Origin of the sequence: Paraburkholderia heleia NBRC 101817, assembly GCF_000739775.1 — a bacterium.
Lineage (GTDB): Bacteria > Pseudomonadota > Gammaproteobacteria > Burkholderiales > Burkholderiaceae > Paraburkholderia > Paraburkholderia heleia.
Map to the genome: position 1 here is coordinate 1 of NZ_BBJH01000011.1, position 56,572 is coordinate 56,572.

The window sequence follows — 56,572 nt, forward strand, 5'->3', positions numbered from 1 at the left end:
CCGCCACGGGCGAGACGCTCGCCGCCGTGGCGCAAGGCGGTGCGGCGGATGTGGCGGCGGCCGTCGCGGCGGCGCGTGCGGCGCAGCCCGGGTGGTATGCCATGGGCGGCGCGGCGCGCGCGCGGCATCTCTACGCGCTCTCGCGTATGGTGCAGCGCCACAGCCGCCTCTTCGCCGTGCTCGAAGCGCTCGACAACGGCAAGCCGATCCGCGAGGCGCGCGACATCGACGTGCCGCTCGTGGCGCGCCATTTCCTCCATCACGCGGGCTGGGCGCAACTTCAGGAGAGCGAACTGGCCGGCTGGTCGCCGCTTGGCGTGATCGGCCAGATCGTGCCGTGGAATTTCCCGCTGCTGATGCTCGCGTGGAAAGTGGCGCCCGCCATCGCACTCGGCAACTGCGTCGTGCTCAAGCCCGCCGAATACACGCCGCTCACCGCGCTGCTGTTTGCCGAACTGGCGCATCGCGCGGGGCTGCCCAAGGGCGTCCTCAACGTGGTGACGGGCGACGGCAGCACGGGCGCGGCGCTCGTCGAGCATCCCGGCGTCGACAAGATCGCCTTCACCGGCTCGACCGAAGTGGGCCGCCTCATCCGCACCGCCACGGCCGGCACGGGCAAGTCGCTCACGCTCGAACTGGGCGGCAAGTCGCCGTTCATCGTCTTCGACGACGCCGACCTCGACGGCGCCGTGGAAGGCGTGGTGGACGCCATCTGGTTCAACCAGGGCCAGGTATGCTGCGCCGGCTCCCGGCTGCTGGTGCAGGAGGGCGTCGAGGCGCGCTTTCTCGAGAAGCTCAGGCGCCGCATGGCGACGCTGCGCGTCGGGCCTTCGCTCGACAAGGGCATCGATATTGGCGCCATCGTCGATCCGGTGCAGCTCGAACGCATCGAGTCGCTCGTGGAAGCCGGGCGGCGCGAAGGCTGCAACGTGTGGCAGCCGCGCGAAGTCGAGCTGCCCTCGGGCGGCTGCTTCTATCCGCCGACGCTCGTCACGGGCATTGGACCGGCCTCGACGCTCGCGCAGGAAGAAATCTTCGGGCCGGTGCTCGCGGCCATGAACTTTCGTACGCCGGAAGAGGCCGTGGCGCTCGCGAACAATTCGCGCTATGGGCTCGCTGCGAGCGTGTGGAGCGAGACCATCGGGCGCGCGCTCGACATCGCGCCGCGCCTGCAATGCGGAGTGGTGTGGATCAACGCGACGAACCTGTTCGACGCGAGCGTGGGCTTCGGCGGCTACCGCGAGTCGGGCTTCGGGCGCGAGGGCGGCCGCGAAGGCGTGTTCGAATATCTGAAGCCCGCGGCATGGAGCACCCTGCCGATGCGCGCACAGCGCGAGGCGCGCTCGCCCGCACAGGACTTTGCGCACGCGGGCACCGGTCTCGATCGCACTGCGAAGCTTTTTATCGGCGGCAAACAGGTGCGGCCCGATAGCGGCTATTCGCATGCCGTCTACGCGCCGAACGGCGAATGGGTCGGTGAAGTGGGCGCGGGCAGCCGCAAGGACGTGCGCGATGCCGTGGCCGCCGCGCGCGGCGCGAGCAAGTGGACGCAGATGAGCACGCACGCTCGCGCCCAGGTGCTGTACTACCTCGCGGAAAACCTGAGCGCGCGCGCCGAAGAATTCGCGCGGCAACTCACGCGGCGCGCGGGGCACGACGCGCGCGCGGCCGGGCGTGAAGTGGAGATGGCGATCGACCGGCTGTTCAGCTACGCGGCGTGGGCCGACAAGTTCGATGGCGCGGTGCACACGCCGCCGTTGCGCGGTGTCGCGCTCGCCATGCACGAGGCGCTTGGCGTGGTCGGCATCGCTTGCCCCGACGAAGCGCCGCTGCTCGGCTTCGTCTCGCTGATCGCACCGGCGCTCGCGATGGGCAATCGCGTCGTGGCGCTGGCGAGCGAGGCGTGCCCGCTGGCGGCAACGGACTTCTACCAGGTCGTGGAGACCTCGGATGTGCCTGCGGGCGCGCTCAACATCCTGACCGGCGAGCGCGCTGCGCTGCTGCCGGCCCTCGCGAAGCACGACGACGTGGACGCGCTCTGGTGCTTCGGCACGGCGGCCGATTCGTCCCTCGTGGAGCGCGAGTCGGTTGGCAATCTGAAGCGGACTTTCGTCGATCATGGCCGCGAGGTTGACTGGTTCGACCGGACGAGCGCAGGATTGCCGTTCCTGCGCCATGCCGTGCAGGTGAAGAACATCTGGATACCGTACGGCGACTGAGCGCTTCGAAAGAGAGAGAGACGCCACGCCCATACCGGAGGAGACAAAAAATGCTGAAGAATCTCGACCCGCTGCTGAACGCCGATGTCCTGCAAGCGCTGCGCGCGATGGGGCACGGCGACGAACTCGTCGTTTGCGACGCTAACTTTCCCGCCGACTCTGTTGCGCGCGCCACGGTGCTCGGCAAGCTCCTGCGCATCGACGGCGCCGATGCGCCCCGCGCCGTGCGCGCGATCCTCTCCGTGCTGCCGCTCGACACGTTTGTCGAGGCCCCGGCCATGCGCATGGAAGTGGTGGGCGAACCCGACACGATTCCCGCCGTGCAGCGTGAAGCGCAGGCCGAGGTCGACGCCGCGGAAGGCCGCGCCGTGCCGTTTGCGCCCATCGAGCGTCATGCGTTCTATGCGCGCGCCCGCAAGGCCTACTGTGTGATCGCCACGGGCGAAACGCGCGGCTATGGCTGCTTCGTGTTCACCAAAGGCGTGCTGCTCGCACCCGACGCGCCGCGCACGCAGGAGCACGGCCAATGAGCGGACGGGTCGTCATTCTCGGCATCTATGTGACCGATCTCGCGTTCCGCGCGAGCCGCATGCCGATGATCGGCGAGACGCTCGCCGGATCGGCATTCGCGATGGGGCCGGGCGGCAAGGGCTCGAACCAGGCCGTGGCCGCCGCGCGCGCGGGCGCGCAGGTGGTGTTCTGCACGCGCGTGGGCAACGACGCGTTCGGCGACATCGCGCGCGCGACGTGGGCCGCCGAAGGCATCACGGCGCGCACCCAGGCGGTGGACGGGCTGGCCACGGGCGCGGCGCACATCTTCGTGGACGACACGACGGGCATGAACGCGATCATCGTCGCAGCGGGTGCAGCGGGCACGATGGAGCCCGGCGACGCCGAAGCGATCGAAGCCGATATTGCGGCCTCCCAGGTATTCGTCACGCAGCTCGAACAACCGCTCGCGGCAGCGCGGCGCGGCCTCGAACTCGCGCGCCGGCATGGCGTGAAGACGGTGTTCAATCCGGCGCCCGCCATGGCGCTGCCCGACGACATTTTCCCGTTGTGCGACTACGTCACGCCCAATGAGACCGAGGCGCAGGCGCTCACGGGCATCGAGATCCGCGATGCCGACGACGCGCGCCGCGCCGCCGACGTGCTGCTTGCCAAGGGCGCGGGCGCCGTGATCGTGACGCTGGGCGAAGCCGGCGCGCTGTTCCATACGCGCGATGCATCGGTGCTGCTTCCTGCTTTCCATTGCGGCCCGGTGGTGGAAACGGCGGGCGCGGGCGACGGCTTCACGGGCGGCTTCGCGGCGGCGCTCGCGCGCGGCGACGACGCGCTCACGGCTACGCGCTTCGGCTGCGCGCTGGCGGGCATTTCCGTTACGCGCGCGGGCACCGCGCCCTCCATGCCGCGCAAGGAAGAAGTCGACGCCATGCTCGCAGGCACGGCGAACGCCGGTGCGCATTGAGCGTTGCCGGGTGAAAACACACCGCAAAGGATGAGGTCCATGAAGTCTGCACTCTTTGCCAAATGGTTCGGCGACCGGCAGTTGAACTTCCTGCTGGCCGTGAACCTGCTGGTCGTGCTGGTCGCGGTCTGGGTGTCGCGCGGGCAGTTCGTCGGCATCGACAACCTGCAGTCGATGGGCGCGCAACTGCCCGAAGTCGCGCTGCTCGCGCTCGGCATCATGCTCTCCATGCTGTCGGGCAACGGCGGCATCGACCTTTCCGGCGTGGGGCTCGCGAATCTTTCCGGCATGATCGCCGCGCTCATCGTGCCGCGCTTCGTGAGCGGCGACGACTCGCCTGTGCTGTACACGGCACTCTTCTGCGTGATCGTCCTGTGCATGGGGCTCCTCGGCGGCCTGCTCAACGGCGTGGTCATCGCGCGTCTCGGGCTCACGCCGATTCTCTGCACGCTCGGCACGCAACTGCTGTTCACGGGCTTCGCGGTGGCGCTGAGCAACGGCGCCTCCGTGCACGTGGATTACGTCGAGCCGCTCGCCGATATCAGCAACGGCACGTTCTTCCAGGTGCCGATCTCGTTCCTGCTGTTCGTGGCCGTAGTCGTGCTGCTCGGGTGGCTGCTCAGGCGCACGCCGTTCGGGCTGCGCCTCTACCTCATGGGCACGAACCAGCGCGCGGCGTTCTATGCCGGCATTCCGCGTGCGCGCATGCTGATCATGACCTACGCGATGTGCGGCGTGCTCGCTTCGCTCGCGGGGCTCGTGAGTGTTTCGCACACGCTCAGTGCAAAGTGGGACTACGGCAATTCGTATCTGCTGATCGCCATTCTCATTGCGGTGATGGGCGGGGTGAATCCGGCGGGCGGCTATGGACGCATCATCTGCGTGTTCTTCGCCGCAACGGTGCTGCAATTCCTTTCGAGCCTCTTCAATCTGATGGGCGTTTCGCAGTTTTTCGGCGATTGCGCCTGGGGCTTCCTGTTGCTGCTCTCGCTCGCGTTCGCGGGCGGCGAGCGCGTACGCGCAATATTCGGTCTGGGCGGCTCCCCATCTGCCGGCAAAGGGCGGACTTCGGGTTGACCGGCGCAACCGTGCAGCAGGCGGGCCTCGAGCCTCGGAGGTCCGCCGCCATCTCTTTCGGGGCGACGGCTAATCGGCTAATAAAAAACGGAGACATCACATGAAGATCAAGCGACTCAGCGTGGCAATCACGGCGTGTGCCCTCGCCGCCGGCATGGCGGCCGTGGCGTATGCGGCGGAGAACCCGACCATCGTCACGGTGGTGAAGGTGACCGGCATCAGCTGGTTCAACCGCATGGACGACGGTGTCAAGGAATTCGGCAAGGACAACCCGAACGTTTCGGTCTACCAGACGGGGCCGGGCCGCGCGGACGCCGCGCAGCAACTGAAGATCATCGACGACCTGATCGCGAAGAAAGTGAGCGCGATCGCCGTCGTGCCGTATGACCCGCCCACGCTCGAACCGGCGCTCAAGAAGGCGATGGACCGCGGCATCAAGGTCGTCACGCACGAAGCCGACAACGAAAAGAACACGATGGTCGACGTCGAGGCGTTCGACAATTCCGCCTACGGCGCCGCGCTCAACGACCGCCTCGCCGCGTGCATGCACGACGAAGGCAAGTGGGCGACGATGGTCGGCTCGCTCGGCAGCCGCTCGCAGGTGCAGTGGGCCAACGGCGGCATCGACAACGCGAAGAAGAAGTTCCCGAAGATGCAGCTCGTCGAGACGAACCTCGAAACCAACAACGACGGCGAGCACGCGTATGAAGTGGCCAAGGAAGTGCTGCGCAAGCATCCGGACATCAAGGGCTTCCAGGGCTCGTCGTCGCTCGACGTGATCGGCATTGGCCGCGCGGTCGAGGAAGCGGGCCTGCAGGGCAAGATCTGCGTGTATGGCACGGGCTTGCCGACCGAGGCCGGCAAGTACCTCGAAAGCGGCGCGATCAACGGCATTGCATTCTGGGATCCGAAGCTGGCGGGCATCGCCATGAACAAGATCGCGCTGATGCTGATCGAAGGCAAGACGGTGGAGAACGGCGCGAACCTCGGCCTGCCGGGCTACGAGAAGGTCACGGTGTCGAAGGGTCCGGGCAAGGGCATCATCGTGCGCGGCCAGGGCTGGGTGAGCGTCGACAAGTCGAACTACAAGCAATACAACTTCTGATCGGGAGAAGGTGGCGCGCGCAACGGTCATGGAGCCGGGCGCGCGCTTCGCCGTAACGCAACGAAGAGACGACATGGCTTCAGAACCGTTATTGCAGGTGCTCGGCGTGCACAAGCGCTTCACGGGCGTGCACGCCTTGCGCGGCGTGACGCTCGCGTTCGAGCGCGGGCAGATCTATCACCTGCTCGGCGAGAACGGGTGCGGCAAGAGCACGCTCATCAAGATCATCTCCGGCGCGCAGCCGCCCGACGAAGGCGAACTGGTGATCGACGGCGCGCGCCACGCGCGGCTCACGCCGCTCGAATCGCTCGCGGCGGGCATCGAGACCGTCTACCAGGATCTTTCGCTGCTGCCCAACATGAGCGTGGCGGAGAACGTCGGGCTCACTACCGAACTCGCTGAGCATGCCGGGCGTCTCGCGCGCACGTTCGACCGCCGCGAACTGGCCCGCACGGCCGAGCGCGCCTTGAAGGCCGTGGGCCTGCCGGGCGATGCCGATTTTCAGGCGACGCTCATCGAGCAACTGCCGCTCGCCACGCGCCAGCTCGTGGCGATCGCGCGCGCCATTGCGAGCGAGGCGAAGTTCGTCATCATGGACGAGCCCACGACCTCGCTCACGCAAAAGGAAGTGACCAATCTCATCGCCGTGCTCGGCCAGTTGCGCGCGCAGGGCGTGACCGTGCTGTTCGTGAGCCACAAGCTCGACGAGTGCTATGCGATCGGCGGCGAAGTGATCGTGCTGCGCGACGGCCAGAAAGTGACGCAAGGCCCGATCACGCAGTACACCAAGGCGCAGTTGAGCGAACTGATGACGGGCCGCGAGCTTTCCACCGAACGCTACCGCAGCGCCGCGGCCGAGGCGGACGTGCTGCTCGACGTTCGCGGCCTTGGCCGCGCGGGTCTGTTCAGCGACGTGTCGTTCAAGCTGCATCGCGGCGAGATTCTCGGTGTGACGGGCCTGCTCGATTCGGGCCGCAACGAACTCGCGCGTGCGCTTGCGGGCGTCGCGCCCGCCGATGCGGGCGAGATCGTACTCGAAGGCCGCGCGATCAGGCTTTCGACGCCGGCTGACGCGAGGCGCGCACGCATTGGCTACGTGCCGGAAGACCGCCTGAATGAAGGCCTTTTCCTCGACAAGCCGATTCGCGACAACGTGATCACGGCGATGATCGCGAGCCTGCGCGACCGCTTCGGGCAGATCGACCGCACGCGCGCACGCGCGCTGGCCGAAAGCACCGTGAAGGAACTACAGATCGCCACGCCCGATGTGGAGAAGGCCGTGCAGTCGCTGTCGGGCGGCAACCAGCAGCGCGTGCTGATTGGCCGCTGGCTCGCCATCGACCCACACGTGCTGATCCTGCACGGGCCGACCGTGGGCGTGGACGTCGGCTCGAAGGACATCATCTATCGCATCATGCAGCGGCTCTCGCAGCGCGGCATCGGCATTCTGCTCGTAAGCGACGACCTGCCCGAGCTGCTGCAGAACTGCGACCGCGTGCTGATGATGCGCAAGGGCCGTCTCGCCGAAGAGCACCACGCCGACGGCCTGACCGAGGCCGAGCTGTACCGCGCGCTGCTTGCAGAGGCAGCCTGAATTCCGCGTAACGTTTGCCGGACACCGCATGAGCATGAATCAGACAATGAGCACGTCGTCCAACACCGTCGAAGTCGCGCGCCAGAGCGTACCGCTCAACTGGCGCGCGAAGCTTGTCCGCAACCCCGAATGGTTCACGGCCACGCTGATCGTCGTTACCTGCGTGATCGTCGCTTCCATCAACCCGCGCTTTTTGCAGTGGGCCACGCTGTTCGACCTGCTGCACTCGGCCACGATCACGTCGCTGTTTGCGCTCGGCACGCTCGTCGTGCTGGCGTCGGGCGGCATCGACGTCTCGTTCACGGCGATCGGCGCGCTCACGATGTACTCGATCACGAAAGCCGTGTTCGCGTGGTGGCCCGATGCGCCGTTTGCGCTCATTCTGCTCACGGGCGCCGCGGGCGGCATCGTGCTCGGCGTCATCAACGGCATGCTCGTGCACCGGCTGCAGGCGCCCTCGCTGATCGTGACGATCGGCACGCAGTACCTCTATCGCGGGCTGCTGCTCACCTTCGTGGGCACGACGTTCTTCATGAACATCCCGCACAGCATGGACCACTTCGGCCGCATTCCGCTCATCGCCTACAAGACCGCCGACGGGCTCAACGCGGTGCTGCCGGTTTCCGCGATCGCACTCGTGGCAGGCGCGCTTCTCACGTGGTGGCTGCTCAACCGCACGATGATGGGGCGCGGCGTCTACGCCATGGGCGGCAGCACGGCGATTGCGGAGCGGCTCGGTTTCAACCTGCGCGCGATCCGCTTGTTCGTGTTCGGCTATACGGGGTTTCTCGCCGGCGTGGCGGGCATTTTGCACGTGGCGAACAACCGGCTTGCCAATCCGTTCGACCTGGTGGGCTCCGAACTCGACGTGATCGCGGCGGTGATCCTGGGCGGCGCGCGCATCACGGGCGGCAGCGGCACGGTCGTGGGCACGCTGCTCGGCGTGGCGCTCGTCACGCTCATCAACAACGTGCTCATTCTCGTGGGCGTGCCGAGCACGTGGCAGAAGGTGATTGTCGGCGCGTTCATTCTGGTGGCCGGCACGCTGTTCGCGCTGCGCCGGCGCGGCTGAGCCGGCGGTTATTGGCGCGACCGGCACGGGGCGGCCGGTCGCCGCTTACGCGCTGTGCTTGCGCAGCGTCTGGCCTTTTTCGGTGATGACGGAGTCGAAGTCGTCCATCTGCGAAAAGCGCCATGCCTTCACGATGCCGTACTTGCTTGCGTCCACAACGAGATGACTTTCCACGGCGCTGGCCATCGCGGCCTGCTTGAGCGCCACTTCGTGGAAGTTCCAGCACGTGACGCCGTGCGTGGCGTCCACGCCGCCCGCTGAAATAAACGCCTTGTTGATGCCCATGCGGCGCAGCGTTTCCAGACTCTCCTCGCCGGCAAACGAGTCCGACGACGGGACATACACGCCCCCCAGCAAGATCATGCGCACGTTGGGCATGCGCCGCAGAATCTCGGCCACGTTGAGCGAATAGCACACCGCCGTGACCTGCAGCTGGGAAGGGATGAGCCGCGCGAGTGCGGCAAGCGTCGTGCCGCAGTCGATGAACACGGTGTCGTTTTGCGCGATGAGCCGCGCCGCGTGCGCGGACGCTTGCGCCTTGGCCTGCGCAAAGTGGTCCTTTTCGTGTTCGAGCGAGTAGCCGGCGGTATTGGGCACGTCCTGCGCGCTCACGATATAGCCGCCCAGATACGTGAAACGCTCGGGATTCGCGGCGATGTCCCGCCGCACGGTCATTTCGGAGACACCCAGCGCGCTGGCTGCATCGCGCAGATGCATGACGTTGTGTTTTGCGAGCGCGTCGGCAAGGGCGCGCAGCCGATCGGTTTTGGCCATGGAGTGGGCGCTGCGCCGGAGTGTGCTGCGTTCCGGCGAACGTTAGATTTGTTTCGTTCGCTTGATCGAATTATAACAAGCAAGGCGTGTGATGGCCACGCAGTTTGGCTCCTGCCGATGTCGCGCCCGCTTCGGCAAGCATGCGTTTTTCGCATGCTCCGCTCGACAATTAATCGTTTGTGGCGTCCCGATGCCGCATGGATACTGCCCTTTCTCATGAAGCGGCGGCAACGCCAAACCGGCAGCAATCCATGCGATCAGACCTCAACTTCATCAATGGGCAGTTCGTCGGCGCCGAAGGGCCGCACATCGCCGTCCATAACCCCGCAACCGGCGACGCGATCGGCCACGTGAGCGCGGCGAGCGCCGCCGACGCGGTTCGCGCGGTCGTGGCCGCCAAGGCCGCGCAGCGCGCCTGGCGCAAGTTGCCCGCCGCCGAACGCGGCGCGATCCTGAACCGGTTTGCGGACGCGATCGTGGCGCGCGCGCCGAAGATCGGCGCGGCGCTTGCCGCCGAGTCGGGCAAGAGCGTCGCGGACGCAACCGCCGAAGCGCAATACGCTGCCGAAATCCTGCGCTATCACGCGCAGTGGGCGCGCCGCATCGAAGGCGAGGTGATTCCGAGCGACAGCGCGAACGAAAATCTCATTCTCATGCGCGAGCCGATCGGCGTGGCCGCGTGCCTGATTCCGTTCAATTTCCCGGTGTACACGCTGCTGCGCAAGGTCGCGCCGGCGCTGATCACGGGTAACGCGGTGGTCGTGCGGCCGAGCAACAACACGCCGTGCTCGGCGTTCGAAGTGGCGCGCGCCGCGCGGGAAGCGGAACTGCCGCCGGGCATTTTCAACGTGCTGGCCATGGACCACGACACCGCCGCCGTGCTCTGCACGCAGGCGGACGTCGGCATGATCACGCTCACGGGCAGCGTGAGCGCGGGCCGCAAGGTGCTCGATTACTGCAAGGAAAACATTGCCAGGCCGTCGCTGGAGTTGGGCGGCAAGACCCCCGCGATCGTCGAAGACGACGCCGATCTCGAAGCCGCCGCGACGGCCATTGTGCGCTCGAAAACCACGCACTGCGGCCAGCTTTGCACGGCGATCGAACGCGTGTACGTACACGCTTCGGTGCAAGACCGCTTCGTCGCGTTGCTGCGCGAGAGGATGAGCGCCGTGCGCTTCGGCGACCGCGCCGAAAATGCCACCCGCATGGGTCCGCTTGTGAGCGCAAGCGCACGCGCCGCAATTCACGCGATGGTCGAGCGCGCGGCAGCCGGGGGCGCGAAAGTCGAAACGGGCGGTTACGTGCCCGAAGGCAAGGGTCATTTCTATCCGCCTACCTTGCTTACGCATTGCCGCCAGGACATGGAGATCGTGCAGGAAGAGATCTTCGGGCCGGTGCTGCCGGTGCTTTCGTACGAGACGCTCGACGACGCACTGCGCATGGCCAACGATCATCAGTTCGGCCTCTCGTCGGTGCTCTTTACGGAGCGCTACCGCACGGCCATGCGCGTCGCGAATGAGATCGAGGCCGGCGAACTGTACGTGAACCGCACGCCTGCGGACCCGTATCAGGGCTATCACGCCGGCTGGAAGCGCTCGGGCCTTGGCGGCGACGACGGCAAGCACGGCATGCTCGAATTCACGCAGACGCGCCTTGTCGTGATGCCGTTTTGATCATTCGGCATCCAGATTAATCGCAAAAGGGGCGCCTCTCTCGCAGTGCGAGTGCGCCACAGATAAAGAAAAAACGCCTCGCGCGGGCAACGGCCCTCGTACCGGCGTCAGCTTTGCATGGGACCAGAGTAAGCACTAAAGCGCTAACTCTGGTCGACAGCTTTGCATGGGACCAGAGTAAGCACTAAAGCGCTAACTCTGGTCGACAGGAGACAGGAGACAATCTTGCAGAAGTCCATCGGAAAGCCCAGTGCGCCGGCAATGCCGCGCGCCGAAACCGCATCGCTCACGCCCGCCGCAGCGGGCTCCATGCAGCGCTACGCGCAGTTGCTGCTGCTCGTGCTCGCCGCGGGCGGCATCTATCCGCTGCTGTATCTGCGTCAGGTCTACCAGACCACGATGCTCGATGTCCTGCATATCGACAACGCCCAACTCGGCTATCTCTACTCGGTGCTCGGCATCGTGTTCTTCGTGTGCTATCTGCCGAGCGGCTGGCTCGCCGACCGCGTCGCGCCGCGCCTGTTGATCTGCTTTTCGCTCGTGGGCACCGGGGCGCTGGGCCTCTGGTACTCCACGGCGCCTTCGTTCCATGCGCTCCTCGTGATCTTCTGTCTTTGGGGCGTCACGACCGGCCTCACGTTCTGGGCCTCGGTGCTCAAACGCGTGCGCATGATCGCGGCGGCAAACGAACAAGGCCGCTTTTTCGGGCTGCTCGACGGCGGACGCGGGCTCGTCGAAGCAATGCTCGCTACCGCCGCGCTCGCGCTCTTTGCCGCCGCCACCGGCTCGGGGCGCGGTGAAGCGGCGGGCCTGCGTCACGTGATCTATCTGTATTCCTTCACGTGTATCGCCCTTGGCGCGTTGATGAGTTTCTTCAAGGATCCCGCGCGCGAGCAGGCCGAAAGCAATCCGGTCGAGGCGAATGCGAAGGGCTCGCTGTGGCGCGATCTCGCGACGCTCGCCGCGATCCCCCAGCTCTGGCTCATGGCGGCCGTGGTGTTCTGCGGCTACCAGATCTTCTGGGCGACTTACAGCTTCTCCGCGTATCTCCAGCAGGGCGAGATGCATATGAGCGTCGTGGCGGCCGGCATGGTCACGACCGCGAAGCTCTGGATGCGTCCCATCGGCGGCATTGGCGGCGGCTTTCTCGGCGACCGCCTCTCGAACCTGCGCGTGCTGATCTGGGCGCTGTTCCTGGCCGTCGCGGGCCTGATCGGCCTGATCCTGTTGCCCGCGCTGCGCAACATGGCGCTGCTCGGCGCAGTGGTGCTGTTCATCGGCCTCGTGACCTACGCGATTCGCGGGCTCTACTGGACGCTGCTCGACTACTGCGCGATTCCCATGCGCATCACGGGTCTCGCCATCGGTCTCGTTTCGCTGATCGGCTATTCGTCGGACATCTTCCTGCCGCTCGTGAACGGCTATATCACCGAGCGCTACGCGGGCATGCCCGGCTACCAGATCTATTTCGCCTATGTGGCCGCCATCGGCACGCTCGGCGGTATCGCTGCGCTCGTGCTCAAGCGCACGACCCATTCCAAACCTGCCTGAAACAGCCTGAACCATGAAAGTCGTTGCAATTGAAACGCACGTCGTTGCGGTGCCTCCTCCGCACCTCGGCGGCATGTACTGGATCTTCGTTACGCTGAAAACCGATTGCGGCATCGAAGGCGTGGGCGAAATCTATGCCGCCACGTTCCATCCCGACGTGATGGTGCACGCAATCGAAGACGTCTTCACGCGCTACCTGCTGGACCACGATCCGCATCGCGTAGAGCGCCTGTTCCGCGAGGCCTATTCGAGCGGATTCACGCAGCGCCCGGACCTCACGATGATGGGTATCGTGAGCGGCCTGGAGATGGCGTGCTGGGACATCGTCGGCAAGGCGGCGGACAAGCCCGTGTACGCGTTGCTCGGCGGCCTGGTGAACGAGCGTCTTCGTTCGTATACCTACCTGTACCCGAAGAACGCGCAGGGCGAATACGACTACGACGACCCTGATCTCGCCGCAGAATGCGCTGCCGGGAATGTGAAGCGCGGGTTCACCGCGGTCAAGTTCGACCCGGCAGGTCCGTACACGGCTTATTCGGGGCATCAGCTCTCGCTCGAAGTGCTCGACCGTTGCGAAACGTTCTGCCGAAAGGTGCGTGAAGCGGTGGGAAGCAAGGCCGATCTGCTGTTCGGCACGCATGGCCAGATGGTGCCTTCTTCGGCCATCCGGCTTGCGAAGCGGCTCGAGAAGTACGACCCGCTGTGGTTCGAGGAGCCCGTGCCGCCGGGCCAGGAAGAGGCCATCGCCAATGTCGCGAAGCACACGTCGATTCCCATTGCCACGGGCGAACGCCTCACCACCAAATACGAATTCCACAAGCTGTTGCAGGCGGGCGGTGCGTCGATCCTGCAACTGAACGTGGCGCGCGTGGGCGGCCTGCTCGAAGCGAAAAAGATCGCGACGCTTGCCGAGGTGCACTATGCGCAGATCGCGCCGCATCTTTACAACGGACCCATCGGCGCGGCGGCGAGCATTCAGCTCGCGGCCTGTACGCCGAACTTCCTGATTCAGGAAAGCATCGGCACGTGGGGTGGCTTCCACGCGCAAGTGCTCAAGCAGCCGATTCAGTGGGAAGAAGGGTACATCATTCCCTCGAAGGCGCCGGGCCTCGGCGTCGAGCTCGACATGGACGTCGTGCGCGCGCATTCGCCGTATACGGGCAAGCGTCTGCATTTGCAGATGGCGAGCCAGCCCGCCGACGTGCGCGATACCTCGCCCGCACGCGGCTGATCTGCCGGAGCATTCAGATGAACTACGACTACATCATCGCCGGCGCCGGTTCGGCGGGCTGCATTCTCGCAGAGCGGCTCAGCGCTTCCGGTCGTCATTCGGTGCTGCTGCTCGAAGCGGGCGGACCCGACGATTCGTTCTGGTTCAAGATTCCCATCGGCTTCGCCAAGCTGTACTACAACAAGCAGTACAACTGGATGTATTACAGCGAGCCGGAGCCGGAGCTTGCGGGCCGGCAGATCTACGCGCCGCGCGGCAAGGTGCAGGGCGGCTCGGGCGCGATCAACGCCATGATCTACGTGCGCGGCGCCGCGCGCGACTACGACGACTGGGCCGCGGCGGGCAATGCGGGCTGGTCGTACCAGGAGGTGCTGCCATACTTTCGCAAGCTCGAGTCGCATCCGCTCGGCGACACGCCGTGGCACGGCGCGAACGGTCCGGTGCGCATCACGCCGATGAAGGAGGGCGCGCATGCGGTTTGCCGCACCTTTGTCGAAGGCTGCACGCAGCTCGGCTACGAGCGCAACGACGACTTCAACGGCGCGCGGCTCGAAGGCGTGGGCATCTACGACGTGAATACGCGCGACGGCAAGCGCGATTCGAGCAGCGTGGCCTACCTGCATCGCGCGGGGCGGCGCCCGAACCTGAAGATCGAGCATCATGCGCGCGCCACGCGAGTGCTGTTCGACGAGGCTCAAAAACGCGCCATCGGCGTGGAGATCGTGCAGCAAGACATAAAGCGCACGTTTCATGCCAATCGCGAGGTCATTGTCGCGGCCGGCGCGGTCGATTCGCCCAAGCTGTTGCAGCTATCGGGCGTGGGGCCGCGCGCGCTGCTCGCGAAGCACGGCATCGACGTCGTGCACGAGTTGCCTGCGGTGGGGCAGAACCTGCAGGACCATTTGTGCGTGAGCTTCTACTATCGCTCGCGTGTGAAGACGCTCAACGATTCATTCCGCAGCTGGACGGGCAAGCTGAAGTTCGGGCTGCAATACGTGTTCACGCGCAAGGGCCCGTTCTCGATGAGCGTGAACCAGTCGGGCGGCTTCTTCCGCACGAGCCAGGACGTGGCGCACCCGAACATGCAGGTGTACTTCAATCCGCTGTCGTACCGCATTCCGAAGTCGAATCGGGCGCAGCTTACGCCGGAGCCGTACTCGGGCTTTCTCGTCTGCTTCAATCCGTGCCGGCCCACGAGCCGCGGCTCGGTGGAGATCGCTTCGGCGAACGTGGAAGACGCGCCGAAAATTCGCGGCAACTACCTCTCGACGCAGAAGGACCGCGACGAGGCGATTGCGGGCAGCCGCCTCGTGCGCAAGCTGATGACGGCGCGCGCATTGCAGGACATCACCGAAGCCGAGGTGACGCCCGCAGGCGAGGTGACCGACGACGCGAGCATGCTCAAGTTCTTCCGCGAGCAAAGCGGCTCGATCTATCACCTGTGCGGCACCTGCGCGATGGGGCCGGACCCGCGCACGGCGGTCGTGGACGCGCGCCTGCGCGTGCATGGCATCGAAGGCCTGCGCGTGGTCGATGCGTCGATCTTCCCGAATATCACATCGGGCAACACCAACGCGCCGACGATGATGGTCGCGGAAAAGGGCGCAGACCTGATTCTGGAAGACGCCGATCAGGCCATTGCCGCGCAGGCCGTCGCGCAGGGCCGTCAGCGCGTGGCAGCCGCGATTTCGTCCTGAAGCCATTGCCGGAAAAGCCGCAACGGCTTCGAAGCCTTCTGTTCGGGCCGCACGACGAACCAGTATGACTGGCGGCCGTCCACGTGAATGTCTCGCACGGGCGCGAGCAGGCCCTGGGCCAGTTCATGCCCGATCATGTGGCGGTCGGCCATCGTCACGCCGAGCCCTTCGATGGCCGCGCGGATCGCGTGGTCGAGCAGGTCGAATTCGTAGCCGCCCGAGGTGTCCACGTCCTCGATGCGCGCCGCGTCGAGCCAGTGCCGCCACGTGAGATAGCGCTGGTTGTCGCCCGCGAGCACGTGCAGCAAGGTTTGCTGCGTGAGGTCGATGGGCCCGTGCGCGAGCAGCGCGGGTGCGCATACGGCGATGTGCGATTCGTGCATCAGCAGCGAGCTGTCGAGGCCTTCCCATTCACCGTCGCCAAAGCGGATTGCGCAGTCCAGCGCCGTCGAATCCGCGAGGCTGTCCTGCAGATGCGTGGTGAGGCTCAGTTCGAACTCGGGATGGCGCGCGTGCAGGCGCGTGAGGCGCGGCACGAGCCAGCGGCTCGCGAAGGTGGGCGGCGCGTTCACGCGCAGGCGGTTGAGGTCGCTCTTCTGCTGGATCGTGCGCGCAGTCAGTTCGATGCGGTCGAACGACTGCTGGAGCGTGCGCAGCAGCGCGCGCCCGGCTTCGGTCAGTTCGAGCCGGTGGTGATGGCGCTCGAGCAGCGCCTCGCCAAGCTGTTCCTCCAGCTGGCGCACCTGGCGGCTCACCGCGCTCTGCGTCACGTTCAGCTGCTCGGCGGCGCGCGTGAAGCTGCCGCTCGTGCCTGCCGCCTCGAACGCCTTCAGGGCGTTCAGCGCCGGCATCTTTCGCTTCAAGGTCGTCTCCTCGCTCCGGGCGCCGTCTCGAAACGGCGCCTCTTGCAAACGACGCAGTATACCGGCCGGCGCCGCCATTCAGACGCCCCGTGAGCGCGAGAGCGCGGCGAGCCCGAGCGTGACGACGAGCGCGAACACATAGAGGCCGCCCGCCCCCAGAAGACGCATGAACAGCGAGGCGACGGTGGGACCGGCCGCGCCGCCGAGCGAGAAGACGAGCAGCAGCGTCGCGCTCGTCTGCACGCGCCGCGCCTGATCGACACGGTCGTTCACGTCGGAGACGATCACGCCGTAGAGCGTGAAGGTGAGCGCGACGTAGAGAAAAAGGATCGCATCGACGAGAACCGGTGCGCGCAGGACGGCGAGCGCCGCGGCCGCGCAGGCGCAGACGAGCGAGATCAGGCCGAGCGTGGCGCGCCGCCCGAGGCGGTCGGAAAGGCGGCCCACGGGCCATTGCGAAAGCAGTGCGCCGATCAGCACGACGCCCATGGCGCGCGAAATACCGCTGGCCGGGTAACCGATGCGCGCGAGATACACCGGCGTGAGCGCATAGAACGCGCTGGAAAGCAGCCCCGCGCCGATGCAGGCCGGTACGCTGCGCGGCGCGACGCGGTGCAGTTCGCGCAGGCCGTCGAGCAGCAGCGTGGGGCGCTTGGGCGTGGCGAGCGCGGAAGCCGGCGCCTCGGCCACGGGCGCGGGCAGCGCGGCTTCGGCCGATTGCCACTCGCCGATCAACGCCACCGGTATGAGCGCGGTCACGAACAACCCGTTCACGAGCGCATGCTCGAAGATGCCGCCGGGTGCGCCCACGCCCAGCAGAAATTGCCCGGCGCTCACGCCGAGATACGTGAGCACGAGATATAGCGCGAACGCCCGTCCGCGCCGTTCGTTCGGCACCGCGCCGTTCACGCCGCTTTCGATCGAGGTGAACACGCCGACCATGCTGAAGCCGGTGATAAGCCGCAGCATGGCCCAAACGTCAGGGGAATCGAAGGAGAGGTAACCGAGCGCGGCAAGCGCCGCGAGCGCGCCAAAGCCGATGAAGGCGCGCTGCGGCCCGATGCGCCCGACGATCGGGCCGAGCCCCAGCGCGCCCACGATGAAGCCGACGTAATAGCACGATTGCACGAGGCCGACGGCGAGCGCGGTGCGCTCGCCGTGCAGCATGCGCAGCGAGATCAGCGTCGTGAGCAGGCTGTTCCCGCAAACGAGGATCGTATAGCCGCCCAGCAGGCCGATGAGCGCCCGCATGTACGGCGGCTTAGTGCGTCGTCCCGGCGCGGCGCTCGACGAAGCGCCGCACGTAGTCGTCGGCGGGGCGGTGCAGGATGTCGTCGGGCGTGCCGCACTGGATGAGGCGGCCGTCGCGCAGAATCGCGATCTGGTTGCCGATGCGCAGCGCCTCGTCGAGGTCGTGCGTGATGAACACGATGGTCTTCTTGAGCGTGGCCTGAAGTTCGAGCAGCTGGTCCTGCATCTCGGTGCGAATGAGCGGATCGAGTGCGGAGAACGCTTCGTCCATCAGCAGCACGTCGGTGTTGGCGGCGAGCGCGCGGGCGAGGCCCACGCGCTGGCGCATGCCGCCCGAAAGCTCGTCGGGATAGTGGTCCGCATAACCCGCGAGCCCCACCTTGCCGAGCCATTCGCGCGCGCTCGCGTGCGCCGCCGCTTTCTTTTCGCCACGCGTTGCGAGCGCATACGCGGCATTGTTGAGCACCGTCTGGTGAGGCAGGAGTCCGAAGCTCTGGAACACCATGCTCACGCCGTAACGGCGCAAGTCGCGCAGGCCGTTGTCGGAGAGCTTGAGCACGTCCTTGCCGTCGATCAGGATCTCGCCCACGGTCGGTTCGATGAGCCGGTTGAAGTGGCGCACCAGGGTGGACTTGCCCGAGCCCGAAAGGCCCATGATGACGAAGATCTGGCCCAAGCCGATCGACAGGCTCACGTCGTTGAGCCCTACATTGCAGCGCGTCTTCTCGAGGACCTCGGCCTTGCCCGCGCCGCCGCGCAGCAGTTCGAGCGCGCGCTGGCCCGCGTCGCGCGTGCCGAAGATCTTGTAGACGTTCTTGACTTCGATGCCGCTCATGATCGTTACCTCATTCCATGCTCATTGCGTATGCGGGATGCGCCGGCCGGATTTGCGCCATGGATGGCGCATTGTGCCCGCGCTGTTGCTTTCGCGTTCGTTACTTGGCCGGCTGGCTCGTCAGGTCGCTGCTGCCGGCCGCGTCCGCGCTTTCGCCTGCCTGTTCGCGAACGCGGCGAAACGGAATGCGCGAGGGCTGCCTGGATCTGCGCGCGAGGCCGCGCGTGCGCCGGCCCTGCCCGTAACCCTGGCTGATACGGTCGATCACGATCGCGAGGATCACGATGGCGACGCCCGCTTGCGTGCCCTTGCCCACGTCGAGCGTCTGAATGCCCGCGAGCACGTCTTCGCCAAGACCGCGCGAGCCGATCATCGAGGCGATCACGACCATGGAAAGGGCCATCATCGTGGTCTGGTTGATGCCGGCCATGATGCTTGGCCGTGCGAGCGGCAACTGCACGCCGAACAACAATTGCATGCGTGTGGTGCCGAAGGCGCGCGCGGCTTCGACGATTTCCGCGTCCACGTGGCGGATGCCGAGGTCGGTCAGCCGAATGAGCGGCGGCAGCGCATAGACGACCGTGGCGAGGATGGCGGGCACCTTGCCGAGGCCGAACAGCATGAGCACGGGAATCAGGTACACGAAGCTGGGCAGCGTCTGCATCACGTCGAGCACCGGCAGCAGCACGCGGCGCAGCCCGCTGCTCGAAGCCGCGAGAATGCCGAGCGGCACGCCGAGCACGACGGAGACGAGCGTGGCGACGACCATCAGCGCGAAGGTCTGCATGAGCTTGTCCCACAGCCCGAAGCAGCCGATCAGCCAGAGCAGGACGACGAACAGCAGCGCCACGCCGATGCGCCGCGATGCATGCCAGCCGAGCAGGCCCACGGCGGCGAGCACGACGGTGGGCGGCGTGGCGCGCAGCAGGCTTTCGAGCGGCACGAGCAGGTCGCGCAGCATGAGCACGCTGAAGTTGTGGAACGCGTCGCCGTAGCGCTGCACGAACGCAGCGACCTGATCGTTGACCCAGTCGGCGATCGAGAGGTGAAGAAAGGGAGATCCTTTGGTGAGCATCGTGAGCCTCATTCTGCGTGTGTCATGTGATGCGTACTGTCGTGCGGCCGTGCTGTGTGGCCATGCCGGGGTCACACCGGTGGCTTACGTGCGCAGCCCGGCCTGCACGCGCGCCGCGACTTCCGGCGTGACCCATTGCCTCCAGATTTCCGGATGCTGCTCGAAGAACGCGCGCGCGACCGTGGAAGCGTCGAGCTTCTTGTCGTGCATCTGCTGGACCAGTTGTTCGTCGAGCGTGAGCGGCAAGCTCACCTTGCCGAAGAACGCGACGGCGTCCGGCTCCGCTTCGTAGAACGGCGTGGAGACCGCGACCTTCAGATGCGAGACCTTGAACGCGGAGGCGCACGGCGCGCCCTTCGGATCGGCGATGGTGTCCCAACAGGCGTCGGAATACGGTGCGCCCTCGAGTTGCACGAAGCGGTACTTCGCCATCAGGCCGGCGGGCCGCCAGTAGTAGAAGAGAATGGGTTTGCCGCGCTCGTAGGCCGAGGCGATGGCCGCGTCGAGCGCGCCGCCGGTGCCGGGGCGGAAGTTCGTGTAGTCGTCGCCGAGCTTGTAGGCCGTGAGCAGGCGGTTGTTGAAGCGCTCACAGTCCCAGCCCGCAGGGCAGTTGTAGAAGCGGCCCTTGCCGGGTTCCTCGTCGTCGGTGAAGAGGGACTTGTACTGCGGCAGTTGCGCGACGGAGCGCAGTTGCGGCGCCATGGGCTTGATGCCGCGTTTGGCGTCGCCGTGGATCACATAGTCGGGGACGTACCAGCCTTCCTTGTCGCCGCCGGGAATCAGTTCGCCCACGAGCTTCACGCTGCCGTCTTTCAAGCCGCGCGCAACGATGGGGCTGCGGCCCGTCCAGTGCTCGGCCCACACCTGCAGGTCGTTTTTCGTGAGCGCCGTTTCGGTGGCGGCCGTGGCGCCGGGCACGACTTCAGTCTTGCAGCCGTAACCCTTCTCCAGCACCGTGCGCACCATTTCGGTCATCAGCGCGCCGCTTTCCCAGGTGATTTGCGCGAGCTTCACGGTTTTGCCCGCCTGGCACCAGCCGGGGGCGGCAAAGCTGCTCGTGGCCGCGCAGGTCAGCGCGAGGGCGGCGGCAATACGCACGCCTGCCAGCGTGATACGTCTCATGTTGTCTCCAGTGACTGGAATTGTATGCGCGCGCCTGCGTGGGGCCGCCGCTTTTCGAATCAGTCCGACCAGAGTCTAGCCGCGGCATTTCGGGTTGCGAAAGCCACGAATAGTCATCGATGCATTACCTGATCTCATGCCACTTTCATCACGCGAATGGCATGCGAGAGCGATGACTGCGCGTCATGCCCCCATGAGATTTCATAGCTTTTGAGCGTGCGCGGCGTGTGCTGGAATGCGTCTGGTCAAGTTCGAACTCATGACACAGGAGACGGAGTCAAACATGAAAGACCTGCAAGTCTATATCGGCGAAGGTTTCGCTGGACCAGGCGTAAACGCTGCCCACATCAACATCATGATCGGCCCGCGCAATGGCCCGGTGGGGCAGGCGTTTACGAACAGCTTGTCGTCGCCTTCGCAAGGCCACGTGCCGTTCATGGTGGTCGTGCAGCCCAACGTGCCGGTCAAGCCCGCCACGCTCTACGTGAACAAGGCCGACATTCGCGGCGACCTGCACGGCAACGCCACGTGGGGCGCCTCGCAGGCGGCCATCGCGAAGGCGGTGACGGAAGCGATGCTCGACGGCACGTTGCCGCCGCATGCGGAGAACGAATGGTGCATCGTCACGGCGAACTGGGTGAACGGGGCGTGCGACGACCTCGACGCCGTGTACGAGAACAATTACGTGGCCTGCAAGACGGCCATTCGCGCCGCGATGAACGGCCTGCCGAGGCTCGACGACATTGCGAAGATCAAGGATCAGATCAGCAATCCGTTTTACACGCCGAAGGCCAGGGCGGCTTGAGCCGCGCCAATCGTTACAGGTGACTACGATGCAATACGTGCAACTTGGCCGCTCCGGCCTGAAGGTGTCGCGCCTGTGCCTCGGCACGATGAACATGGGCACGCCCGAATGGAAGCCGTGGATCTACAACGAAGAGCAAAGCGAGCCCATTGTGCGCCGCGCGCTCGAAGCGGGCGTGAACTTCATCGACCTCGCGGACTTCTATTCGACGGGCGTGGGCGAAGAAGTCGTCGGGCGCATCGTGCGGCGGCTCGCGAAGCGCGACGAACTCGTGCTCACGACCAAGGTCGGTTATCCGATCGGCAATGGCGCGAACAACCAGGGCCACTCGCGCAAGCACATCATGGAAGGCATCGACGGCTCGCTGCGCCGTCTGCAAACCGACTACGTCGATATCTACATGCTGCATTACTTCGACGTGAACACGCCGGTCGAGGAAACCATGGACGCGCTCAACGACATCGTGCGCGCGGGCAAGGCGCGCTATATCGGCGTGTCGACGATGTTCACATGGCAGTTCGCCAAGATTCTGCAGGCATGCGAGCGCTATCACTTCGCATGCCCAATCAATATGCAGCTGCAGCTGAACTGCGCCTATCGCGAGGAAGAGCGCGAGATGATTCCGTTCTGCCAGGATCGGGGCGTAGGCGTATCGGTGTTCAGTCCGCTCGCACGCGGCCTGCTCTCCGGCGACGCGAAGTCGGTGCGCAACCAGACCGACTTCTTCACCGTGCAGATGTACGACGATGAAGCCTCGCGCGATATCGCGCGTTCGGTGGCCGAAGTCGCGGCGGCGCGCGGCGTATCGAGCGCGCAGATCGCGCAGGCGTGGGTGCTGGGACGTGCGGGTGTCTCGTCGATGCTCGTGGGCGCGGACACCGTCGCGCAGTTCGAAAGCGCGCTCGCCGCGCTCGACACACAACTCAGCGCCGACGAGCTTTACGAACTCGAGCGCAACTACACGCCGTGCGACGTGATCAACGATTACGTGAGCGCGCGCATTCCGCGCGTGCCGCGCGCGGCACGACGCCTGGAGATCGCGGCATGATTGGAGGATTAAAAGAAGCGCGCCTGTGGCGCACCTCGAGCTTCATTGACGGCGAATGGGTGGCGAGCGAAGCGACTTATGCGGTCATCGACCCGGCCACCGGCGCGCCGCTCGCGCAAGTGACCCGCGCCGGAGCACGCGAAGCGCTGCAGGCCGTGGCGGCGGCCTCGCACGCGTTCCCTGCATGGCGCGACGCCACGGCGGCGGAGCGCAGCGCGAAGGTGCGCCGCTGGGGCGAGTTGATGCACGCGCATCGCGAAGATCTCGCGCGCATCATGACGGCCGAGCAGGGCAAGCCGTACCCGGAAGCGATGGGCGAAGTGGCATACGCGGCGAGCTTTCTCACGTGGTTCGCGGAGGAAGCGCGGCGCGCCTATGGCGACGTGATTCCCGCGCCGAAGAAGGGCGCGCGCATTGTCGTGACGAAGGAGCCCGTGGGCGTGGTCGGTGCGATCACGCCGTGGAATTTCCCGCTCGCCATGGTCACGCGCAAGGCCGGCCCGGCGCTCGCGGCCGGTTGCACGATGGTACTCAAGCCTTCGGAAGAGACGCCGCTGTCGGCGTTCGCGCTGGCTGAACTGGCGGCCGAGGCGGGTATTCCGCGCGGCGTGTTCAATGTCGTTTCGGGCGATGCCGCGGCGATCGGCGACACGCTCATGGCTTCGAAGTCCGTGCGCAAGATCTCGTTCACGGGTTCGACGCGCGTGGGCAAGCTGCTCATGCGCGCTGCCGCCGATACGGTGAAGAAGGTGTCGCTCGAACTGGGCGGCAATGCGCCCTTTATCGTATTCGACGACGCCGATCTCGACGCCGCCGTGGAAGGCGCGATGGCCTCGAAATTCCGCAACACGGGGCAGACCTGCGTCTGCGTGAACCGCTTCTACGTGCAGGCCGGTGTACACGATGCGTTTGTCGGGAAACTGGTTGCGGCCGTGCGCGCGTTGCGGGTGTCGGGCGGCATGGAGCCGGGCGCCACGCAAGGACCGCTCATCAACGGGGCGGCGTTGCGCAAGGTCGAGGCGCACGTGAGCGATGCGCTCGAGAAGGGCGGCGTCATTGCATGCGGCGGCCGCCCACATGCGCTGGGCGGCACGTTTTACGAGCCCACGGTCATCACGGGCGCGCACGGCGGCATGATGCTCGCGCACGAGGAGACGTTCGGCCCCGTTGCCGCGGTGTTCCGCTTCGAGACCGAGGAAGAAGCGATCCAGGCGGCGAACGATACCGACTTCGGCCTGTCCGCGTACTTCTACGCACGCGACATTGGCCGCGTGTGGCGCGTGGCCGGCGCGCTGGAAAGCGGCATGGTCGGCATCAACGAAGGCATTCTCTCGACGGAAGTCGCGCCTTTTGGCGGCGTGAAGGAGTCGGGGCTCGGGCGCGAAGGCTCGAAGTACGGGCTCGACGAGTACCTTGAAACAAAGTACCTGATGATGGGCGGGCTCGGCTGATTTCCCGCGCCGTGACCCCGCTTGCCAGGTTTTGGGGAAGGCCGCCGCGCGAGAGTGCGGCGGTTTGTTTGGGCCCTCTCTTGAACGAGCGAACAGGTTTGCGGCCTCAGTCGGCCGCAATGAAGCGCAAGGTGCCGGCGAGGCGCGCCGGCCCGCCGGTGTCGTTTGGATGATTCACGCCGTCCATGACAGGGACCTCGGCGAAATCGAACGGGCTGACGCCGTCGAGGCAAGCCACGTTCACGCCGTACAGGTTCGGGTTCGAGCGCCGTTGAAGATGGGTGGCGATTCCGCAGCGAGAACAGAAGAAGTGCTGCGCCGCTCCGGTGTTGAAGCGATAGCTCGTTAGCACCGCTTCGCCCTGCTGGAACTCGATCCCACCTATTTCTGCGGCGACGATGATCGCGCCTCGCATACGGCAGTAAGAACAGTTGCAGCGGCGGATCGAGTTGAGGCCGTTGCTGAGCGTCGCCACGAAACGCACCGCGCCGCAATGGCACCGGCCTGCGCGTTGGTTTGTATCGGCCACCATGTCGCGGGTTTCTCCTTCGCTGATCAAGCGTGTTGCGCAAGGACGCGGCGTCAACCGGCCCACGCGTTGATGTCGAGAACTGCCGCGGCGAACGCGTCTGGCGCCTCCTGCGGAAGGTTATGGCCAGCATTGGGCACGATGCGGTGCTCATGGCGCCCGCTGAAGCGCTTCGAGCCGGTCTCGCGTGCGCCGGGAGGCTGGACACCGTCGGCATCTCCATCGAGCGTGATCGTGGGCACGGTAATCGGCGGCGCGGCGGCGAGGCGGCGTTCGATGTCGTCGAAGCGGGGATCGCCTTCGACCAGTCCGAAACGGTGACGGTAAGAATGAACCACCACGTCGACGAAATCGGGATTGTCGAATGACGCTGCCGTGCGCGCGTAGATGTCGTCGTCGAAGCGCCAGGTCGGCGACCAGAGCGACCACAGGAGACGGCAGAACGCGCGGCGTTTTTCGGTCAATCCAGCCCGGCCGCGCTCGCCATGCAGGTAATACTGGTACCACATGCGGTGTTCCTTTTCAGGGTCGGCCGGCTGCACGGCAGCGGCGATATTCTGGATGTTGTAGCCGTTGACCGAAACCAGGCCCCGCGCTCTCGACGGATAGAGCGCCGCCACGATGCACGCCGCCCGGCCGCCCCAATCGTATCCGCCGAGGATGGCCCCCTCGATCTCAAGGGCATCGAGCAGCGCCAGCAGGTCGGCGCCAAGCGCCGCCTGCTGGCCTGAGCGCAGTGTCGCGGGCGAAAGGAAGCGCGTTGGGCCGTATCCCCGCAGGTAGGGGACAATGACGCGGGCGCCCTCGGAAATCAGGCGTGGCGTCACCTCTTCGTATGCGTGGATGTCATAGGGAAAGCCATGCAGCAGCACGACCGGCCATCCCTTCGCGTCGCCCTGTTCGTCATAGGCGATGTCGAGCAGTCCGGTTTCGACATGGGTAAGCATGGGGCGCTCCTTTGCGCTCAGTTGCGTGCCAGGTTGCTTGGTGACGTTTATGACCGTTATGACGCACGGGTAGCAAACGACGTGCGTGAAATCATGTCAGAGCCCGAGACAAAGCGCGCCGGCCGCGACGACCACGCAGGCGAGCCAGCGCGTTCCACTCACCGCTTCCCGCAAAAACATCCGCCCGATCAGCACCGCGAACACCACGCTGGTCTCGCGCAACGCCGATACCGCGCCCATCGCGCCCGACTGCAGCGCCCAGATGACGATGCCATACGCCCCGATCGAGACCAGGCCGCCGGCCAGCGACGAGGCGATCGACAGCGGCTCGGCGCGTACCGGCGTCCATAGCGCCGCGGGTCCGCGCCGCGCGACGAACAGCACCGGCATCGCCCAATACGACAGGAACATCCATGCGGTGTAGCTGAAAGGCTGGCCGTCGGACAAGCGCACGCCGATGCCGTCGATCACGGTATAGAGCGCGATCGTTGCACCGGTCGTCAGCGCGGCGAGCGCACCCGCGCGCGACACGTGACGCCCCTGCAGCGCGATTGCAATGATGCCGCCCGAAATCATCACGATCGCGAGACCGTGCAGGGGGCCGATCGTTTCATGCGCGAACAGCGCCGCGCCGAGCGTGACGAGCAGCGGCGACGAGCCTCGTGCGATCGGGTACGCCAGCGCCAGGTCGTTGCAGCGATACGACCGCACGAGACTCACGTTGTAGAAGACATGCACGAGCCCCGAAGCGACGATGCAGGGCCACGCGGCTCGGGCCGGCGAGGGCAGGGACAGGACGACGGGCGCGGCGACCAGCCCGATGGCGATGCTCATCCACGCCATGGAGAAAAACCGGTCGCGGTTGCCATGGAGCATCGCGTTCCAGCTCGCGTGGAGCAGCGCGGCGAACAGCACGATACCGCCGGTATAACTGAGCATGAGGGCGCGGTCACGGTTGCGTTAATGGCTTAACAAGAAGGATAACTATCTTGTAACCGGTCAGCAAACGAGATAAATTGGGTATTCACATTAGATAAACTCTCTCGAATGAAGCCGGTATTGCCCCCACTCAATGCCCTGCGCGCCTTCGAGGCGGCGGGCCGGCTCGGCAGCTTCAAGGACGCCGCCGCGCAGTTGCACGTGACGCCCGGTGCAGTGAGCCAGCACGTGCGCTTGCTGGAGGCGTGGCTTGGCGCGCCGCTCTTCGAGCGGCACAACCGCCGCGTGCAGCTGACGCCGGCGGCGAAGGCTTATCTGGCGGAAGTCGGCCCCTTGTTCGAACAGCTCGCGCAAGCAACCGCGAGATATGGCGTGGCGCAAACGGTCTCGCGAACTCTGTCCGTGAACGCGCCCGCCACCTTCACGCTGCGCTGGCTGGTGCCGAGGCTGGCGAAATTCCGCGCCGGGCATCCCGACATCGACGTCAAGGTGGAGACGTCGAACGAGCCGCTGGAGAGTCTGAAGGGCGACGATGACCTCGTCATCCGGGGTGGCCCGGACACCTTCTACGGCTATTCGATGCGGCCGTTCTTGTCCGAGGAGCGGCTTCCGGTCTGTAGTCCTACGCTTTTACGGCGCATGCCGCTGCGCTCGCCCGGCGACTTGCGAGAGCACACGTTGCTGCACACCTCGAGTCTTCCGCGGCTCTGGCCCGACTGGCTGGCGTGTGCGCAGGTGCCTGACCTGAGGCCGGCCGCTGATTTGACCTTCGACCACTTCTTTCTGACCTTGCAGTCTGCGATCGACGGAATCGGCATCGCGATGGGGCCCACTGCGCTGGTCGCCGACGATCTCGCCGCTGGCCGGCTCGTCGCACCGTTCGCAGGTCCACGTCTGCCGTCGCGCAGCTATTGCACTTACGTGGCCCACGAGAAGTCCGGCGACGAACGTGTCGCCTTGTTCCGTGCATGGATCGAGCGCGAGGGGATGGGTTCCTGAACGCAAATGCGCCGCGCGATGCAAAAGGAGGCCGGCTATCGCACGGATCCGAAGGCGGAATCGGCGTCGCAATTACGCGACGCCCGGCAGCCTTTTTTTGCGCACACGCTGCGGGAGATGGGCTGCATTTTCCTTTCAAACCTGAATGCGCGCGGCGAAGTCGTTCGATCGTTGATGGACGCAATTGGAGTTGGCGGCGATGTGACCACAAGCCCGTGGCCACAAACGGTGTTCCTACTCCATGCCGCGGTCGATATCAAGCCATTGCATCAGCCGCATTTTCCCCGCCCTGGCCGCACATTACATTCTTATAATCTGCCGCGCGCTCGCGCAAATGGGCGCGATGCGGCAACAAAATGCGGCACTGCATCGCGCGCCGTTTGGGGTACGCGAATGCCTGGTCGTGGATGACGTAGTGCAACGGTCCGTTCGTGGGCCCACAACAAGACTGTGACAACAGGAGAAACTGCATGAAGGCTATTCAAGTATTCAAGCTGGCCGCTGCGACGGCTCTCGTGGCTGCGTCCTTGCACGCCTATGCGCAGGGCGACGCGTCTAGCGACGCGACTGCCGCTGCCCAGCAACAAGCCAGCCCGACGCAGGCGCAATCGAAGCAGGCCAAGGCCGCTAACCGCGCCCTCAGCCGCAAGATCCGCTCCGCGCTCGCCAGGGACAAGAAGATCGACGTTGCCAGAATTACCGTGCGTGTGCGTGATGGGGCCGTGGTCCTGCAGGGCTCGGTACCGGAGCAGTCGCAGATCGAACACGCCACCGAAGTCGCCAGGGGCGTGCAAGGCGTAACGTCGGTCAAGAACGCGCTGACGATCCGTCCGAACGAGTCCTGATCATCGCTCACACAGCTTTGCGCCCAACCGGGCGCATGCACCTACGCCCTGCGCATGTAACGAAAATCGCGCAGGGCGATTATATGGCCTGCAATAAAGGCGCCGGATTTCCCGAACCAGGGATGCGAAGCGTAGTTTCGCAAAATGCGGTGTAAATCGTTAAGCCGATTTTCAACCGGGGCGGCAAAAAAAGAGGCTTCTCGCAAATGCCAGGTCAAACGGCCGAATTGCATATCGAATCGCGCAGTGCTCCGATTCGAGGCAAGAATCCATTACGCCATTACGGGTAATTGCCAAAAAACGAAATATATCGTTGCGCACAATGCGCTTAATTATTCGCGCTCGCTTTCCTAAACTTGTTATGAACTGGCAGGGGTTTGCTTTACGTGCACCTCTGCGAACAGTTACGCGATTTTAATCGCCGTGAGCCGCGCATAACGACCGTCCAATGAGAAATATCGCGGGTCGTTTGTGCCGGAATTCCAGTCCAATCAAAGGAGGAGCGAGTCATGAACAAGACAACCAGCACACTGATCGCGGCCGTTGCCGCACTCATGCTGTCTGGCGGTGCGTATGCACAGAGCAACAATACGCTGGCAACCCCGAGCGTTGTGTCGCCCGCCGCTGCCAATAACACTGCAACGAGCGGCTACGGCACGCCGGGCGCCACCGGCTCGGACAGCGGCATGAGCGCCGCGTCGCCGAACAACCCGGGCGCGAACAATAGCGCAACGTCGCTCACCCCCGCGTACGGTAGCAACAACACGCTGGCGACTCCGACTACCGCGTCTCCGGCCAAATAACTGCAGTCCGTTACCGTAAGCAAGACCGCTGCCCTCGCGGGACAGCGGTCTTTTGTTTGTGCGCCCAGCATGGGAACCGATCTGCTTGCGCGCTTCAGCGCGCGTTGCGGCGGCGAGTCTCGACAACGTCGCCCACCGCGAGCATCTGCGCAAGACCGGCGTGACCGACCCGCTCACGGGCCTGTCGAACCGCCGCTATTTCGACGAGCGTCTGCATCACGAGATTCGGCGCGCGACTTCGCACGCGGCGCCCATGTCGTGCCTCTTTATCGACATCGACGTTCGCAAACGTTACATCGAAACGGCGGCGCTGGCATGATGCGTGAGTTCGACTCAAGGTCGCGCTGAAACGCAAGTTTTCAAAATCCGGCACTATTTGCGGTAGCAGTGGTTTCTGAGGCCCGCCCAGCAGGCAAAGCGAAATCATGTCTACCGACCTTTTGATGACCGTCGCCTGTCTGGCCTGCGCGATCGCGATGTTCCTGATCGGCCGGCCCCGCTCGGACGCGGTGGCGCTCATCATGATCGTCGCGCTGTCGCTCGCGGGCATCGTGACGGTCAACGAGGCGCTGGCTGGCTTCTCGGACCCGAACATCGTGCTCATCGCGGCGCTCTTCGTGCTCGGCGACGCGCTCGCGCGCACGGGCGTCGCCCAGCGCGTGGGCGACTACCTGATCGAGCGCGGCGGGTCCAACGAGCGCCGCCTCGTCGTGCTGATCATGATCATTGTCGGCGTCATGGGCTCGGTCATGAGCTCGACGGCCGTCGTGGCGATCTTCATTCCCATCGTCGTTCGCATCGCACGCCAGTCGGGCGTGTCGCGCGCGCGCATGCTCATGCCGGTCAGCATGGCCGCGCTCACGAGCGGCATGCTCACGCTCGTCGCCACGACGCCGAATCTCGTCATCAACAGCGCGCTCGTCTATCGCGGCTACCGGCCCTTCAGTTTCTTCGCCATCACGCCGCTGGGCGTGCCGATTCTCGCTGCGAGCATCGGCTGGATGCTGTTCGCGAGGCGCTTTCTGAACGGCACGGGTGGCGCGGAGACGACCACGCGGCCCTCGCTGAACGACTGGGTCACGCGCTACTCGCTCGAAGGGCGCGCCTTTCGCCTGGAAGTCGGCACCGATTCCCCGCTCGTGGGGCAGACGCTCGGCCACACCGGGCTCGACGACGACCCCGTGGCGCACGTCGTCGCGATCGAGCGGCGCGCGCGCATGGGCGCGACCGTGCTGCCCGCAACCGCGGACAGCAGTATCGCCCCCGGCGACGTGCTGCTGCTCGACGTGGAGTCCGCGAGTTTCGACGTGCAGGCGTTTTGCGCGCGCCATGCGCTCGCGATGCGCCGCATGTCGGGCGCCTACTTCACCGACCAGAGCCACGACGTGGGCATGGCCGAAGTCATCGTGCCGCCGGACTCGTCGCTCGTGGGCAACGTCGCGCGCAGTTCCGCGGCGCTGCGCCGGCACGGTGTGACGGTCGTCGGCCTGCGGCGTGCCGATGCCGCGCTCGAGCAGGATCTGCAGGCCACGCAGCTCAAGGTGGGTGACACGCTGCTGGTAGTCGGGCCGTGGATCGACATCTTCTCGATGCAGTCGGTGGAGCGCGACATCGTGTGTCTCGCCATGCCGGTCGAAAGCGACGCCTACGTGCCGGTGCCGCACAAGGCGCTGCACGCGCTCGCCATCATGGCGCTCGTCATCGCGATGATGCTTACGCCGCGCGTGCCGAACGTGCTCGCGGGACTGATCGGGTGCTTGCTCATGGGTGCGTTCGGTTGCGTGAGCCTCGACAGCGCGTATCGCGCGATTCACTGGCGCAGCCTCGTGCTGATCGTGGGCATGCTGCCGTTTTCCATCGCGCTGCAGCGCACGGGCGGCATCGACATTGCCGCCGACGCCGTGCTGCGCGTGGCCGGCAACTGGGGCGCGCATGGCTTGCTGGGCGCTGTTTTCCTGCTGACACTCGTGCTCGGCACCGTGATTTCCGGCACGGCAACGGCGGTGCTGATGGCGCCCGTGGTGCTCGCGTTGGCGGCTCACCTGCATGCGTCGCCCTATCCGTTCGCGATGACGACGGCGGTTGCCGCGTCGGCGGCTTATATGTCGCCGGTCTCGACACCCGTGAATGCGCTCGTCAGCACGGCTGGCGGCTATCGGTTCCGGGAATTTTTCATGGTGGGTTCGCCGGCTGCCCTCGGGGCGTTCGTGATCACCGTAGTGCTGGTACCGCTCATCTGGCCGGTTTTCCCGCACTAGCGCGAGGAAAGGCCGGCTACCCGTTCGCGAGGCATTGACCGGACATGGCGAATTTCTTGACGAGAGCGTGGGTCCTTCGCTGGATCAAGCGGATTGTCCTTTTCGTGCTGATCGCATTCGTGTGCATTGCCGGCGTGCGGTTCTACGACGCGCAGCGCAAGGCGCCGTTGAGCTTGTGGCACACCTATGTGCCGGAAGACATGCACGCGCACGAAATCGATCATGCGACGTGGGAGGAGTACATCGCAAACGAGAACCGCCTGTTCGACGCGGTGAAGAAGAACGTCACCGACAAACTGCCGGCAGACGAGCGTGTTCCCGCCAATCGTTATTTCTCGGGCAGCCCGATTTATCCCGGGCACTTCCGCACCGACTGGAACCGCTCGTACACACTCATGCCGCAAGGTCAGCCGCACGGCGTGGCCGTGATGCTGCATGGGCTGACCGATTCTCCGTATAGCCTGCGGCACATCGCGCAGCGCTATCAGCAGGATGGTTTCGCCGTGGTCGCGGTGCGCTTGCCGGGGCATGGCACCGTGCCCTCGGGGCTGACCGAAGTGACGGCGGAAGACTGGGAGGCGGCCACGCGCCTCGCCGTGCGCGAAGCGCGGCGCCTCGTGCCGGCGCCTGCGCCGCTGCATATCGTGGGTTTTTCGAACGGCGGCGCGCTCGCACTGCAATACTCGCTCGAGGCGCTGGACGATCCGAGCCTGCCGAAAGCGGACCACCTGATCCTGCTCTCGCCGATGATCGGCATTACGCGCTTCGCGCGCTTTGCGGGGCTCGCGGCACTGCCCGCGATCCTGCCCGCGTTTGCGAAAGCCGCGTGGCTCGACATCGTGCCGGAATTCAATCCGTTCAAGTACAACTCGTTTCCGGTGAACGGCGCCCGCCAGTCGTGGCGAGTCACGCGCAAGATCCAGCAGGAGGTGGCGGACGCGGCGCGCAACGGCAAACTGGCGGCGCTGCCGCCCGCGCTCACCTTCCAGTCCATACTCGACTTCACCGTGAGCACGAGCGCGATCGTCAGTTCGCTGTACGCGCAACTGCCCGCCAACGGCAGCGAGCTCGTGTTATTCGACATCAACCGCACGGCACAATGGAGCCCGCTGCTGCGCGCTTCGATGCGTGACGCGCTGCGCCGCATCTCGCCAGCGCCGCCGCTGCGTTACCGCCTGACCGTGCTCACCAACGCCTCCGCCACCTCGCCGCACGTGGTCGAACAGAGCACGGCGCCGAACGAGACAACGGCGAAAGTCGAACCGACGGGGCTCGACTATCCGCTCGATGTCTATTCGCTTTCCCACGTGGCCCTGCCGTTCCCGGTGACCGATTCCTTGTACGGCCGCAACCCCGATCCCGACGACGACCTGGGCATCCATCTGGGCGCCCAGTCCGTACGCGGCGAAACCGGGGCGCTGATCGTGGGTGCGGGGCTTCTCACGCGGCTCTCGTGGAACCCCTTCTACGACTACATCGTCGAGCGTATCGACTACCTGGCGAGCCATGGACCGTGATCGTCGCGCAATCCGCACGCGCAAGACCGGGCCCCGACCCGGCGAGAGGTCAGGCACGCGGCGCGAGCTCGACCTGCGCGGTCATTTGCTCGCCGTCGCGGGCCACGACGATCGACACGTTGCTGCGGGCGCGCGCGATCATGCTTTGCAACTGCTCGACGTTGTCCACCTCGATGCCGTTGACCGCGATGATCACGTCGCCCGCGCTGATGCCGGCCGCCTTTGCCGCGCCGCCCGCTTTCACGACGAGCACGCCGCCGTCCACGCCGATCTGCTGCGCTTCGTCGCCGCTGAGCGCGCGCACGGCGACGCCGAGACGCGGATGCGCATTGCGGGCCAGCGTGGTGCCATTGCCGTTGCCGCCGCCCTGCACGATCTGATCCTTGATGTGCATGGCTTCGTCGATCGGAATCGCGAACGAGAGGCCCTGGAAGCCGCCCGTGCGCGAATAGATCATCGAATTGATGCCGATGACTTCGCCGTTCAGGTTGAAGAGCGGGCCGCCCGAATTGCCCGGGTTGACGGGCACGTCGGTCTGGATGAGGTGCGTCGGGCTGTCTTCCGAGAGCTGGCGCGACTTCGCGCTGATGATGCCCGAGGTGACGGTGTTGTCGAGACCATAGGGCGAGCCGATCGCAACGACCCAGTCGCCTACCTTGCTGTTCGCCGGATTGCCGATCTTCACCGTCGGGAAACCCGTGCCGGAGATTTTCAGCACGGCCACGTCGCCGGCCTTGTCGGTGCCGATCACGCGCGCGGGGAACTTGCGGCCGTCGGTGAGCTTGACTGTCACGTCATCGGCGCCTTCGACGACGTGATTGTTCGTCAGGATGTAGCCATCCTGGCTCACGATGAAGCCCGAGCCGAGGGCGCCCGAATGGCCGTCTTCGGCGTCCGGGTTTTCCTTGACGACTTCGACATGGACCACAGCCGGGCCGTACTGCGCGACGATTGCCGAGAAGTTCGGCGCCGCGCTCCTGACGTCGTCCGCCTTCGGCACGGGTGCGGACAACGTCGTTTTCGTGATGCCGCTTTCGTCCGCGCTGGCGTGCTCGTGGCTCACGACCCAGGCGCCGGCAAGCGCCACCGCCACACCGACGATCAGGCCCCGGCGCCGATATTTGATGGTACTCATTGCTATGGTCTTCGAAGTGATTGGTGAAGGTGCGCGTAAGGTACTTTTTGCTGCTTAAACGTGACTTAAATGCCGGAGAGATCTTTTGACCGCTCGAAGAGTCGATGTGCACGCAACGAAATCCAGGGCGCGGTTGCGGGGATGCCTCGCCAGCCAGCGCGCACGTCTTCTTCAAAGCGGCTAGTCTTGCGAGGTAGCGCCGATCGCGCCCCGAAGACGTTTTATTGAGGGCCGGATAAACGCGGCGAGGCGTCGATGGCTTGCAAACGTCTCACCCGCGCAACGTGGTTCGTCATCCAAAGCATCTCCATGAAACAGGATCTCGTCACGTTCACCTGCGTGGTCGTCATCGCCGTCGTTACGGGGTGGGTGCTGTATATCGGGCGCCCGGTGCTGGTGCCGATCGCATTCGCGATCATCACGTCGTATGTGATCTACGGGCTCGCCGAGATCCTGCGGCGCGTGCCCCGCGTGGGCACGCGCATTCGGGCAGGCGTGCGCTACTGGAGCGCCGCCGCGCTCATACTTGCGGCCGCATGGGTCGCGACCGAACTGCTGCTATCCGATACCGACCGCATGCTTGCCGTGGCGCCGAAGTACGAAGCCACGCTGCTTGCGTTGCTCGCGAAGATTACCGCGCTGTTTCATCTGGAGACCGAGGCTTCGTGGACGGCTTTCCGCCGCGAACTGCTCGCGACCGTCAACGTCCAGTCGCTGCTCACCTCGCTGCTCGGCTCGCTCTCTTCGCTCATGGCAACGACGCTCGTCGTGTTACTGTACACGGCGTTCTTCATGGTCGAGATGGGGCGGTTCCGCCGCAAGCTTTCCGCAGTCATGCGCGGCAAGGCGGACATGGAGCCCGTGATCGACGCCATCAATTCGAAGATCGGCACGTATCTGGCGTTGAAGGCGCTGCTCGGCGTGGTGCTCGGCATTCTGAGCTGGGTCTGCATGCACCTGGTCGGGCTGGAGTTCGCGCCGCTGCTCGCCGTGCTCATCGTGCTGCTCAACTTCGTGCCCTATGCGGGGTCGCTCATTTCCGTTGCGCTTCCCGCCTTGCTCGCCGCGCTTCAATTCGGTCAGTGGAACGAATCGATCACGCTGCTCATTGCGCTTTCGGCAATCAACTTCGTGATGGGCAACGTGCTCGACCCGTGGTTGATGGCGGGGTCGCTGAACCTGAGCCCCGCCGTCATCCTCATGAGCCTCGCCACATGGACGGCGATCTGGGGCATTCCCGGCGCTTTTCTCGCCGTGCCGGGAACCGTGGCGCTCACGATCATTTTCTCTGCGTTCAGCTCCACTCGGCCGCTGGCGATGCTGTTGACGAAGGACGATGTAGTCAGGCCTGCAGAATAAATGCGTAGCTTACTTTCACAGGTGACCCATGGCTTCCAGAATCAACCGCGGCAACGCAATCGGCCCGGTTTCCGTGTGTCTGTGCGACAAGGCGCTGGCGGAGTTTGCCAATCGCCGCATCAGCGCCGATCTGGCGCGGCGCGGCTTCCTGATCGGCATGGGTGCATCCCTGTTGAGCGCGGTGCTGCCCGAGTTCAGCAGCGCGCAGCAGCCCGGCGCCGCAGCGCCCGCCCAGCCCACGACATTCACGAACTTTCGCCTGTTCGACGGCAAGTCGGCGGCGCTGCAGGACGGCCTGTCCCTCGTCGTCGACGGCAACCGCATCTCGCAGCTGCGGCGGGGCTCGCCTGATACGCGGACCGCGTCGGGTGGCCGCGTGATCGACTGCGGCGGCAAGGTGATGATGCCGGGCCTCATCGACATGCACTGGCATTCGCTTCTCGCCGCGGTCCCGATCGCGACCATCCTTCAGTCCGACCTGAATTTCGTCTACCTGGCCGCGGGCGCGGAGGCCCAGCGCACACTCTTGCGCGGCTTCACGACCATTCGCGACGCCGGCGGTCCCGCGTTCGCCCTGAAGCAGGCCATCGACGCCGGCATGCTGAGCGGCCCGCGCATTTACCCCTGCGGCGCGATGATCACCACGACGGGCGGCCACGGCGACTTTCGTCTGCTGACCGACGTGCCGCGCACGAGTGGCCAGATCAGCGAGATCGAACGAACTGGCGCTGCCGCCATTGCCGATTCGGCCGACGAAGTGCGCCTGCGTGTGCGCGAGCAGTTCATGATGGGCGCCACACAGATCAAGATCGTGGGCTGCGGCGGCGTTTCCACGCCGCGCAGTCCGCTCGACATGCTCACGTTCACCGAGCCCCAACTGAAAGCCGCGGTGGAAACGGCGTCCGACTGGGGTACCTACGTGCTCGTGCATGCCTACACGCCGGAAGCGGTGAAGCGCTCGGTGGCTGCCGGCGCGCAATGCGTCGAGCACGGACATCTCATCGACGACCGCACCGCCGAAGTTCTGGCGAAGAACGGCACATGGTTGAGCACGCAACCGTTTACCAGCGAAGAGGATGTGGCGCCGTTGGCGCCGTCGAGCCGCGAGAAGTTTCTCGAGGTAACGGCCGGGACCGACAACATGTACAAGCTCGCGCGCAAGCATGGGCTCAAGGTGGCGTTCGGCACGGATTTGATTTTTTCGCAGGCGCTGGCCACGCGGCAAGGCACGATGCTCGGGCACATGACGCGCTGGTATTCGAATGCCGAGGCATTGCGCATGGCCACTGCCACGAACGGGCAGTTGCTCGCGCTGGCGGGCGAGCGCAATCCGTATCCGCACAAGCTTGGCGTGCTGGAGGAGGGCGCGTACGCGGATCTGCTGATCGTGGCGGGCGACCCGCTTCAGGACATGACGTTGCTGGCCAGGCCCGATCAGAACTTAAGCCTGATCATGAAGGATGGCCGGGTCTACAAGGATGCGCTGAAGGCGTGAGACTGCGGGGCGCGGGCCCTTCGCGTCATCAGGGCCAGTAACCGAACCCCGGCATCGCGATCGCGATTTGGCACGCAAATCGAAGGCCAAAACAGCCCGCACGGGCATGGCGAACGCCCCGTTCATGGCGTATTAGCCACAATGCCCCACACGATTTCTGTATCAAGATGTCACGGCGTGGGGACGCATCAGGCGGGTACATTTGCCTGCGCGGTGCAGCCATCATGGCACGTCCAGAGGCCCCCCGGAGGGGGTCGAAATCCCGCCTGTCCAAATCCGCCATCTGGCCGATTCTGCCGGTTGAACTTCGCGGCGAAGTAGCCCATATTCAAAACGACTATTTGTTACACCCGTCCAGCGATCCGCGCAATACAGTAGGGACTACAGTCGATACTTCGAATCCGTGCCGCCTGGTTGCCTCCGCTGCGACGCGCACCAGTCGCCGGTAGCCAACCCGAAACCATCCTGTCAAAGCTTCCATGCCTGCAATGTTCAACGAACCTGGCCGCGCCAAGTCTGGTCCGTGGGGATGTCCATACTGCGGGACCGGTTTTAATGCGCCACTGATGATCTGCCCTCAGTGCGGCGCGAAGCAGCTTTCATCCGGCCCGCGCATGTCGCCGGCAAGCGAACCCGCCGCGCCCGAATGGCACGATGGTTTCGCGCGCCATGCGCGCACGGAATGGAACCCTTCCGCATTCAGTTTCAGTGGTGCGCCGCGCGACAGCGATTACGAGCTGCGCGATGAAGCGCCTCGAGCGCAACGTTCGTGGATGCCTTTCTATGCGATCGGCAGCGTGGTGTCGATCGCGTTCCTGCTGACCGCTTACATGATTTCGCACCGGACCGAGCGGGAGCCGGCCCTGGGCGCCCAGATCGTGGAGGGTGCGATCCTCGGACCCAAGGCCACATCGGCCGCGCATGACACGAAGCCGCACACGGTGCGCAGTGTGCCGCCGGTAGCCGTCGCGCAGTTGCCGCCTCCGGTTGCCAGCGCGCCATCTGCTCCCGTTGCCAGTGTGCCGCCTCCGGTCGTCAGCGTGAAGCCGCCCGCTGTCAATACGGCGCCGCCGCCCGTCGTGGCTCATGTCGCGCCGCCCGTACCGGCGCCCCAACCGATGCCTGCTCAGGCGCCGCCGCCGCGTACCGCGACGACCGCGACGGCTCGTGCGGAGACCGTGCCGTCGAGCGTTGCCGCGCGAAAGAGCGCTGCCGAAGAACGCGCGCTAGCCGCAGCGAAGGTCAAGGCGGACAAGGCCAACGCGGAGAAGGTCGCTGCAGCGAAAGCCAACGCAGAGAAGGTTGCCGCGGCGAAGGCCGCCGCCGATGCGCGTGCCGGCGTCTCGAGAAACCTGGCGATTGCGCGCGCGAGCCTCGACAAGAACAGCCTCGGACCCGCGCGCAGCGCAATCAATTCCGCGCTCGCGGAGCAGCCCGGCAACGGCTCCGCGCTGCAAATGCAGGCCGAATTGACGTCGCGCGAAGATCAGCGCGATTCGCTGCTTGGCTACGCGCGGCTTTGCGCGCGTGACGGGCGGTGGGTGTGCGCCTGGCATAACGCGGGACACGCACTGACCGTCGATTCGTCGAGCGGCGAAGCGCGTGAGATCCTCTCGCGTTCAATCGCGGCTCAGGGCGCTGGCAACATGGCACAGGGACCTGGCCCCGCGGCCACGATGAGACAGGTGGACTCGGGCCCTCCGGGGCCGCCGATCGATCCCAACTGAAGAGTTCCATAGCGCAGGCGCGGGTGCGTGATGGCGGTCATGCACCCGCGCTAGCGTTGCCGGCTGCCCTGTTCGCTGTGGTGCTCAACCAGCCAGTTGCTGAAGTTGCGCACGCGTAGTGTGTCCTGCACTTCGGGCCGCACGTCGAGCCAGTATCCCGAAGGCCCCACCACTTCCACGTCGCTCAACTGCACCAGTGTGCCGCTCTCCAGTTCGGGCGCGATCATGTGCCGGTCGGCAACGGCGATACCCAGACCGGCCACTGCCGCGTGGATGACCTGATCGAGCGTGCTGAACTCCAGTTCCCCGCGCGGCGCGATTGGCACGTCGAGCGCTGCGGCTTCGAGCCACGCTTCCCAGACCAGCAGGCGCCGGTCGATATCGAGGATATAGAGCCACGGATGCTGCGCGAGGATCTCGCGCAACGCGGTTTGATCGACGGCCGCCTGGCTGAACTCGCGCGCCGCGCCGACCAGTACGTGGCGCTCGCGCATGAGCAGCGTGCTCTGGCCGCCCGTCAGCGGTTCCATGCCGAAGCGGATCTGGCAGTCCTCGTTGCGCTCCGTGCCGTGCAGCGGCCCGTATTCGTTGGTGATGGAGATGCGCAAGTCGGGGTGGCGCACCTGGAAATCGCGCAGGCGCGGCGTGAGCCAGCGCGTGGCGAGCGTGGGCGCGGCGTTCAGGCTGAGCAGGCTGTTCGACGGATCGGCGCGGATCGTGTCGAGCGTATGGGCGATACTGTCGAACGCGGCCTGCAGCGTTGGCAGCAGGCGCTTGCCCGCAGCCGTGATTTCGAGCCGGTGATGATGCCGCATGAAGAGCGGCGTGCCGAGATAGTCTTCGAGCAGGCGAATCTGGCGGCTGATTGCTCCCTGGGTCACGTGCAGGTTCTGCGCGGCCCGGGTGAAGCTGAGCGTGCGGCTCGCCTCCTCGAATGAGCGCAGTGCCGATAAAGAGGGTAGGCGGCGCATGCAAGCCTCGCGATGCAGGAGCGCCGACGCATTTCATTCGCGTCGGCGCGTTTTCAGTGACAAGGATGACGTGAAATACGTTAGAACGCGTGCGTGATCCCCACACGGGCGACGGCCTGGTTGTCGGTGCCCGAGGGGTTGAAGCCCGTGATCTGCGCATTTTCTGCCGAGCCCGCCGCGTGCTGGTACACGCCCATCGCATAGAGCGACGTGCGCTTCGACAGCGCGTACTGGCCGATCAGGTTGACCTGGTGATACTTCGGCGAGCTGTCGGTGGCATGGTCCTGGCCCACCGTGTACGTGTAGCCCGCGCCCACGGTGAAGGCGGGCGTCACGGCATAGGTGCCGGCCACTTCGAAGTTCTGGAAGTGCAGGTCGCCGCTGCCGGTGGCAGACGAGAAGTCCACGTTCGAGTAGTTCGTCATCAGCTTGAGGCTGCCGATCACATACGACGCACCGGCCGAGAGGATGCCCTGATAGCGGGCGTTGGCGAGCGCGTCGCCGAATATCGGGTTCACGAAGCTGCCGCCGCTGCCATAACCGGCCACCGCCGTGATCGGATCGTTCACGCGCAGATACCCCACGCCTGCGCTGAAGGAGCCGGCCGTGTAGGCCGCTGCCGCGCTATACGAGGCGTTGTTCGAGAACTGGCCCGCCTGGCCGCCGAACGAATAGTGGCCTTCGAACTGGAAGCCGGCGAGCACCGGGCTCACGTATTTCACGGCGTTGTTGACAGGGAATCCGTTATCGAGGTTGTCCATGTCGTTCGGGTGGGCGAAATACCAGCCGCCGTAGTTGCCGTTCAGTGAAAACGGCTCGATCAGGTCGACGGTGGCGTCCCATTGTTTGCCGAAGGTCACCTGGCCGTATCGATCCGACTTGAAGCCGACGTAGGCGTTACGCGAAAACGCGAGACCGTCGCCCAGCCCGCCCGTTGCCGCATTGAAGCCGCTTTCGAGCCGAAAGATCGCGGCGTAGCCGCCGCCCAGATCTTCAGTGCCGCGCAGACCCCAGCGGCTGCCGGCCGGCACGCCGCTTTGCATCTGCACGAGCTTGCTGCCGGTGCCCGGCACGAGCTGGCCGTTCGCGCCGCTCGCCACATTGCTGGCGTAGTCCACGCCGAGATCGACGATGCCGTACAGCGTCACGCTGCTTTGCGCGTGAGCGAGCGCTGCGGCGAGCGTCAGCGGCAGCGCCGCAAGAATCTTCTTTTTCATTTAAGTCTCCTTATCATGGAGCCGCGTTGCGCGGCCCGGATTTTCTCGTTGGAATCGTTTATCTCATGCGGCGCATTGCCATTACGCGCCGAGCGACTTCTGCACCTTCTGTGCGACATCGGCGGGCACCCAGGTCTTCCACATGTCGGGGTGCTGCCTGAGGAATTTGAGCGCTTCGTCCTGGGCATCGACCTTATGCTCGGTCATGTTGAGAATCGTCGTATTCAGCAAGTCGATAGGGAAGCTCACCTTCGAGAAGAACGCCATCACGTCGGGCTCGGCCTGATAGAACGGCGTCGAAACGCCGATCTTCAACTGCGAGACCAGATACGACGACGCGCACGGCTGTGTGCTGCCGGCATCGCGCAGCGTCTTCCAGCATGCTTCATTGAACGGCGGCATCTTGAGCTGCACGAACTTGTACTTCGCCATCAGCGCGGCCGGCTCCCAGTAGTACGTGAGAATCGGCTTGCCGCGCGCGTAGGCCGAGGAGATGGCCGCGTCGAGCGCCGCGCCCATGCCGGGCCGGAAGTTCGTGTAGGTGTCGTCGAGCTTGAGCAGCTTGAGCAAGCGCGTATTGACGCGTTCGCAGTCCCAGCCCGAGGGGCAGTTGAGGAAGCGGCCGCGATCCGGTTCCTCGTCGTCCACGAAAAGGCCCTTGTATTTCGGCAGATCGGTCACGGACTGAAGGTCGGGCGCGCTTGCCTTGATGCCGCGCTTCGTGTCGCCGTGCACCACATAGTCGGGCACGTACCAGCCTTCCTTCGTGCCGCCCGGCAGCGTGTCGCCCACCAGCTTGACCGAGCCTGCCTTGACGGCGCCCGCAATGATCTCCGAGCGGCCCGTCCATTGCTCGGCCCAAACCTGCAGGTCGTTGCGCGAGAGCGCCGTTTCGGTGGCCGCCGTGCTGCCGGGTACGGTGTCGGTCTGGCAGCGATAGCCGTTCTTGAGGATGTAGCGCAGCACTTCGCTCGTGAAGTTGCCGCTTTCCCATGTGATGCCCGCGAAGCGCACGGGTTTGCCCGCGCTGCACCAGGTGCCGGCGGCGTGCGCCGGCAACGCGGCGAGGGCGAGCGGCGCGGCGAGGCAGGCCGCGCGCAAGAGGGTGGTCAGGCGTTTCATTGCGTGTCTCCGTTTTATTGAAATGTTTCGGAATGCTTTAGATGTGGGCAGGCATCTCGTTCGTGTTGCGGCCCAGTGAGTCTTCAGTCGTAACGGCTGTCGTGTGCGCGTGTCGCGGCGAGCATGGCTTCGTCGAGCTCGACGCCAAGGCCCGGCGTATCGCTCAACTCGATCCAGCCGTTCGCGTCGATGTCGATCACGTGCTTGATCGGGAAGTCGCGCCGCGCCGGCGTCCATTCGGGCGGGTCATACGGAAACTCGACGAACGGCGCGTTGCCCGCACCCGCCACCACATGGAGGTTCGCCGCGAGGCCGATGCCGTTACCCCATGTATGCGGCGTGAACACCTTGCCATGCGCTTCCACTTGCGCCGCGAGCCGCCGCGCGCCTTCCATGCCGAGCGTGCAGACGACATCGGGTTGATAAACGTCGAGGCAATCGTGCTCGAGGAGCGCCGCGAATTCGTGCGCGTCGCGCGTCATCTCGCCGCCTGCGATCCGCACTTCCGTTTGTTTGCGCAACTGCGCGTGACCCGCATAGTCGCCGCGATGCAGCGGTTCCTCGACCCAGTACACGCGATGCTTTTCGATCTGGCGAATCACGGCGAGCGCTTCGTCGGCGCGCCAAGGCGCCTGGGTATCCCACGGCATGCGCCAGCCCTGGTTGCAATCCACCATCAGTTCGATGTTCTCGCCTGCGGCTTCGCGCACGGCGGCGAGCGCGGCGAGATCGTCGGCGAGAGTCGGGCGGCCGAAGCGCACCTTGAGTGCCGGAAAGCCGCGCGCGACGGCATGCTCGGCCCACTGCGCCATCCCTTCGAGCGTGCGATGCACGCCCGAGGACGCATAAGCACGCACGCGCTTCGAACGGCCGCCGGCCATTTGCCAGCACGGCTCGCCGCGAATCTTCCCTGCGAGGTCCCAGAGTGCGACGTCGAGCGGCCAGAGGCGCCCCGCGTGGAAGCTCAGGTTCTCGAGCACGGCCGAGTGCCGCGCGAGGTCGAGCGGGTCGGCGCCGATGAAGAGGTCGCGGTAGTCGTCGAAGCCGTACATCGCGTCGCCGGAGCCGATGCCAACGCGGCCTTTGTCGTCTTCCACGCGCACGATCGTCGCCGGGAAGGCGCGCCGCGGGCGGCTGTCCCACGAGGCGGGGAACGGCGGGGCGAGCGGCAGCCGGTGCTGGCTCACGGTGATGCGGGCGATGCGGTTCGTCATGGCGCGTGGGGCGCCGCCCGGGGCGTGCAGCATGGCGTGACTCGCGTCTGAAGATACGCATGCCGCGCGCCGTGGGGCGAGCGATTGTCTCCTTGGCCTTGTCAGGCGTTACGGCATCCTAGAGGGTCAATTTCGTGCGCTCAATGAAGTCAATTGAAGTAAATGACAGCCTTCATTTCCGCGGATTGGGCGCGATAATGACGCAGCCGTCGCGCCGTGCCGCGGCGTGCCTGTCTCCTTCGGGAAAACCATGAATGGCTGGATGCCCACGCTCTCGCGCAGCAGCGAACCCAAGTACCGGTCGATCGCCCAGGCCTATTCGCAGGCCATTCACGGCGGCCAGATGCTGCCCGGAGAAAAGCTGCCCGCGCACCGGCTGCTGGCGAAGAAGCTCAACGTCACGACCGGCACCGTGAGCCGCGCTTATGCGGAGCTGGAGCGCGGCGGCCTCGTGGTGGCGCGCGTGGGCGACGGCACCTATGTGGCCGAGCCCGACGCCGATGGGGTGCGCATCCAGGACCGTATGCGCCCCGCGCCCGAGTCCAGCGAGCGGGCCGCGGCGATCATGCCGGGTGCGCCGGGGCGGCTGATCGATCTCGGCCAGAACGTGCCGATGCCGACCGACGAAGCCTTCCTGTTGACGCAGACCTTGCGCGAACTCGCCGCCGACGAGCGCCTGGCGGGCGAGCTGCTGCTCTATCAGCCCGAAGGCGGGCGCCGCTCGCACCGCGAGGCGGGCGCGCGCTGGCTTGCGCGCATGGGCTGCACCGTGGCCGCCGAGCGTGTGCTGGTGACCCAGGGCGCGCAGCACGGCCTTGCCTGCGTATTGCGCGCGGTGCTGCGGCCAGGCGACACGATCTTTGCCGAGGCGTTGAGCTATCCGGGCATCGTCGCGCTCGCGCGGCAGTTGCGGCTGAATCTCGTCGGCATCGAAATCGACGAGGAAGGCATCGTGCCCGCCGCGCTCGAGCGCGCGTGCGGGCTGCTCGCGCCACGCGCGCTCTTTTGCGTGCCGACGCTGCACAACCCGACCACCGCGACGCTCTCCGAAGCGCGCCGCGCGGCGATTGCCGGGATCGCCGTGCGCCATCACCTCGTCGTGATCGAAGACCTCGTGCCTGCCGCGTTGCTCGATGCGCCGCCCACGCCGCTTGCCGCGCGGCTGCCCGAGCACGGCATCGTCATCAGCAGTCTTTCGAAGGCGGTCGCGCCGGGCTTGCGCGTGGGCTACGTGCAGGCGCCGCAGGACTGGGTCGGCAAGATCCTCGCGGTGATCCGCAGCGACTGCTGGATGACTTCGCCGCTCGCAGCCGAGATTGCGGCGCGCTGGATCGTGGAGGGCGAGGTCGACCGGCTCGTCGCGCAGCAGCGCGCGCAGGTGGACGCGCGCCATGCGATCGCCGCCGAAGTGCTGGCGGACTGGACGTATCGCACCGATCCGGCGAGCCCGCATCTCTGGCTGCCGCTCGCCGAGCCGTGGCGCGCCGCCGAATTTTCCGCGGCGCTGCGTCAGGCCGGCGTGCTTGCGAAAACGGCGGACAGCTTCGTGATCGGCCGCGGGTCGGCGCCGCACGCGGTGCGCTTGAGCCTCGGTGGCGCGCGCAGCCACGAGGCGCTGCGAGAAGGGCTGGAACTGCTGGCGCGCACGCTGCGCAACGGGCCGGAAGGGCTTTATTCGGCATGACGGCGGGCCTTTCACTTCGCGCCGCGTTGCTCGGCGACGAACGAGACCGTGCGCTTGCGCGACGCCACCATCGTCAAGTTTGAGGCCGCCATCATTGGGTGCTTTCCGGCAAAACACTGATCGACACCCATGTGCCATTCGCGTTGAATGATCGGGCACGAGATTTGCGCAGGACCATGAATTTCCCGTAACGACCATAACGACCCTATCGACGGACTCGCCAAGGAGTGTCTCCGCATGCGCGCAATGCCTTTCCCCGACGGCGATACGATCGAGTCAGCTTTGCCGGAACCGCGCGACCTGCGCCGAGTGCCCATTCATCCCGATCACTGGTATCCGCTCGCCTGGTCGCGCGAACTCAAGCCTGGGAAAACGCTGGGCACGCATTTCGCGGGCGAGCCCATCGTGCTCTTTCGCACCGCGTCGGGTGCGGTGCACGCGCTCGAAGACCGCTGCGCCCATCGCCAGGTGCCGCTGCATGCGGGCGTGGTGGACGGCGAGTCGCTGCGCTGCGGCTACCACGGCTGGACCTACGATTGTTCGGGCCAATGCGTGGACGTGCCTTACCTCGGCAGGGAGCGCCTGCCCAACGGCGTGCGCGCGTATCCGTGCCGCGAGGCGCACGGCATGATCTTCGTCTTTCCGGGCAACGCCACGCTCGCCGAAGAAACGCCGCTGCCGATGCTGGATTCGGTGACGGACAAGGCATACAAGACGCGCCGCTTCGGGCGGGAGGTGAAGTGCCACTACTCGTTCATGCACGAGAATCTGATGGACATGAATCACCAGTTTCTGCACCGCCGCCAGATGGGTCAGATGCGGGCGCGCTCGCTCGGCCGGCGGCGCGGCGAGAGCTCCATCGAGGTGGACTACACGTTCGTGCGCATGGCGGGCAAGCAGCCCGCGGGCGAGGCGCTCGTGTTCGGCGCGAGCAAGAACCGCGCGGACCCGAGCGACCAGAGCGTGATGACGATCCGCACGCAATATCCGTATCAAACACTGAAGATACGCTCGAGCGACGACTCGCTCCTCATGGACCTGTGGATCGTCTACGTGCCGCTCGACGCGCGGCAACGCACGAACCGGACATTCGGACTCCTTTCGGTCCGCAGGCCCGCTGTGCCGTTCCTGCTCGATGCGGCGTGGCCGCTGCTGGTCTGGTTCACGGAGCGCATCTTCAAGGAAGACCGCACCATCGTCGAACTCGAACAGGCCGCGCACGACAACCAGGGCGCCGACTGGAATCACGAAGTGTTTCCCGTCATCAACGATTTGCGCGACCTGCTGCGCGATTGCGGCGCGCGCACCGTGATTCCCATTCGCGAGGTTAGCGAAGCCGATGCCTGAGGCGAAGGCGCCTTGACGCGCCGCGGCTTGCGCTCGCGTCAGGCCGTCTTGCTGGCGCGCGGCCTGGCTGGCGCTTTTTTCTTCGCTTTGCACTGGTTGAATTCGATCGCCGCGCGCACGAGCGCCGTCAGTGCGCGCCTATCGACCTTGTCGCCCTCGAGATAGTCGATGGCGCGTCGCGCGTTGCCGTCGAGCCCGGCGTTGAACAGCGTCTTCGGGTCGGGCAGGCTCGCGCCGTACAGGAACGTGAGCTTCACCTTGCCCTTGTGCGCGTTGCCCACGGCGATCATGCCGTCCCGATACCACACGGGGCTGCCCATGTATTTCCATTCCTCGACGATCGCCGGGTCGGCCGCGAGAATGGCCTCGCGCATCGCGGTGAAGGTTTCGCGGCGCCAGTCGGTGAGTTCCGCGATGAGCTGGTCAATCCGTTGCGATGGTGTCATGCGCGCTCCGTGCGTTGGATGACTTCCAGTTGCCGGGCAGTCAGGATCGTAATGTAGCACTGAGCTTACCGGGTGACTTGGGCGCCCGTACGCCGGGACCGGCTATTAGCGTGAACAGGCCCTGGCACACATAGCGCAAGCCCACTGAAGGTGCGCCAGAATCGGCAAAACGGGCCGGGTTCGCGTCTGATGGGCCGCGTGCCCGAGCTTGCCCGGGTTTGCCGACACATTCCATATTCATGCCGACACCAACCAACGCGAGATCGCACGGAACGCAAGCCACAGTGCGGACATGGGCGCTGGCGGCGGCGCAACTGGTTTCGTGGGGGACGATCTATTACGCGTTCTCGCTCTTCGTCGTACCCATGGAAAACGCGATGGGCTGGAGCCGCACGGCCACCAATGCTGCCGTTTCAGCGGGTTTGCTGGTCTCGGGGCTCGCGGCCTACCCGGTCGGCACGCTGATCGATCGCGGCTACGGACGGCGCGTCATGGCGGGAGGGACGCTGCTCGCTTCGGCGATGCTCGTGCTTTGGGCCGAGGCGCGCAATCTGCCGACGCTCTTCGCGGTGTGGTGCGGGCTCGGAGCGGCGATTGCGGCAACGCTCTACGACCCCGTGTTTGCGGTCGTGACGCGAGAGTTTCCGCGCAGCTACGCGAGGAAAATCACGCTCATCACACTGGTGGCGGGTTTCGCGAGCACCGTGTTCATACCGCTCACGCAAGGCCTGATCGGCGAGTTCGGCTGGCGGGGCGCGCTGCTCGTGCTTGCGCTCGTCAATCTGCTCGTGTGCTTGCCGGTGCACGGGTTGGCTATTCATCGCGGCGAGCCGGGCGAGGACGCCGCGAGGCGCAACAGCGCGCGTGAGGTCAGCCGCGCCTCGGCGCGCAACGCCTTGCGCTCGCCCGTGTTCTGGGCGCTGGCCGTGTGCTTCACGGCGTACTACTCCACGTTCGTGGCGCTGACGTTCCATCTGATTCCGTTGATGCGCGAGCGCGCCGTCGCGGGTGCCACGGTCATCGTCACCATGGCGGCGATCGGGCCGGCGCAGGTGCTCGCGCGCGTCGTGTGGTTTGCCGTCGGCAGGCGCGCGCGACCGGGGCTCGTCGCCATCGTGGTGACGACGGCCTTCCCGTGCTCCGTCGTGATCCTGATGTGTGCGGGGACGTCGGCTGCATGGCTGATGGTGTTCGCCGTTGTCTACGGCGGCGCCAACGGCATGATGACGATCCTGCGCGGGACGATCGTGCAGGCGCTGCTCTGGACCGAAGGGTATGGCGCGGTGAGCGGCCTGCTTTCGATGCCCGCGAACGTCGCCAAAGGCATTGCCCCGATAGCGGGCGCGGCGATCTGGGCCATACGCGAAAGCTACGTGCCGGTGGAATGGACCGTGCTGATCGTCTCGTTGATCTCGCTGGCGGCTTGCGTGGTTGCGGTGCGGCTGGCGGGCAAGGCGTGACGCACGCTGCCGACGCTCGCGTTTGCGAGCCGCCCGCGCGGCGCGAAAGCCGCGCGAGCGGCCGCGCCTTCAGTGATCGTGCCTCACCTGCGCCATCACCGGCTGGCTCGCCCTGCGGCTCAACATCAGCGTAACGACCGCGGACAGTGCGAGTGTCGCGCCGACGACATACAAGCCCGCGGCATAGCTCCCGGTCCGGGTCTTCAGCCACCCGATCACGGCGGGCCCCACGAACCCGCCGAGATTGCCGATCGAATTGATCATGGCGATGCCCGCTGCGGCACCCGCGCCGGAGAGGAACAGGCTGGGCATGGCCCAGAGCGGCGCCTTGGCCGCGCTGATGCCGATATTGACCACCACGAGCGCCAGCACGATCATCAGCGCGGTGCTGGCCTGCCCCGCGAAGATGAAGCCCACGCATGCCAGCACGCAGGGAATCACGACGTGCCAGGTACGCTCTGTCGTGCGGTCGGAGTGCCGCGCCCAGAGAATCATGGCGACGACCGACACGATGCTCGGAATCGCGTTCAGCAGCCCGGTTTCGAGCGAGCTGAAGCCATATTGCCGGATGATGAGCGGCGCCCACAGGCCCAGCGTGTACAGGCCGGCCGAGGTGCCGAAGTAGATCAGCGCGAGCGCCAGCACGCGCGGGTCGCGCAGGGCGCTCAGCGCTCCCGCTGTGTGGCCGGCGTGCCCTTCGCGTGCCCGCGCTTCGTCGGCGAGTTTTGCCATGAGCCAATCGCGCTCTTGCGGCTCGAGCCAGTGTGCTTTCGAGGGTGCATCGGTGAGAACCTTCAGGACCACGAAACCCAGCAGCACAGCGGGAACCGCTTCGATCACGTAAAGTAGCTGCCAGTTGGCGAGACCGAACATGGTTGGCAGTTGCATGAGCGCGCCCGAAATCGGCGAGCCGAGCGCCGTCGAAATCGGCGCGGCCGCCATGAACCATGCCGCAGCGGCCGCGCGTTGCCTCGTCGGGAACCAGAGGCTCAGGTAGAGGATGATGCCGGGGAAAAAGCCCGCTTCCGCCACGCCGAGCAAAAAGCGCAGCGCATAGAAGCTCGTGGGGCCGCTCATCAAGGCGGACGCCGCCGAGACAATGCTCCACGTGAGCATGACGCGAGCGATCCAGATGCGCGCGCCCACGCGGTGCAAGATGAGGTTCGAAGGCACTTCGAACAGGAAGTAGCCGATAAAGAAGAGCCCGCCGCCCAGGCCGAAGGCCGTGGGCGAAAGGCCGATCGCCTTGTTCATCGTCATTGCCGCGAAGCCCACGTTGACCCGGTCGAGAAAGCTCACGAAATACAGCAGCATGACAAAAGGGATGATGCGCCACATGAGCTTGCGCGTGACGATTGCTTCGGTATCCGAATTCACGTGTCTCCTCCCTGGAGGGTTCGGCGGGAGCGCGAGGGGCATTGATTGGCGTCACGCCCCCGTGTCTGCTTTTTTCTCTACCGCGCGGTAGCGCTCAGGCAGCGACGGCCGCCTTCCCGACGAGTTCGCACACCGCGGCCGTGACCTGCGCGGTGGTCGCCTTGCCGCCCAGGTCGCCGGTGTGCAGCGCGGGGTTGGCGGTCACGGTCTCGATGGCCTGCATCACATGAGCGGCGGCTTCGGTCTCGCCGAGGTGCTCGAGCAGCATCACGACCGACCAGAACGTGCCGATCGGATTGGCGAGCCCCTTGCCCATGATGTCGAAGGCCGAACCGTGGATCGGCTCGAACATCGACGGATAACGCCGCTCGGGATCGATGTTGCCGGTCGGCGCAATGCCCAGGCTGCCCGCGAGCGCGGCGGCGAGGTCGCTGAGAATATCCGCGTGCAGGTTGGTCGCGACGATCGTATCGAGCGAAGCAGGGCGGTTGACCATGCGCGCGGTGGCGGCGTCCACCAGTTCCTTGTCCCACTTCACGTCCGGGAACTCCCTCGAGATCTGTTGCGCGATCTCGTCCCACATCACCATGCCATGGCGTTGCGCGTTGCTTTTGGTGATGACCGTGAGCAGCCTGCGGGGGCGCGACTGCGCGAGGCGGAACGCAAAGCGCAGGATGCGTTCGACACCGGCACGCGTGAGGATCGACACGTCGGTCGCGGCTTCGAGCGGATGACCCTGGTGCACGCGGCCGCCCACGCCCGAATACTCGCCTTCGGAGTTTTCGCGCACGATCACCCAGTTCAGGTCTTCGGGCCTGCAGCGCTTCAAAGGCGCGTCGATGCCGGGCAGGATGCGCGTGGGGCGCACGTTCGCGTACTGATCGAGCCCCTGGCAAATTTTCAGGCGCAGGCCCCAGAGCGTGATGTGGTCAGGCACGTCCGGGTCGCCTGCGGAGCCGAACAGAATGGCGTCCTTGTCGCGGATGGCATCGAGGCCGTTGGCCGGCATCATTACGCCGTGCTGGCGGTAGTAGTCGGCGCCCCAGTCGAAGTTTTCGAATGCGAACGCGAAGCGCTGCGTGGTTTTCGCAAGCGCTTCCAGTACCTCCTTGCCCGCGGGGACGACTTCCTTGCCGATGCCGTCGCCGGGAATGGTTGCGATGCGATAGGTCTTCATGTCTCGTTCCTTGGTATGTGGCCAGTGTGGATTCACTTTACCGAACTCCCGGTTCAAAAACCGGTGCTAGACTCAAAGCATCCTTAACCTGAATTCACAAGTGGCGACCGTGACCGACACCGTGCTACCGGCCGATCTGGGCTTTTTCTCGACGCTCGCCTCCTCGGGCAGCCTGAGCGCCGCCGCGCGCGAGCTGGGCCTCACGCCCGCCGCCGTGAGCAAGCGGCTTGCACAAATGGAGGAGCGCGCCGGGGTGCCGCTCGTGAACCGCACGACCCGCCGCATGATGCTGACGCCCGAAGGCGAGGTGTACCTGGAGCACGCGCGCCGCATTCTCGACGAGATCGACGAGCTGGGCGAGCTGCTGGGCGGCTCGAAAAAGCACCCGAAGGGGCTGCTGCGCGTGAACGCGACGCTAGGCTTTGGGCGCAGCCACATCGGGCCGGCGCTCTCGCGTTTCGTCGCGCAGTATCCGCAGGTTTCCGTGCAGCTTCAGCTTTCGGTCATGCCGCCGCCGCTCACGGAAGATTCATACGATGTCTGCATTCGCTTCGGCGAGCCGCCCGATACGCGCGTGATCGCACGGCGTCTCGCGGCGAACCGGCGTTTGCTGTGCGCTGCGCCCGCCTATCTAGCGAGCCGGGGCACGCCCGCCACGCCGCACGATCTCGCGAAGCACAACTGCATCAGCATTCGCCAGGGCGACGAAGCCTATGGCGTGTGGCGGCTTTCGCACGAGCGCGGCAATGCCCGCAAATCGGAAGCAGTCCGGATCAATGGCAATCTCACGACCAACGATGGCGAGATTGCCGTGAAGTGGGCGCTGGACGGGCATGGCATCTTGATGCGCGCGGAGTGGGACATCAACGAATATCTGGCGGACGGACGGCTCGTGGTCGTGCTGCCCGAGTATGAAACGCCGGGCGCGGACATCTACGCCGTGTATGCGCAGCGGCACCAGCTTTCCACGCGCATTCGGGCGTTCGTCGACTTCCTCGCTATCGAATTGAGCAAGTCGCAGCGATGTCCGGTAGCCCGAAGCGTTTAGCCTCGTTTCATTTCCGCGCCGCGGCGATCACGGCGGCGAGGCGCTCCGCTGCGGCTGTCATTTGCGCACGGCTAAACCCCCCGAAGCCCAGGATGAGCCCGGGGCGCGCAGTGCCCGCGGCGAACATGGGCGACGCTGCGCGCACCGCGATACCCTCGTTCGCTGCGCGCCGTACGAGCTGATGATCGTCCAGCCTCGGGTCGAGCCAGAGCACGAGATGCATGCCCTGATCACCGGGCTCGATCCATGCCAGCTCGCGGGGCAAAAGCGCTTCGAGCGTTTCGATCAGGCTGAGCCGCTGCTCTGCATAGACGTTGCGGACCTTGCGGACGTGCCGCTCCAGGTGACCTTCGGTCATGAAGGCGGCGAGCACGTGTTGATCGGCCGTAGGCGGATGGCGGTCCATGAGCACGCGCGCGCCGCAGAACGCATCCACGAGACTGGGCGGCACGACGACATAGCCAAGCCGCAGCGAGGGAAAGAGGATCTTGCTGAAGGTGCCGAGATACACCACGCGATCCGGCGCGAGGCCCTGCAGCGCCGGATACGGATAGCCCTCGTAGCGCAGTTCGCTGTCGTAGTCGTCTTCGACAACCCAGGCAGGTGCGGTGCGCGCCCACGCGAGCAACGCCGCGCGCCGCGCCATGCTCAGCGGCATGCCGAGCGGATATTGATGCGAGGGCGTGACGAACGCCACGCGCGCCTTCGGCGCGAGGCGAAGGCCAGCCTCGACGTCGAGACCTTCGGCGTCCACGGGCACGCGGACCATGGCGTCGCGGTAGGGCAGGCTTTCCAGGATGGCGGTGACGCCACGGTAGGCGGGGTTCTCGACCCATGCCTGGTCGCGCGGCCCCAGCAGCACCTGGCTTGCGAGAAAGAGCCCCTGCTGGGTGCCGCTCGTCACGATGACCTGATCTGCTTCGCAGCGCACCGATCGGGACTTGCGCACGTAATCGGCAATCGCTTCGCGCAGCGCCAGCGCGCCTTGCGGGTCGGCATAGCCGGTCGGCGAGGCCGGTCCCCGCGCGCGCAAGCGGTTGCCGAGCCGGCGCCAAATGTCGCCGGGGGCGGTCATGCCCGTCGGCACCGAAATGGCAAACGGCACCGCAGGAAGCGGCTTGAACTCGCGTCCGATGCTGGCGAACGCTTCGGCGCGTTCCGGCAGCCCGGTTTGCGCCGCCTGCGATGCAGCGACTCGGGGCTCGCGCGCGGCGGACGGCGGCTGCGCCAGCGCGAGCGCCACGCGGGTGCCGGCTCCGGCTTTCGATTCAAGGAAGCCCTCGGCGATCAGCTGCTCGTAGGCCTCGACCACCGTGCCGCGCGCCACCTGGAGCGAAGCGGCGAGCGCGCGGGTGGAAGGCAGCGCATCGGCGGGCCGCAGATCGCCTTTGCGCACCGCTTCGCGCAACGCCTCCGCCACCTGGCGGCTGAGATTGCCGGCTTCGCGGTCCAGCGTGCCAAACGACGGCATCTCTGCGGCCTGCGCAGTTCTCGGCATGATTCTGGTTCACTGGAATATGAATAAACTGGATCTACAGAATAAACCACTTTTGAGGCAGAGTCGGGTTTGAGGCGGCATCGGCCGCGCCAACCCACCCCCTTACGAGCAGGGACAAACGCATGTACGTACCAGCCCATTTCGCCGAAGACCGCAAGGACGTCCTGCACGACTGCATCGCCCAACATCCGTTCGGCACGTTGGTCACGCAGGGAAAAAGCGGGCTCGACGCCAATCACATTCCCTTTGAACTCGCGGCGGGCGAGGGCGAGTTGGGCGTCCTGCGCGCGCATGTCGCGCGGGCCAACCCGGTTTGGCAGGACGTGGCGAACGGCGACGAAGTGCTCGTGATCTTCCGCGCGGGCGATGCGTATATTTCGCCGAACTGGTATCCGGGCAAGCACGAGGCACACAAGCAGGTGCCGACCTGGAATTACGTCGTGGTCCATGCTCACGGGCGCATCAGGATTCTCGACGACGAGCGCTATGTGCGCGGCGTGATTGGCCGCCTGACACGCACGCACGAAGCCACGCAGCCCAAGCCCTGGAAGATGGCCGATGCGCCGAAAGACTACACGGACACGCTTGTCAAGGCGATAGTCGGCGTGGAGATCGAGATCATGCGTCTCGTCGGCAAGAGCAAGCTCAGTCAGAACAAGGAAGCACGCGATATTCGCGGCGCCGGCGAAGCGCTCAAATCGAGCGGCGAGTCTCGCATTGCCGACGCCATGCTTGCCGCTGCCGACGAGAAGGCGCAATAGCGCGCACTGGCGCACACAGGGACCCCGTCATGGCAAACGACCCGCCGCTTGTGTGCGGCTTTTCACGCATCGATTCAGCGGGCATGCCATGGCTGCGCTCCCGCTTCGCACCCGGCGTCGAGGTCAAGCACCTCGGCAAGGCAGACGGCCGCGCCATGCAACTGGTCCGGTTCGCAGCAGGGGCAACGTTCCCTGATCATCGCCATGCGGGCCCCGAGTTCATCTACGTACTTGAAGGCGAGGCCGTGCAAAACGGCCGGCGGCTAACGGCGGGATACGCGGGTGTGGCCGAACAGGGCACTATCGAAGGAGGATTTCATAGCGACACGGGCTGCGTGTTCCTGCTCGTCTACGACCTGGATCAGGTATTCGACAAAACCTGATTGCCATACAGGCTCGCGGGTAAGCACGGGTAAACCACATTCCAGGCGCTTGAAGAAAATCTTCACAGGCCTATTCAACTAGTATTTAATAAACCGGCGCGGCGGTGAGCGACGGGTCACGCGCTTCGCCGTGACCTGACCCTGACGGTACGAGGCCGGAACGATGAATCCCCACGAATACGAAATCCACGATGTGCGCTTTCGCATGCTGCTGCAGCCCAACGCGCAGTTCGAGAAGCTCGCGGGCGGTTGCATGTGGGCGGAAGGACCGGTGTGGTTTCCCGCCGGCGACTTTCTTGTCTGGAGCGACATTCCCAACAACCGGATGATGCGCTGGGTGCCCGGCATCGGTACGGGCGTGTTCCGCGCGAACTCGAATTTCAGCAACGGCAACACGCTCGACCGCGAATGCCGGCTCGTGACCTGCGAGCACGGCACGCGCCGCGTCACGCGTACGGAGCACGACGGGCGCGTCACGGTCATTGCCGACCGCTTTGAGGGCCATCGGCTGAATTCGCCTAACGACGTGATCGTGCGTTCGGACGGCTCGATCTGGTTCACCGACCCCGACTACGGCATTCTCGGCGACTACGAGGGCTTTCGCGCGCCGAGCGAGATCGGCGCATGCCATGTGTATCGCGTATCGCCCGATACCGGTGTGGTGCAGCGCGTGGCCGACGACTTCATGAAGCCCAACGGGCTCGCATTCTCGCCCGATGAATTGCGGCTCTACGTGGCCGATTCGGGCGCGTCGCATATCGAGAACGGCCCGCACCACATTCGCGTATTTGATGTGGACGCGCAAGGCGGCTTGCACAACGGCCGGTTATTCGCCGAGGTGTCGCCGGGTGTACCCGACGGCATGCGCGTGGACGAGCACGGCAACGTCTGGACGAGCGCGGGCGACGGCATCCACTGCTATGCGGCTGACGGTACGTTGCTCGGCAAGATCCTCGTGCCGGAAACCGTCGCGAATCTCGTGTTCGGCGGCCCGAATCGCAATCGCCTTTTCATTGCAGCCAGCACGTCGCTGTACTCGCTTTACGTGGGCGTGCGCGGCGCTTCCCTGGGAGACCGGCGATGACGCTTCTCGACCCCGCTTCGCTTTCGGCCGCGCTCATTCTCCTCAACCGGCGCGATGACGTTGCCATCGCGCGCGGGCAGTTGATGCCCGGCTCGACACTGTACGGCGACCATACGGTCGCGGGCATGATTCCGCCTGGCCACAAGGTCGCGTTGCGCGATATCGAGCGAGGCGAACCCGTGCGCCGCTACGGGCAGATCATCGGCTTCGCGAGCCGGCCGATCCGCCGCGGCGAACACGTGCATACGCACAATCTCTCGATGGGCGACTTCGAGCGCGACTACGCATTCGGCGTGGACGCGCACGAGACGCCCGCCGCCGCGCAGCCTGCCACGTTTCTTGGCATTCGGCGCGCGGATGGCCGCGTCGCGACGCGTAACTACATCGGCATCCTCACGTCGGTCAACTGCTCGGCCACGGTTGCACGCGCGATAGCCGATCACTTTCGCCGCGACATTCATCCCGAAGCGCTGGAGGCGTTCCCCAACGTGGACGGGGTGGTGGCGCTCACGCACGGCGAAGGCTGTGCGCTCGCGGCAGAAGGCGAGCCGATCACGGTGTTGCGCCGCACACTCGCAGGCTACGCGCGGCATGCCAACTTCTACGCAGTGCTGATCGTCGGCCTCGGCTGCGAGACGAACCAGATCGACGGTCTCGTGGAAGCCGAACAGCTCGAGCGCGGCGCGCGCCTTTCGACCATGACGATCCAGCAGACGGGCGGCACCGCGCGCACGGTTGCAGCGGGCATCGAGCAGGTGCGTGCGCTGCTGGCCGAAGCGAATCGCGTGACGCGCGAGCCTGTCGATGCGCGTCATCTCGTGGTCGGCTTGCAGTGCGGCGGCTCGGACGGCTACTCCGGCATTTCCGCGAATCCGGCGCTCGGCGCGGCCGTGGACAGGCTCGTCACGCACGGCGGCACGGCGATCCTTTCCGAAACGCCCGAAATCTACGGCGCCGAGCATCTGCTCACGCGGCGCGCGGTGTCGCGCGAAGTGGGCGAAAAACTGGTGGCGCGCATCCGCTGGTGGGAAGCCTATTGCGCGCGCATGCAAGCCGACATGAACAACAACCCTTCTGCGGGCAACAAGGCGGGTGGCCTCACGACCATTCTCGAAAAGTCGCTCGGCGCGGTGGCCAAGGGTGGCACGACGAGGCTCGTCGAAACCTACGAGTATGCGCAGCCCGTGCGCGCGCAGGGGCTCGTGTTCATGGATACGCCAGGCTACGACCCGGTGTCCGCCACCGGACAGGTGGCGGGCGGCGCCAACCTGATCTGCTTCACGACGGGCCGCGGCTCGGCCTACGGCTGCGCGCCTTCG

At 65.6% G+C, this 56,572-nt stretch carries 50 protein-coding genes (1 of these 50 cut by a window edge); 32 read left to right on the top strand and 18 right to left on the bottom strand.

The features are described from left to right. The 7 genes from BHE01S_RS11490 to BHE01S_RS11520 all read left to right on the top strand — a co-directional run. Positions 1-2,219, top strand: a 2,219-nt coding sequence (locus BHE01S_RS11490) for an aldehyde dehydrogenase family protein (RefSeq protein WP_042263938.1), incomplete at its 5' end; no start/stop codon positions are given. Positions 2,220-2,269: 50 nt separating this feature from the next. Further along, on the top strand, positions 2,270-2,749 hold the full coding sequence (locus BHE01S_RS11495) for an RbsD/FucU family protein (RefSeq protein ID WP_042263940.1): 480 nt from the start codon (positions 2,270-2,272) through the stop codon (positions 2,747-2,749). After that, positions 2,746-3,687: a ribokinase gene (gene rbsK, locus BHE01S_RS11500; RefSeq protein WP_042263942.1), complete on the top strand. Its 942-nt coding sequence runs from the start codon at positions 2,746-2,748 to the stop codon at positions 3,685-3,687. Before BHE01S_RS11495 ends, rbsK begins: the two co-directional genes overlap by 4 nt. A gap of 39 nt (positions 3,688-3,726) precedes the next feature. Next, complete coding sequence (locus tag BHE01S_RS11505; protein ID WP_042263945.1) at positions 3,727-4,764, top strand: ABC transporter permease; 1,038 nt, start codon at positions 3,727-3,729, stop codon at positions 4,762-4,764. A gap of 100 nt (positions 4,765-4,864) precedes the next feature. Next, positions 4,865-5,869 carry an autoinducer 2 ABC transporter substrate-binding protein gene (locus tag BHE01S_RS11510; protein WP_042263946.1) on the top strand — a complete coding sequence of 335 codons (1,005 nt, stop codon included), beginning with the start codon at positions 4,865-4,867 and terminating at the stop codon, positions 5,867-5,869. A 73-nt stretch (positions 5,870-5,942) separates the two neighbouring features. Next, positions 5,943-7,463, top strand: coding sequence for a sugar ABC transporter ATP-binding protein (locus tag BHE01S_RS11515; RefSeq protein WP_042263948.1), 1,521 nt, complete (start codon positions 5,943-5,945; stop codon positions 7,461-7,463). Between the two features lie 34 nt (positions 7,464-7,497). Then, entirely contained in the window at positions 7,498-8,535 is a 1,038-nt protein-coding gene (locus BHE01S_RS11520) for an ABC transporter permease (protein ID WP_407669501.1), read from the top strand. Between the two features lie 45 nt (positions 8,536-8,580). Here BHE01S_RS11520 and BHE01S_RS11525 read toward each other — a convergent pair whose 3' ends face one another. After that, entirely contained in the window at positions 8,581-9,309 is a 729-nt protein-coding gene (locus BHE01S_RS11525) for a DeoR/GlpR family DNA-binding transcription regulator (protein WP_042263953.1), read from the bottom strand. Between the two features lie 251 nt (positions 9,310-9,560). Here BHE01S_RS11525 and aldA point away from each other — a divergent pair, with 251 nt between their 5' ends. From aldA to BHE01S_RS11545, 4 genes are all read left to right on the top strand, one after another. After that, complete coding sequence (aldA, locus tag BHE01S_RS11530) at positions 9,561-10,982, top strand: aldehyde dehydrogenase (RefSeq protein ID WP_042263956.1); 1,422 nt, start codon at positions 9,561-9,563, stop codon at positions 10,980-10,982. 261 nt (positions 10,983-11,243) lie between these two features. Continuing rightward, the gene (locus tag BHE01S_RS11535; RefSeq protein ID WP_042263957.1) at positions 11,244-12,533 is read left to right on the top strand and encodes an MFS transporter; all 1,290 of its coding nucleotides are present in this window, start codon (positions 11,244-11,246) and stop codon (positions 12,531-12,533) included. A 13-nt stretch (positions 12,534-12,546) separates the two neighbouring features. Further along, positions 12,547-13,764, top strand: a complete 1,218-nt coding sequence (locus BHE01S_RS11540) for a mandelate racemase/muconate lactonizing enzyme family protein (RefSeq protein ID WP_042263959.1) — start codon at positions 12,547-12,549, stop codon at positions 13,762-13,764. 17 nt (positions 13,765-13,781) lie between these two features. After that, positions 13,782-15,461, top strand: a complete 1,680-nt coding sequence (locus tag BHE01S_RS11545) for a GMC family oxidoreductase (protein WP_042263962.1) — start codon at positions 13,782-13,784, stop codon at positions 15,459-15,461. Here the strand turns inward: BHE01S_RS11545 and BHE01S_RS11550 are convergent. The 5 genes from BHE01S_RS11550 to BHE01S_RS11570 form a co-directional block, all read right to left on the bottom strand. Beyond that, positions 15,431-16,312 carry a LysR substrate-binding domain-containing protein gene (locus BHE01S_RS11550; protein WP_042264142.1) on the bottom strand — a complete coding sequence of 294 codons (882 nt, stop codon included), beginning with the start codon at positions 16,310-16,312 and terminating at the stop codon, positions 15,431-15,433. The two genes, BHE01S_RS11545 and BHE01S_RS11550, sit on opposite strands and share 31 nt — an antisense overlap. A 90-nt stretch (positions 16,313-16,402) precedes the next feature. Further along, a complete protein-coding gene (locus BHE01S_RS11555; RefSeq protein WP_042263965.1) occupies positions 16,403-17,575 on the bottom strand; it encodes an MFS transporter in 1,173 nt (390 codons plus the stop codon). Positions 17,576-17,585: 10 nt separating this feature from the next. Beyond that, complete coding sequence (locus BHE01S_RS11560; protein WP_052405854.1) at positions 17,586-18,410, bottom strand: quaternary amine ABC transporter ATP-binding protein; 825 nt, start codon at positions 18,408-18,410, stop codon at positions 17,586-17,588. A gap of 100 nt (positions 18,411-18,510) precedes the next feature. After that, entirely contained in the window at positions 18,511-19,485 is a 975-nt protein-coding gene (locus tag BHE01S_RS11565) for an ABC transporter permease (RefSeq protein WP_042264146.1), read from the bottom strand. A gap of 84 nt (positions 19,486-19,569) precedes the next feature. Beyond that, positions 19,570-20,607 (bottom strand): ABC transporter substrate-binding protein, encoded by a 1,038-nt coding sequence (locus BHE01S_RS11570; protein WP_042263967.1) that lies wholly within the window; start codon positions 20,605-20,607, stop codon positions 19,570-19,572. Positions 20,608-20,890: 283 nt separating this feature from the next. Between BHE01S_RS11570 and fae the strand changes: the two genes are divergently transcribed. From fae to BHE01S_RS11585, 3 genes are read left to right on the top strand one after another with little or no spacing between them, the layout of a single operon-like run. Next, on the top strand, positions 20,891-21,412 hold the full coding sequence (gene fae, locus BHE01S_RS11575; RefSeq protein WP_042264148.1) for a formaldehyde-activating enzyme: 522 nt from the start codon (positions 20,891-20,893) through the stop codon (positions 21,410-21,412). 28 nt (positions 21,413-21,440) lie between these two features. After that, positions 21,441-22,460, top strand: coding sequence for an aldo/keto reductase (locus tag BHE01S_RS11580; RefSeq protein ID WP_042263969.1), 1,020 nt, complete (start codon positions 21,441-21,443; stop codon positions 22,458-22,460). After that, positions 22,457-23,911 (top strand): NAD-dependent succinate-semialdehyde dehydrogenase, encoded by a 1,455-nt coding sequence (locus BHE01S_RS11585; RefSeq protein WP_042263970.1) that lies wholly within the window; start codon positions 22,457-22,459, stop codon positions 23,909-23,911. The genes BHE01S_RS11580 and BHE01S_RS11585 overlap by 4 nt, the downstream gene beginning before the upstream one ends. A 106-nt stretch (positions 23,912-24,017) precedes the next feature. Here BHE01S_RS11585 and BHE01S_RS11590 read toward each other — a convergent pair whose 3' ends face one another. From BHE01S_RS11590 to BHE01S_RS11600, 3 genes are all read right to left on the bottom strand, one after another. Beyond that, positions 24,018-24,443 carry a GFA family protein gene (locus BHE01S_RS11590; RefSeq protein ID WP_042263975.1) on the bottom strand — a complete coding sequence of 142 codons (426 nt, stop codon included), beginning with the start codon at positions 24,441-24,443 and terminating at the stop codon, positions 24,018-24,020. A 50-nt stretch (positions 24,444-24,493) separates the two neighbouring features. Continuing rightward, positions 24,494-25,387: an alpha/beta fold hydrolase gene (locus BHE01S_RS11595; RefSeq protein ID WP_042263976.1), complete on the bottom strand. Its 894-nt coding sequence runs from the start codon at positions 25,385-25,387 to the stop codon at positions 24,494-24,496. 96 nt (positions 25,388-25,483) lie between these two features. Continuing rightward, positions 25,484-26,326, bottom strand: coding sequence for a DMT family transporter (locus BHE01S_RS11600; protein WP_042263979.1), 843 nt, complete (start codon positions 26,324-26,326; stop codon positions 25,484-25,486). Positions 26,327-26,434: 108 nt separating this feature from the next. On the opposite strand from BHE01S_RS11600, the gene gcvA reads away from it, so the two are divergent. From gcvA to BHE01S_RS11630, 7 genes are all read left to right on the top strand, one after another. Then, entirely contained in the window at positions 26,435-27,325 is an 891-nt protein-coding gene (gene gcvA / locus BHE01S_RS11605) for a transcriptional regulator GcvA (RefSeq protein WP_042263980.1), read from the top strand. A gap of 18 nt (positions 27,326-27,343) precedes the next feature. Then, the gene (locus BHE01S_RS37710) at positions 27,344-27,736 is read left to right on the top strand and encodes a hypothetical protein (RefSeq protein WP_157025314.1); all 393 of its coding nucleotides are present in this window, start codon (positions 27,344-27,346) and stop codon (positions 27,734-27,736) included. A gap of 59 nt (positions 27,737-27,795) precedes the next feature. Next, positions 27,796-28,170 carry a BON domain-containing protein gene (locus BHE01S_RS11610; RefSeq protein WP_042263983.1) on the top strand — a complete coding sequence of 125 codons (375 nt, stop codon included), beginning with the start codon at positions 27,796-27,798 and terminating at the stop codon, positions 28,168-28,170. A gap of 509 nt (positions 28,171-28,679) precedes the next feature. Beyond that, positions 28,680-28,973 carry a hypothetical protein gene (locus tag BHE01S_RS11615; RefSeq protein ID WP_042263984.1) on the top strand — a complete coding sequence of 98 codons (294 nt, stop codon included), beginning with the start codon at positions 28,680-28,682 and terminating at the stop codon, positions 28,971-28,973. Between the two features lie 85 nt (positions 28,974-29,058). Next, positions 29,059-29,292 (top strand): diguanylate cyclase domain-containing protein, encoded by a 234-nt coding sequence (locus BHE01S_RS11620; RefSeq protein WP_042263986.1) that lies wholly within the window; start codon positions 29,059-29,061, stop codon positions 29,290-29,292. 106 nt (positions 29,293-29,398) lie between these two features. Beyond that, positions 29,399-31,231 carry an SLC13 family permease gene (locus BHE01S_RS11625; RefSeq protein WP_042263988.1) on the top strand — a complete coding sequence of 611 codons (1,833 nt, stop codon included), beginning with the start codon at positions 29,399-29,401 and terminating at the stop codon, positions 31,229-31,231. A gap of 44 nt (positions 31,232-31,275) precedes the next feature. Next, positions 31,276-32,748, top strand: coding sequence for an alpha/beta hydrolase (locus BHE01S_RS11630; RefSeq protein WP_042263990.1), 1,473 nt, complete (start codon positions 31,276-31,278; stop codon positions 32,746-32,748). A gap of 49 nt (positions 32,749-32,797) precedes the next feature. Here the strand turns inward: BHE01S_RS11630 and BHE01S_RS11635 are convergent, their stop codons facing one another. Then, positions 32,798-33,883 (bottom strand): S1C family serine protease, encoded by a 1,086-nt coding sequence (locus BHE01S_RS11635; RefSeq protein ID WP_042263991.1) that lies wholly within the window; start codon positions 33,881-33,883, stop codon positions 32,798-32,800. Between the two features lie 309 nt (positions 33,884-34,192). Here BHE01S_RS11635 and BHE01S_RS11640 point away from each other — a divergent pair, with 309 nt between their 5' ends. The 3 genes from BHE01S_RS11640 to BHE01S_RS11650 all read left to right on the top strand — a co-directional run bounded on the left by BHE01S_RS11640 (position 34,193) and on the right by BHE01S_RS11650 (position 38,464). After that, the gene (locus BHE01S_RS11640; protein WP_042264150.1) at positions 34,193-35,242 is read left to right on the top strand and encodes an AI-2E family transporter; all 1,050 of its coding nucleotides are present in this window, start codon (positions 34,193-34,195) and stop codon (positions 35,240-35,242) included. A 28-nt stretch (positions 35,243-35,270) separates the two neighbouring features. Next, a complete protein-coding gene (locus BHE01S_RS11645; protein WP_245639708.1) occupies positions 35,271-36,737 on the top strand; it encodes a metal-dependent hydrolase family protein in 1,467 nt (488 codons plus the stop codon). A 566-nt stretch (positions 36,738-37,303) separates the two neighbouring features. Beyond that, complete coding sequence (locus BHE01S_RS11650; protein ID WP_042263993.1) at positions 37,304-38,464, top strand: hypothetical protein; 1,161 nt, start codon at positions 37,304-37,306, stop codon at positions 38,462-38,464. Positions 38,465-38,514: 50 nt separating this feature from the next. Here BHE01S_RS11650 and BHE01S_RS11655 read toward each other — a convergent pair whose 3' ends face one another. The 4 genes from BHE01S_RS11655 to BHE01S_RS11670 form a co-directional block, all read right to left on the bottom strand. Next, on the bottom strand, positions 38,515-39,435 hold the full coding sequence (locus tag BHE01S_RS11655; RefSeq protein ID WP_042263995.1) for a LysR substrate-binding domain-containing protein: 921 nt from the start codon (positions 39,433-39,435) through the stop codon (positions 38,515-38,517). Positions 39,436-39,515: 80 nt separating this feature from the next. Then, positions 39,516-40,652: a porin gene (locus BHE01S_RS11660; RefSeq protein WP_042263997.1), complete on the bottom strand. Its 1,137-nt coding sequence runs from the start codon at positions 40,650-40,652 to the stop codon at positions 39,516-39,518. An 81-nt stretch (positions 40,653-40,733) separates the two neighbouring features. Beyond that, entirely contained in the window at positions 40,734-41,774 is a 1,041-nt protein-coding gene (locus tag BHE01S_RS11665) for an ABC transporter substrate-binding protein (protein WP_042263999.1), read from the bottom strand. Between the two features lie 83 nt (positions 41,775-41,857). After that, positions 41,858-43,021, bottom strand: coding sequence for a mandelate racemase/muconate lactonizing enzyme family protein (locus tag BHE01S_RS11670; protein WP_042264001.1), 1,164 nt, complete (start codon positions 43,019-43,021; stop codon positions 41,858-41,860). 217 nt (positions 43,022-43,238) lie between these two features. Here BHE01S_RS11670 and ehuR point away from each other — a divergent pair, with 217 nt between their 5' ends. Both ehuR and BHE01S_RS11680 read left to right on the top strand, forming a co-directional pair. Then, positions 43,239-44,672: a MocR-like ectoine utilization transcription factor EhuR gene (gene ehuR, locus BHE01S_RS11675; RefSeq protein ID WP_042264003.1), complete on the top strand. Its 1,434-nt coding sequence runs from the start codon at positions 43,239-43,241 to the stop codon at positions 44,670-44,672. Positions 44,673-44,909: 237 nt separating this feature from the next. Beyond that, the gene (locus BHE01S_RS11680; protein WP_042264006.1) at positions 44,910-46,019 is read left to right on the top strand and encodes an aromatic ring-hydroxylating oxygenase subunit alpha; all 1,110 of its coding nucleotides are present in this window, start codon (positions 44,910-44,912) and stop codon (positions 46,017-46,019) included. A 38-nt stretch (positions 46,020-46,057) separates the two neighbouring features. Here the strand turns inward: BHE01S_RS11680 and BHE01S_RS11685 are convergent, their stop codons facing one another. Then, positions 46,058-46,465, bottom strand: coding sequence for a DUF1801 domain-containing protein (locus tag BHE01S_RS11685; protein WP_042264008.1), 408 nt, complete (start codon positions 46,463-46,465; stop codon positions 46,058-46,060). 239 nt (positions 46,466-46,704) lie between these two features. Here BHE01S_RS11685 and BHE01S_RS11690 point away from each other — a divergent pair, with 239 nt between their 5' ends. After that, the gene (locus tag BHE01S_RS11690) at positions 46,705-47,925 is read left to right on the top strand and encodes an MFS transporter (RefSeq protein ID WP_042264011.1); all 1,221 of its coding nucleotides are present in this window, start codon (positions 46,705-46,707) and stop codon (positions 47,923-47,925) included. Positions 47,926-47,994: 69 nt separating this feature from the next. Here BHE01S_RS11690 and BHE01S_RS11695 read toward each other — a convergent pair whose 3' ends face one another. Beyond that, a complete protein-coding gene (locus tag BHE01S_RS11695; RefSeq protein ID WP_407669502.1) occupies positions 47,995-49,263 on the bottom strand; it encodes an MFS transporter in 1,269 nt (422 codons plus the stop codon). Positions 49,264-49,396: 133 nt separating this feature from the next. Further along, entirely contained in the window at positions 49,397-50,479 is a 1,083-nt protein-coding gene (locus BHE01S_RS11700; protein ID WP_042264015.1) for a tartrate dehydrogenase, read from the bottom strand. 109 nt (positions 50,480-50,588) lie between these two features. On the opposite strand from BHE01S_RS11700, the gene BHE01S_RS11705 reads away from it, so the two are divergent. After that, entirely contained in the window at positions 50,589-51,527 is a 939-nt protein-coding gene (locus tag BHE01S_RS11705) for a LysR family transcriptional regulator (RefSeq protein WP_042264153.1), read from the top strand. A 7-nt stretch (positions 51,528-51,534) separates the two neighbouring features. Here the strand turns inward: BHE01S_RS11705 and pdxR are convergent, their stop codons facing one another. Continuing rightward, positions 51,535-53,025 carry a MocR-like pyridoxine biosynthesis transcription factor PdxR gene (pdxR, locus tag BHE01S_RS11710; protein ID WP_042264016.1) on the bottom strand — a complete coding sequence of 497 codons (1,491 nt, stop codon included), beginning with the start codon at positions 53,023-53,025 and terminating at the stop codon, positions 51,535-51,537. A gap of 122 nt (positions 53,026-53,147) precedes the next feature. Between pdxR and BHE01S_RS11715 the strand changes: the two genes are divergently transcribed. The 4 genes from BHE01S_RS11715 to BHE01S_RS11730 form a co-directional block, all read left to right on the top strand. Further along, positions 53,148-53,786 carry an FMN-binding negative transcriptional regulator gene (locus tag BHE01S_RS11715; protein WP_042264018.1) on the top strand — a complete coding sequence of 213 codons (639 nt, stop codon included), beginning with the start codon at positions 53,148-53,150 and terminating at the stop codon, positions 53,784-53,786. Between the two features lie 29 nt (positions 53,787-53,815). Continuing rightward, a complete protein-coding gene (locus BHE01S_RS11720; RefSeq protein ID WP_042264021.1) occupies positions 53,816-54,169 on the top strand; it encodes a cupin domain-containing protein in 354 nt (117 codons plus the stop codon). 163 nt (positions 54,170-54,332) lie between these two features. Beyond that, positions 54,333-55,253 carry an SMP-30/gluconolactonase/LRE family protein gene (locus BHE01S_RS11725; protein WP_042264023.1) on the top strand — a complete coding sequence of 307 codons (921 nt, stop codon included), beginning with the start codon at positions 54,333-54,335 and terminating at the stop codon, positions 55,251-55,253. After that, positions 55,250-56,572, top strand: the 5' portion of a protein-coding gene (locus tag BHE01S_RS11730; RefSeq protein WP_042264026.1) for a UxaA family hydrolase. The gene runs 225 nt beyond the window's last position; only the first 1,323 of its 1,548 coding nucleotides appear in the window; it begins with the start codon at positions 55,250-55,252; its stop codon lies beyond the right edge, outside the window. The genes BHE01S_RS11725 and BHE01S_RS11730 overlap by 4 nt, the downstream gene beginning before the upstream one ends.

Excerpts from the sequence above, each read along its gene's own strand:
- BHE01S_RS11645 (WP_245639708.1), top strand. The coding sequence starts at position 35,271 with ATGGCTTCCAGAATCAACCGCGGCAACGCAATCGGCCCGGTTTCCGTG.
- BHE01S_RS11610 (WP_042263983.1), top strand. The coding sequence starts at position 27,796 with ATGAAGGCTATTCAAGTATTCAAGCTGGCCGCTGCGACGGCTCTCGTG.
- pdxR (WP_042264016.1), bottom strand. The coding sequence starts at position 53,025 with ATGCCGAGAACTGCGCAGGCCGCAGAGATGCCGTCGTTTGGCACGCTG.
- BHE01S_RS11660 (WP_042263997.1), bottom strand. The coding sequence starts at position 40,652 with ATGAAAAAGAAGATTCTTGCGGCGCTGCCGCTGACGCTCGCCGCAGCG.
- BHE01S_RS11535 (WP_042263957.1), top strand. The coding sequence starts at position 11,244 with ATGCCGCGCGCCGAAACCGCATCGCTCACGCCCGCCGCAGCGGGCTCC.
- BHE01S_RS11580 (WP_042263969.1), top strand. The coding sequence starts at position 21,441 with ATGCAATACGTGCAACTTGGCCGCTCCGGCCTGAAGGTGTCGCGCCTG.
- BHE01S_RS11670 (WP_042264001.1), bottom strand. The coding sequence starts at position 43,021 with ATGCTGCACGCCCCGGGCGGCGCCCCACGCGCCATGACGAACCGCATC.
- BHE01S_RS11600 (WP_042263979.1), bottom strand. The coding sequence starts at position 26,326 with ATGCTCAGTTATACCGGCGGTATCGTGCTGTTCGCCGCGCTGCTCCAC.
- BHE01S_RS11635 (WP_042263991.1), bottom strand. The coding sequence starts at position 33,883 with ATGAGTACCATCAAATATCGGCGCCGGGGCCTGATCGTCGGTGTGGCG.
- BHE01S_RS11560 (WP_052405854.1), bottom strand. The coding sequence starts at position 18,410 with ATGAGCGGCATCGAAGTCAAGAACGTCTACAAGATCTTCGGCACGCGC.
- ehuR (WP_042264003.1), top strand. The coding sequence starts at position 43,239 with ATGAATGGCTGGATGCCCACGCTCTCGCGCAGCAGCGAACCCAAGTAC.
- BHE01S_RS11515 (WP_042263948.1), top strand. The coding sequence starts at position 5,943 with ATGGCTTCAGAACCGTTATTGCAGGTGCTCGGCGTGCACAAGCGCTTC.
- BHE01S_RS11565 (WP_042264146.1), bottom strand. The coding sequence starts at position 19,485 with ATGCTCACCAAAGGATCTCCCTTTCTTCACCTCTCGATCGCCGACTGG.
- BHE01S_RS11695 (WP_407669502.1), bottom strand. The coding sequence starts at position 49,263 with ATGTGGCGCATCATCCCTTTTGTCATGCTGCTGTATTTCGTGAGCTTT.
- rbsK (WP_042263942.1), top strand. The coding sequence starts at position 2,746 with ATGAGCGGACGGGTCGTCATTCTCGGCATCTATGTGACCGATCTCGCG.
- gcvA (WP_042263980.1), top strand. The coding sequence starts at position 26,435 with ATGAAGCCGGTATTGCCCCCACTCAATGCCCTGCGCGCCTTCGAGGCG.
- BHE01S_RS11700 (WP_042264015.1), bottom strand. The coding sequence starts at position 50,479 with ATGAAGACCTATCGCATCGCAACCATTCCCGGCGACGGCATCGGCAAG.
- BHE01S_RS11680 (WP_042264006.1), top strand. The coding sequence starts at position 44,910 with ATGCGCGCAATGCCTTTCCCCGACGGCGATACGATCGAGTCAGCTTTG.
- BHE01S_RS11625 (WP_042263988.1), top strand. The coding sequence starts at position 29,399 with ATGTCTACCGACCTTTTGATGACCGTCGCCTGTCTGGCCTGCGCGATC.
- BHE01S_RS11690 (WP_042264011.1), top strand. The coding sequence starts at position 46,705 with ATGCCGACACCAACCAACGCGAGATCGCACGGAACGCAAGCCACAGTG.
- BHE01S_RS11725 (WP_042264023.1), top strand. The coding sequence starts at position 54,333 with ATGAATCCCCACGAATACGAAATCCACGATGTGCGCTTTCGCATGCTG.
- aldA (WP_042263956.1), top strand. The coding sequence starts at position 9,561 with ATGCGATCAGACCTCAACTTCATCAATGGGCAGTTCGTCGGCGCCGAA.
- BHE01S_RS37710 (WP_157025314.1), top strand. The coding sequence starts at position 27,344 with ATGCAAAAGGAGGCCGGCTATCGCACGGATCCGAAGGCGGAATCGGCG.
- BHE01S_RS11640 (WP_042264150.1), top strand. The coding sequence starts at position 34,193 with ATGAAACAGGATCTCGTCACGTTCACCTGCGTGGTCGTCATCGCCGTC.
- BHE01S_RS11630 (WP_042263990.1), top strand. The coding sequence starts at position 31,276 with ATGGCGAATTTCTTGACGAGAGCGTGGGTCCTTCGCTGGATCAAGCGG.
- BHE01S_RS11715 (WP_042264018.1), top strand. The coding sequence starts at position 53,148 with ATGTACGTACCAGCCCATTTCGCCGAAGACCGCAAGGACGTCCTGCAC.
- BHE01S_RS11720 (WP_042264021.1), top strand. The coding sequence starts at position 53,816 with ATGGCAAACGACCCGCCGCTTGTGTGCGGCTTTTCACGCATCGATTCA.
- fae (WP_042264148.1), top strand. The coding sequence starts at position 20,891 with ATGAAAGACCTGCAAGTCTATATCGGCGAAGGTTTCGCTGGACCAGGC.
- BHE01S_RS11585 (WP_042263970.1), top strand. The coding sequence starts at position 22,457 with ATGATTGGAGGATTAAAAGAAGCGCGCCTGTGGCGCACCTCGAGCTTC.
- BHE01S_RS11685 (WP_042264008.1), bottom strand. The coding sequence starts at position 46,465 with ATGACACCATCGCAACGGATTGACCAGCTCATCGCGGAACTCACCGAC.
- BHE01S_RS11550 (WP_042264142.1), bottom strand. The coding sequence starts at position 16,312 with ATGCCGGCGCTGAACGCCCTGAAGGCGTTCGAGGCGGCAGGCACGAGC.
- BHE01S_RS11505 (WP_042263945.1), top strand. The coding sequence starts at position 3,727 with ATGAAGTCTGCACTCTTTGCCAAATGGTTCGGCGACCGGCAGTTGAAC.
- BHE01S_RS11590 (WP_042263975.1), bottom strand. The coding sequence starts at position 24,443 with ATGGTGGCCGATACAAACCAACGCGCAGGCCGGTGCCATTGCGGCGCG.
- BHE01S_RS11650 (WP_042263993.1), top strand. The coding sequence starts at position 37,304 with ATGATCTGCCCTCAGTGCGGCGCGAAGCAGCTTTCATCCGGCCCGCGC.
- BHE01S_RS11495 (WP_042263940.1), top strand. The coding sequence starts at position 2,270 with ATGCTGAAGAATCTCGACCCGCTGCTGAACGCCGATGTCCTGCAAGCG.
- BHE01S_RS11510 (WP_042263946.1), top strand. The coding sequence starts at position 4,865 with ATGAAGATCAAGCGACTCAGCGTGGCAATCACGGCGTGTGCCCTCGCC.
- BHE01S_RS11665 (WP_042263999.1), bottom strand. The coding sequence starts at position 41,774 with ATGAAACGCCTGACCACCCTCTTGCGCGCGGCCTGCCTCGCCGCGCCG.
- BHE01S_RS11595 (WP_042263976.1), bottom strand. The coding sequence starts at position 25,387 with ATGCTTACCCATGTCGAAACCGGACTGCTCGACATCGCCTATGACGAA.
- BHE01S_RS11615 (WP_042263984.1), top strand. The coding sequence starts at position 28,680 with ATGAACAAGACAACCAGCACACTGATCGCGGCCGTTGCCGCACTCATG.
- BHE01S_RS11655 (WP_042263995.1), bottom strand. The coding sequence starts at position 39,435 with ATGCGCCGCCTACCCTCTTTATCGGCACTGCGCTCATTCGAGGAGGCG.
- BHE01S_RS11540 (WP_042263959.1), top strand. The coding sequence starts at position 12,547 with ATGAAAGTCGTTGCAATTGAAACGCACGTCGTTGCGGTGCCTCCTCCG.
- BHE01S_RS11555 (WP_042263965.1), bottom strand. The coding sequence starts at position 17,575 with ATGCGGGCGCTCATCGGCCTGCTGGGCGGCTATACGATCCTCGTTTGC.
- BHE01S_RS11570 (WP_042263967.1), bottom strand. The coding sequence starts at position 20,607 with ATGAGACGTATCACGCTGGCAGGCGTGCGTATTGCCGCCGCCCTCGCG.
- BHE01S_RS11520 (WP_407669501.1), top strand. The coding sequence starts at position 7,498 with ATGAATCAGACAATGAGCACGTCGTCCAACACCGTCGAAGTCGCGCGC.
- BHE01S_RS11545 (WP_042263962.1), top strand. The coding sequence starts at position 13,782 with ATGAACTACGACTACATCATCGCCGGCGCCGGTTCGGCGGGCTGCATT.
- BHE01S_RS11525 (WP_042263953.1), bottom strand. The coding sequence starts at position 9,309 with ATGGCCAAAACCGATCGGCTGCGCGCCCTTGCCGACGCGCTCGCAAAA.